The sequence below is a fragment of the Pseudomonas sp. NY5710 genome (genome assembly GCF_013305665.1).
Lineage (GTDB): Bacteria > Pseudomonadota > Gammaproteobacteria > Pseudomonadales > Pseudomonadaceae > Aquipseudomonas > Aquipseudomonas juntendi.
The window spans coordinates 5,121,315-5,177,399 of sequence record NZ_CP045554.1 but is presented as its reverse complement, the minus strand read 5'-3'; the positions used below and the strand labels follow the sequence as shown (position 1 = coordinate 5,177,399).

At 63.8% G+C, this 56,085-nt stretch carries 53 protein-coding genes and 1 pseudogene (2 of these 54 running past the window's edge); 26 read left to right on the top strand and 28 right to left on the bottom strand.

The window, feature by feature from the left end; all coding sequences use genetic code 11:
- Window positions 1-1,017 carry the 5' portion of a dihydroxy-acid dehydratase gene (gene ilvD / locus GEV39_RS23795; protein ID WP_009683363.1) on the bottom strand. The gene continues 825 nt to the left of window position 1, outside the view, so the window shows 1,017 of its 1,842 coding nt (coding positions 1-1,017); its start codon is at window positions 1,015-1,017; the stop codon falls past the left edge of the window.
- Window positions 1,018-1,494: 477 nt separating this feature from the next.
- Here ilvD and GEV39_RS23790 point away from each other — a divergent pair, with 477 nt between their 5' ends.
- Window positions 1,495-2,151, top strand: a complete 657-nt coding sequence (locus GEV39_RS23790) for a magnesium transporter (protein ID WP_173891445.1) — start codon at window positions 1,495-1,497, stop codon at window positions 2,149-2,151.
- 38 nt (window positions 2,152-2,189) lie between these two features.
- Here GEV39_RS23790 and GEV39_RS23785 read toward each other — a convergent pair whose 3' ends face one another.
- Window positions 2,190-3,386 carry a class I SAM-dependent rRNA methyltransferase gene (locus tag GEV39_RS23785; protein WP_054906221.1) on the bottom strand — a complete coding sequence of 399 codons (1,197 nt, stop codon included), beginning with the start codon at window positions 3,384-3,386 and terminating at the stop codon, window positions 2,190-2,192.
- A gap of 178 nt (window positions 3,387-3,564) precedes the next feature.
- Here GEV39_RS23785 and GEV39_RS23780 point away from each other — a divergent pair, with 178 nt between their 5' ends.
- Window positions 3,565-4,383, top strand: coding sequence for an HDOD domain-containing protein (locus tag GEV39_RS23780; RefSeq protein WP_173891759.1), 819 nt, complete (start codon window positions 3,565-3,567; stop codon window positions 4,381-4,383).
- 3 nt (window positions 4,384-4,386) lie between these two features.
- Window positions 4,387-5,199, top strand: coding sequence for a bifunctional DNA-formamidopyrimidine glycosylase/DNA-(apurinic or apyrimidinic site) lyase (gene mutM, locus GEV39_RS23775; protein ID WP_173891444.1), 813 nt, complete (start codon window positions 4,387-4,389; stop codon window positions 5,197-5,199).
- Between the two features lie 48 nt (window positions 5,200-5,247).
- Here mutM and GEV39_RS23770 read toward each other — a convergent pair whose 3' ends face one another.
- The 5 genes from GEV39_RS23770 to GEV39_RS23750 form a co-directional block, all read right to left on the bottom strand.
- The gene (locus GEV39_RS23770) at window positions 5,248-5,499 is read right to left on the bottom strand and encodes a YfhL family 4Fe-4S dicluster ferredoxin (RefSeq protein ID WP_009683359.1); all 252 of its coding nucleotides are present in this window, start codon (window positions 5,497-5,499) and stop codon (window positions 5,248-5,250) included.
- A 102-nt stretch (window positions 5,500-5,601) separates the two neighbouring features.
- Window positions 5,602-6,087: a pantetheine-phosphate adenylyltransferase gene (gene coaD, locus GEV39_RS23765; protein WP_173891443.1), complete on the bottom strand. Its 486-nt coding sequence runs from the start codon at window positions 6,085-6,087 to the stop codon at window positions 5,602-5,604.
- A gap of 112 nt (window positions 6,088-6,199) precedes the next feature.
- Window positions 6,200-7,798 carry a GMC family oxidoreductase gene (locus GEV39_RS23760; RefSeq protein ID WP_173891442.1) on the bottom strand — a complete coding sequence of 533 codons (1,599 nt, stop codon included), beginning with the start codon at window positions 7,796-7,798 and terminating at the stop codon, window positions 6,200-6,202.
- Window positions 7,799-7,818: 20 nt separating this feature from the next.
- Complete coding sequence (locus GEV39_RS23755) at window positions 7,819-8,304, bottom strand: twin-arginine translocation pathway signal protein (RefSeq protein WP_115294992.1); 486 nt, start codon at window positions 8,302-8,304, stop codon at window positions 7,819-7,821.
- A gap of 10 nt (window positions 8,305-8,314) precedes the next feature.
- Entirely contained in the window at window positions 8,315-9,736 is a 1,422-nt protein-coding gene (locus GEV39_RS23750; RefSeq protein ID WP_173891441.1) for a coniferyl aldehyde dehydrogenase, read from the bottom strand.
- Window positions 9,737-9,887: 151 nt separating this feature from the next.
- Here GEV39_RS23750 and GEV39_RS23745 point away from each other — a divergent pair, with 151 nt between their 5' ends.
- Window positions 9,888-10,553 (top strand): TetR/AcrR family transcriptional regulator, encoded by a 666-nt coding sequence (locus tag GEV39_RS23745; protein ID WP_173891440.1) that lies wholly within the window; start codon window positions 9,888-9,890, stop codon window positions 10,551-10,553.
- Between the two features lie 48 nt (window positions 10,554-10,601).
- Entirely contained in the window at window positions 10,602-11,456 is an 855-nt protein-coding gene (locus GEV39_RS23740; RefSeq protein ID WP_173891439.1) for a sulfurtransferase, read from the top strand.
- A 21-nt stretch (window positions 11,457-11,477) separates the two neighbouring features.
- Here GEV39_RS23740 and GEV39_RS23735 read toward each other — a convergent pair whose 3' ends face one another.
- The 6 genes from GEV39_RS23735 to GEV39_RS23710 all read right to left on the bottom strand — a co-directional run bounded on the left by GEV39_RS23735 (window position 11,478) and on the right by GEV39_RS23710 (window position 18,770).
- On the bottom strand, window positions 11,478-12,470 hold the full coding sequence (locus GEV39_RS23735; protein WP_173891438.1) for a hydrolase: 993 nt from the start codon (window positions 12,468-12,470) through the stop codon (window positions 11,478-11,480).
- Window positions 12,471-12,530: 60 nt separating this feature from the next.
- A complete protein-coding gene (locus GEV39_RS23730) occupies window positions 12,531-13,928 on the bottom strand; it encodes a M16 family metallopeptidase (RefSeq protein ID WP_173891437.1) in 1,398 nt (465 codons plus the stop codon).
- A complete protein-coding gene (locus GEV39_RS23725; RefSeq protein ID WP_173891436.1) occupies window positions 13,925-15,259 on the bottom strand; it encodes a M16 family metallopeptidase in 1,335 nt (444 codons plus the stop codon). Before GEV39_RS23725 ends, GEV39_RS23730 begins: the two co-directional genes overlap by 4 nt.
- Window positions 15,260-15,329: 70 nt before the next feature.
- Complete coding sequence (rsmD, locus tag GEV39_RS23720) at window positions 15,330-15,932, bottom strand: 16S rRNA (guanine(966)-N(2))-methyltransferase RsmD (RefSeq protein WP_173891435.1); 603 nt, start codon at window positions 15,930-15,932, stop codon at window positions 15,330-15,332.
- Window positions 15,932-17,422: a M16 family metallopeptidase gene (locus tag GEV39_RS23715; RefSeq protein ID WP_110677663.1), complete on the bottom strand. Its 1,491-nt coding sequence runs from the start codon at window positions 17,420-17,422 to the stop codon at window positions 15,932-15,934. Before GEV39_RS23715 ends, rsmD begins: the two co-directional genes overlap by 1 nt.
- Window positions 17,415-18,770, bottom strand: a complete 1,356-nt coding sequence (locus tag GEV39_RS23710) for a M16 family metallopeptidase (RefSeq protein WP_173891434.1) — start codon at window positions 18,768-18,770, stop codon at window positions 17,415-17,417. The genes GEV39_RS23715 and GEV39_RS23710 overlap by 8 nt, the downstream gene beginning before the upstream one ends.
- Before the next feature lie 231 nt (window positions 18,771-19,001).
- Here GEV39_RS23710 and ftsY point away from each other — a divergent pair, with 231 nt between their 5' ends.
- The 4 genes from ftsY to rpoH all read left to right on the top strand — a co-directional run bounded on the left by ftsY (window position 19,002) and on the right by rpoH (window position 23,136).
- Entirely contained in the window at window positions 19,002-20,474 is a 1,473-nt protein-coding gene (ftsY, locus tag GEV39_RS23705) for a signal recognition particle-docking protein FtsY (protein WP_173891433.1), read from the top strand.
- 2 nt (window positions 20,475-20,476) lie between these two features.
- On the top strand, window positions 20,477-21,148 hold the full coding sequence (ftsE, locus tag GEV39_RS23700) for a cell division ATP-binding protein FtsE (RefSeq protein WP_009684915.1): 672 nt from the start codon (window positions 20,477-20,479) through the stop codon (window positions 21,146-21,148).
- Complete coding sequence (ftsX, locus tag GEV39_RS23695) at window positions 21,145-22,170, top strand: permease-like cell division protein FtsX (protein WP_173891432.1); 1,026 nt, start codon at window positions 21,145-21,147, stop codon at window positions 22,168-22,170. Before ftsE ends, ftsX begins: the two co-directional genes overlap by 4 nt.
- Before the next feature lie 111 nt (window positions 22,171-22,281).
- Entirely contained in the window at window positions 22,282-23,136 is an 855-nt protein-coding gene (rpoH, locus tag GEV39_RS23690; RefSeq protein ID WP_173891431.1) for an RNA polymerase sigma factor RpoH, read from the top strand.
- 75 nt (window positions 23,137-23,211) lie between these two features.
- On the opposite strand, the gene mtgA is transcribed toward rpoH, so the two are convergent.
- The gene (gene mtgA, locus GEV39_RS23685) at window positions 23,212-23,922 is read right to left on the bottom strand and encodes a monofunctional biosynthetic peptidoglycan transglycosylase (protein ID WP_173891430.1); all 711 of its coding nucleotides are present in this window, start codon (window positions 23,920-23,922) and stop codon (window positions 23,212-23,214) included.
- A 64-nt stretch (window positions 23,923-23,986) separates the two neighbouring features.
- Between mtgA and GEV39_RS23680 the strand changes: the two genes are divergently transcribed.
- The 4 genes from GEV39_RS23680 (at window position 23,987) to trmB (ending at window position 26,260) form a co-directional block, all read left to right on the top strand.
- Window positions 23,987-24,358: a DUF423 domain-containing protein gene (locus GEV39_RS23680; RefSeq protein ID WP_173891429.1), complete on the top strand. Its 372-nt coding sequence runs from the start codon at window positions 23,987-23,989 to the stop codon at window positions 24,356-24,358.
- Between the two features lie 102 nt (window positions 24,359-24,460).
- Window positions 24,461-24,661, top strand: coding sequence for a sulfur carrier protein ThiS (gene thiS, locus GEV39_RS23675; protein ID WP_009684920.1), 201 nt, complete (start codon window positions 24,461-24,463; stop codon window positions 24,659-24,661).
- Window positions 24,662-24,715: 54 nt separating this feature from the next.
- Entirely contained in the window at window positions 24,716-25,528 is an 813-nt protein-coding gene (locus GEV39_RS23670; RefSeq protein ID WP_173891428.1) for a thiazole synthase, read from the top strand.
- Window positions 25,529-25,537: 9 nt separating this feature from the next.
- Complete coding sequence (gene trmB, locus GEV39_RS23665; protein WP_009684922.1) at window positions 25,538-26,260, top strand: tRNA (guanosine(46)-N7)-methyltransferase TrmB; 723 nt, start codon at window positions 25,538-25,540, stop codon at window positions 26,258-26,260.
- A gap of 843 nt (window positions 26,261-27,103) precedes the next feature.
- On the opposite strand, the gene GEV39_RS23660 is transcribed toward trmB, so the two are convergent.
- The 9 genes and pseudogenes from GEV39_RS23660 to GEV39_RS23625 form a co-directional block, all read right to left on the bottom strand.
- Window positions 27,104-27,430: a DUF3392 family protein gene (locus GEV39_RS23660; RefSeq protein ID WP_173891427.1), complete on the bottom strand. Its 327-nt coding sequence runs from the start codon at window positions 27,428-27,430 to the stop codon at window positions 27,104-27,106.
- A 9-nt stretch (window positions 27,431-27,439) separates the two neighbouring features.
- Window positions 27,440-28,615: a radical SAM family heme chaperone HemW gene (gene hemW, locus GEV39_RS23655; protein WP_173891426.1), complete on the bottom strand. Its 1,176-nt coding sequence runs from the start codon at window positions 28,613-28,615 to the stop codon at window positions 27,440-27,442.
- On the bottom strand, window positions 28,612-29,208 hold the full coding sequence (gene rdgB, locus GEV39_RS23650) for an RdgB/HAM1 family non-canonical purine NTP pyrophosphatase (RefSeq protein WP_173891425.1): 597 nt from the start codon (window positions 29,206-29,208) through the stop codon (window positions 28,612-28,614). The genes hemW and rdgB overlap by 4 nt, the downstream gene beginning before the upstream one ends.
- Window positions 29,205-29,297: pseudogene (locus GEV39_RS26680) on the bottom strand (DUF4426 domain-containing protein); the annotation flags it as partial. The gene rdgB and the pseudogene GEV39_RS26680, both read right to left, overlap by 4 nt.
- A gap of 36 nt (window positions 29,298-29,333) precedes the next feature.
- Window positions 29,334-29,954, bottom strand: a complete 621-nt coding sequence (gene metW, locus GEV39_RS23645; RefSeq protein WP_009684928.1) for a methionine biosynthesis protein MetW — start codon at window positions 29,952-29,954, stop codon at window positions 29,334-29,336.
- 7 nt (window positions 29,955-29,961) lie between these two features.
- Window positions 29,962-31,101: a homoserine O-succinyltransferase MetX gene (gene metX / locus GEV39_RS23640; protein ID WP_173891424.1), complete on the bottom strand. Its 1,140-nt coding sequence runs from the start codon at window positions 31,099-31,101 to the stop codon at window positions 29,962-29,964.
- An 88-nt stretch (window positions 31,102-31,189) separates the two neighbouring features.
- Window positions 31,190-31,780: a YggT family protein gene (locus tag GEV39_RS23635; RefSeq protein WP_173891423.1), complete on the bottom strand. Its 591-nt coding sequence runs from the start codon at window positions 31,778-31,780 to the stop codon at window positions 31,190-31,192.
- 10 nt (window positions 31,781-31,790) lie between these two features.
- Window positions 31,791-32,609 (bottom strand): pyrroline-5-carboxylate reductase, encoded by an 819-nt coding sequence (proC, locus tag GEV39_RS23630; RefSeq protein ID WP_173891422.1) that lies wholly within the window; start codon window positions 32,607-32,609, stop codon window positions 31,791-31,793.
- Between the two features lie 38 nt (window positions 32,610-32,647).
- Complete coding sequence (locus GEV39_RS23625) at window positions 32,648-33,343, bottom strand: YggS family pyridoxal phosphate-dependent enzyme (protein WP_173891421.1); 696 nt, start codon at window positions 33,341-33,343, stop codon at window positions 32,648-32,650.
- Window positions 33,344-33,408: 65 nt separating this feature from the next.
- Here GEV39_RS23625 and GEV39_RS23620 point away from each other — a divergent pair, with 65 nt between their 5' ends.
- On the top strand, window positions 33,409-34,407 hold the full coding sequence (locus GEV39_RS23620; protein ID WP_173891420.1) for a type IV pilus twitching motility protein PilT: 999 nt from the start codon (window positions 33,409-33,411) through the stop codon (window positions 34,405-34,407).
- Window positions 34,408-34,713: 306 nt separating this feature from the next.
- Here GEV39_RS23620 and GEV39_RS23615 read toward each other — a convergent pair whose 3' ends face one another.
- On the bottom strand, window positions 34,714-35,337 hold the full coding sequence (locus tag GEV39_RS23615; protein WP_009684936.1) for a C40 family peptidase: 624 nt from the start codon (window positions 35,335-35,337) through the stop codon (window positions 34,714-34,716).
- Window positions 35,338-35,503: 166 nt separating this feature from the next.
- Between GEV39_RS23615 and GEV39_RS23610 the strand changes: the two genes are divergently transcribed.
- Complete coding sequence (locus GEV39_RS23610; protein WP_173891419.1) at window positions 35,504-35,923, top strand: NINE protein; 420 nt, start codon at window positions 35,504-35,506, stop codon at window positions 35,921-35,923.
- Window positions 35,924-36,016: 93 nt separating this feature from the next.
- On the opposite strand, the gene GEV39_RS23605 is transcribed toward GEV39_RS23610, so the two are convergent.
- The 3 genes from GEV39_RS23605 to GEV39_RS23595 form a co-directional block, all read right to left on the bottom strand.
- Window positions 36,017-36,715, bottom strand: coding sequence for an SPOR domain-containing protein (locus GEV39_RS23605; protein WP_047149606.1), 699 nt, complete (start codon window positions 36,713-36,715; stop codon window positions 36,017-36,019).
- 1 nt (window position 36,716) lies between these two features.
- The gene (argS, locus tag GEV39_RS23600) at window positions 36,717-38,453 is read right to left on the bottom strand and encodes an arginine--tRNA ligase (protein ID WP_173891418.1); all 1,737 of its coding nucleotides are present in this window, start codon (window positions 38,451-38,453) and stop codon (window positions 36,717-36,719) included.
- 330 nt (window positions 38,454-38,783) lie between these two features.
- On the bottom strand, window positions 38,784-41,003 hold the full coding sequence (locus GEV39_RS23595) for a primosomal protein N' (protein ID WP_173891417.1): 2,220 nt from the start codon (window positions 41,001-41,003) through the stop codon (window positions 38,784-38,786).
- A 167-nt stretch (window positions 41,004-41,170) separates the two neighbouring features.
- Between GEV39_RS23595 and rpmE the strand changes: the two genes are divergently transcribed.
- From rpmE to GEV39_RS23580, 3 genes are all read left to right on the top strand, one after another.
- A complete protein-coding gene (gene rpmE / locus GEV39_RS23590; RefSeq protein ID WP_009684941.1) occupies window positions 41,171-41,386 on the top strand; it encodes a 50S ribosomal protein L31 in 216 nt (71 codons plus the stop codon).
- Window positions 41,387-41,388: 2 nt separating this feature from the next.
- Window positions 41,389-42,210, top strand: coding sequence for a thermonuclease family protein (locus GEV39_RS23585; RefSeq protein ID WP_173891416.1), 822 nt, complete (start codon window positions 41,389-41,391; stop codon window positions 42,208-42,210).
- A gap of 178 nt (window positions 42,211-42,388) precedes the next feature.
- On the top strand, window positions 42,389-43,657 hold the full coding sequence (locus GEV39_RS23580) for a malic enzyme-like NAD(P)-binding protein (RefSeq protein WP_173891415.1): 1,269 nt from the start codon (window positions 42,389-42,391) through the stop codon (window positions 43,655-43,657).
- A gap of 165 nt (window positions 43,658-43,822) precedes the next feature.
- Here the strand turns inward: GEV39_RS23580 and GEV39_RS23575 are convergent, their stop codons facing one another.
- Window positions 43,823-46,273 (bottom strand): penicillin-binding protein 1A, encoded by a 2,451-nt coding sequence (locus GEV39_RS23575; RefSeq protein WP_392484930.1) that lies wholly within the window; start codon window positions 46,271-46,273, stop codon window positions 43,823-43,825.
- A 181-nt stretch (window positions 46,274-46,454) separates the two neighbouring features.
- Between GEV39_RS23575 and pilM the strand changes: the two genes are divergently transcribed.
- From pilM to gltB, 8 genes are all read left to right on the top strand, one after another.
- Window positions 46,455-47,336: a type IV pilus biogenesis protein PilM gene (gene pilM / locus GEV39_RS23570; RefSeq protein ID WP_173891413.1), complete on the top strand. Its 882-nt coding sequence runs from the start codon at window positions 46,455-46,457 to the stop codon at window positions 47,334-47,336.
- Window positions 47,333-47,869, top strand: a complete 537-nt coding sequence (locus GEV39_RS23565; protein WP_173891412.1) for a PilN domain-containing protein — start codon at window positions 47,333-47,335, stop codon at window positions 47,867-47,869. The genes pilM and GEV39_RS23565 overlap by 4 nt, the downstream gene beginning before the upstream one ends.
- Window positions 47,870-47,880: 11 nt before the next feature.
- Window positions 47,881-48,879, top strand: coding sequence for a pilus assembly protein PilP (locus tag GEV39_RS23560; RefSeq protein WP_173891758.1), 999 nt, complete (start codon window positions 47,881-47,883; stop codon window positions 48,877-48,879).
- The gene (locus GEV39_RS23555; protein ID WP_173891411.1) at window positions 48,803-50,071 is read left to right on the top strand and encodes a type IV pilus secretin PilQ; all 1,269 of its coding nucleotides are present in this window, start codon (window positions 48,803-48,805) and stop codon (window positions 50,069-50,071) included. Before GEV39_RS23560 ends, GEV39_RS23555 begins: the two co-directional genes overlap by 77 nt.
- A 4-nt stretch (window positions 50,072-50,075) precedes the next feature.
- Complete coding sequence (gene aroK, locus GEV39_RS23550; protein WP_178120140.1) at window positions 50,076-50,594, top strand: shikimate kinase AroK; 519 nt, start codon at window positions 50,076-50,078, stop codon at window positions 50,592-50,594.
- 97 nt (window positions 50,595-50,691) lie between these two features.
- Window positions 50,692-51,789, top strand: coding sequence for a 3-dehydroquinate synthase (gene aroB, locus GEV39_RS23545; protein ID WP_173891409.1), 1,098 nt, complete (start codon window positions 50,692-50,694; stop codon window positions 51,787-51,789).
- Window positions 51,790-51,804: 15 nt separating this feature from the next.
- Window positions 51,805-53,394 carry an SPOR domain-containing protein gene (locus GEV39_RS23540; protein WP_173891408.1) on the top strand — a complete coding sequence of 530 codons (1,590 nt, stop codon included), beginning with the start codon at window positions 51,805-51,807 and terminating at the stop codon, window positions 53,392-53,394.
- 373 nt (window positions 53,395-53,767) lie between these two features.
- Window positions 53,768-56,085: the 5' portion of a glutamate synthase large subunit gene (gene gltB, locus GEV39_RS23535; protein ID WP_173891407.1), read on the top strand. It continues 2,128 nt past the right edge of the window; 2,318 of the gene's 4,446 nt are visible here — the first part of the coding sequence; the start codon lies at window positions 53,768-53,770; its stop codon lies beyond the right edge, outside the window.

Genomic DNA, 56,085 nt, shown 5'->3' with positions numbered 1-56,085 from the left:
ACGGGCCAGCGAACCGAGGATGCTGAAGATGCCGCCAGCGCGGTGCACGTCTTCCATGTGGTACTTCTGGATGTTGGGCGCCACTTTGCACAGCTGCGGCACTTTGCGCGACAGGCGGTCGATGTCGCGCAGGTCGAAGGCTACCTCGCCTTCCTGAGCAGCGGCCAGCAGGTGCAGGATGGTATTGGTCGAGCCGCCCATGGCGATGTCGAGCATCATGGCGTTCTCGAACGCCTTGAAGTTGGCGATGCTGCGTGGCAGTACCGATTCGTCGTTCTCGCCGTAGTAGCGTTTGCAGAGTTCGACGATGGTGCGCCCGGCCGTCAGGAACAGCTGCTCGCGGTCCGAGTGGGTGGCCAGGGTCGAGCCGTTGCCCGGCAGGGCCAGGCCCAGGGCTTCGGTCAGGCAGTTCATCGAGTTGGCGGTGAACATGCCGGAGCACGAACCGCAGGTCGGGCAGGCGCTGCGCTCGTACTCGGCGACTTTCTCGTCGGATGCGCTGGAGTCGGCGGCGATGACCATGGCGTCGACCAGGTCCAGGCCGTGGCTGGCCAGCTTGGTCTTGCCGGCTTCCATCGGGCCGCCCGAGACGAAGATCACCGGGATGTTCAGGCGCAGGGCGGCCATCAGCATGCCAGGGGTGATCTTGTCGCAGTTGGAGATGCACACAATGGCATCGGCGCAGTGGGCGTTGACCATGTATTCCACGGCGTCGGCAATGATCTCGCGGCTGGGCAGCGAGTACAGCATGCCGTCGTGGCCCATGGCGATGCCGTCGTCGACCGCGATGGTGTTGAATTCCTTGGCTACGCCACCGGCGCGTTCGATTTCGCGCGCGACCAGCTGGCCCAGGTCCTTCAGGTGCACGTGGCCGGGGACGAACTGGGTGAACGAGTTGGCGATGGCGATGATCGGTTTCTTGAAGTCTTCGTCCTTCATGCCGGTGGCGCGCCACAGGGCACGGGCGCCGGCCATGTTGCGGCCCTGGGTGGAAGTCTTGGAACGGTAATCAGGCATGAAACACTCCTGGCGGCTGAATCAGGTCACGTAAAGGGAAGTGAGCTTCTGTGGTCCTTTGCGCCGCAGGCCGGTTGCCACTGGCACGGATGAGGCCGAAGACACCACGGGATCGCCGCGTGCTTGGCCAGAGCTCATAAACCCGCCGGGGATGACTGGCGATGAATAGGCCGATTCTACACCGCTGGCGCGGCGAGGGAATGGCGATGTGTCTGGACGGTGGCTTTGGCCTAAACGGTCGATGTTTGTAGGACGCTTCTGAAAGGGTGCCGAAGGGGCTGACCGGCCTACCCCGCCTGGCTATCATTCGGCCGCCGCATGTGCGGTATCACGAGATATCCCTCAATGGACCTTCCCAGTAACCGGTTCATCACGAACCTGCTATCTGGCACTGAGCGCGTCGCCGCCAGGGCCGCCGAAGGCTTGAGCTCGCGAGGCTGAAGTCCCAGGCGCCTGGGTCGGCGCCTGGAGAATTGCATGCAACAGCAAATCGACAAGAACCTCCTTCAGCCGGACGCCCACGCAGCCCTTGAGGCGCAGCGGCGCGAGGCGACCGAAGACTTCCACAAAGGCGCTTCGATCACCAACCACATTGGCAATCTTCGGGACGCAACCCTCGGGCTGCTTTACCGCAAGCGCGTGCTGTGGCTGGTGGTGCTGGTATTTGGCAACCTGTTTTCCGGTGCAGGCATTGCGGCCTTTGAAGAGACCATCGCTGCGAACATTGCCTTGGTGTTCTTCCTGCCGTTGTTGGTAGACAGCGGCGGCAATGCCGGCGCCCAGTCTGCGACGTTGATGGTGCGGGGGCTAGCCACGGGTGAGGTGGGCATGCGCGATTGGTGGCGCATGCTCGGGCGTGAGTTCGGCGTGGCTTTGGCATTGGGGGCAACCATGGCCGTTGCCGTGGCGTCGCTGGGGGTATTGCGCGGCGGGCCACAGATTGCGCTGATTGTAGCCAGCAGCATGGTGGTGATCGTGCTGGTCGGCAGCATGATCGGCATGAGCCTGCCGTTTCTGCTCAGCCGTTTCAAGCTGGACCCGGCAACGGCCAGTGGGCCACTGATCACTTCGATTGCCGATGCGGCGGGGGTACTGGTTTATTTCGGGATCGCGACGCAGGTCCTGGATATCTGATACGAGCCTGGGGGCATCATGCCCCCGGCCCTCACTGATCAGCTGTTGGGCAGCAACCGGCAGGTGATGCTCTTGATGTAGCGGGTTTCGGCAATGGCCGGGTGCACCGGGTGGTCGGGGCCCTGGCCGCCGCGCTCGAGCAGCTGCAGGTTGCGGTCCAGGTGGCGGGCGCTGGTCAGCAGAATGTTGTGCAGGTCGTCCTCGGGCAGGTGCATGGAGCACGAGGCGCTGACCAGGATGCCGTCCTTGCTCAGCATGCGCATGGCCTGTTCGTTCAGCCGGCGGTAAGCGGCCTCGCCGTTCTTCAGGTCTTTCTTGCGCTTGATGAAAGCGGGTGGGTCGGCAATGATCACGTCGAAGCGTTCTTCGGCAGCCTTCAGTTCGCGCAGGGCTTCGAACACATCGCCTTCGATGCAAGTCAGCTTTTCGCTGATGCCGTTCAGCGCGGCGTTACGCTCCACGCCATCCAGGGCAAAGCCCGAGGCATCGACGCAGAACACTTCGCTGGCGCCGAAAGCACCGGCCTGCACGCCCCAGCCACCGATGTAGCTGAACAGGTCGAGCACACGCTTGCCCTTGACGTACGGCGCCAGGCGCGCACGGTTCATGCGGTGGTCGTAGAACCAGCCGGTCTTCTGGCCTTCACGCACCGGAGCTTCGAACTTGACGCCGTTCTCTTCCAGCGGCACCCAGTCCGGCACCTCGCCGTAGACGGTCTCGACATAGCGCTGCAAGCCTTCGGCGTCGCGGGCGGCGGAATCGTTCTTGAACAGGATGCCGCTGGGTTTGAGCACTTGCACCAGGGCAGCGATCACGTCGTCCTTGTGCGCTTCCATGGTGGCCGAGGCCAGCTGCACCACGAGGATGTCGAAGAAGCGGTCGACCACCAGCCCTGGCAGCAGGTCGGAATCGCCATAGACCAGGCGGTAGCACGGCTGGTCGAACAGGCGCTCGCGCAGCGACAGGGCGACGTTGAGGCGGTGCACCAGCAGCGACTTGTCCAGCGGCAGCTTGATGTCGCGCGACAGCAGGCGTGCGCAGATCAGGTTATTCGGGCTGAGTGCGACGATGCCCAACGGTTTGCCGTTGGCCGCCTCGAGAATGGCCTGCTGGCCGGCCTGGAAGCCTTGCAGTGGGGTCGCGCTGACATCGACTTCGTTGCTGTAGACCCACAGGTGGCCGGCGCGCAGGCGGCGGTCGGCATTGGCTTTGAGGCGAAGGCTGGGCAGGGACATGACGTCGCTCCGGGAAAAAAGAGCGGGATTATACCCTGTTGGCCGGTACTTCGGTTCGAGGTACGACAAAGCGCCGGCACGGCCACCTGGGTTAGAATTCCTCGTCCTAAACGAGTGTGCACGTATGTCCCAAGAACTCAGCGCCGAACAGATCCAGCAAGCCTTGCAAGGCATCACCATCCCGCCGCAACCGCAGATCATGGTTGACCTGCAGTTCGAGCAGTACATGCCTGACCCGGACCTGGAAACCATCGCCAAGTTGATTTCCCAGGACCCAGGCCTGTCCGGCGCCCTGCTCAAGCTGGTCAATTCGCCGCATTTTGGCCTGTCCAACAAGATCGGTTCGATCCAGCGCGCAGTGAACCTGCTGGGCAGCCGTTCGATCATCAACCTGATCAATGCCCAGTCGATCAAAGGCGAGATGAGCGACGAGACCATCGTCACCCTCAACCGCTTCTGGGATACCGCCCAGGATGTGGCGATGACCTGCCTGACCCTGGCCAAGCGCACCGGTATCCAGCCCGCAGACGAGGCCTACACCCTGGGCCTGTTCCACGACTGTGGCGTGCCGTTGATGCTCAAGCGCTTCCCCAACTACATGGAGGTGCTGGAAGAAGCCTATGCCAAGGCCAGCGGCGAAACGCGGGTGGTGGATACCGAAAACCGCGCCTTCAATACCAACCATTCGGTGGTCGGCTACTTCACCGCCAAGTCCTGGCGCCTGCCGGAGCACCTCACTGCCGCCATCGCCAACCACCACAATGCCCTGGCAGTGTTCCGCGACGACACCGCGCGCAACACCCAGAGCCAGCTGAAAAACCTGCTGGCGGTGCTGAAGATGGCCGAGCATATCTGTGCCTCTTACCGGGTGCTGGGCAATCAGGCAGTCGACCACGAATGGCGTGTGGTCGGCCCGCTGGTGCTCGATTACATTGGCCTGTCGGATTACGATTTCGAAAACCTCAAGCAGAACATTCGTGAGTTAGGCGGGCACTGACACATGCCGGAATTACCCGAAGTAGAGACCACCCGGCGCGGTATTGCGCCGCACCTGGAAGGCCAGCGCGTCAGCCGCGTGGTGGTGCGTGACCGGCGCTTGCGCTGGCCCATTCCCGAAGACCTCGATGTGCGCCTGTCGGGGCAGCGCATCGTCACTGTCGAACGGCGCGCCAAGTACCTGCTGATCAATGCCGAAGTCGGCACCCTGATCAGCCATCTGGGCATGTCGGGCAACTTGCGCCTGGTCGAGCAGGGCTTGCCGGCGGCCAAGCATGAGCATGTCGATATCGAGCTGGAGTCGGGGCTGATGCTGCGCTACACCGACCCTCGCCGTTTTGGTGCCATGCTCTGGAGCCAGGACCCGTTGCGCCACGAGCTGCTGCTGCGCCTGGGGCCGGAGCCGCTGACCGACCTGTTCGACGGCGAGCGGCTGTACCAGCTGTCCCGTGGGCGCTCGATGGCGGTCAAGCCGTTCATCATGGATAACGCGGTGGTGGTGGGGGTGGGCAACATCTACGCCAGCGAGGCGCTGTTCGCTGCCGGCATCGATCCACGCCGCGCGGCCGGGGGGATTTCCCGGGCGCGTTACCTGAAGCTGGCGATCGAGATCAAGCGGGTACTGGCGGCGGCGATCGAGCAGGGCGGTACCACCTTGCGCGATTTCATCGGCGGTGACGGGCAGCCGGGGTACTTCCAGCAGACCCTGTTCGTGTACGGGCGGGCTGGGCAGCCGTGCAAGGTATGCGGTACGGAGCTGCGCGAAGTGAAACTGGGGCAGCGGGCGAGCGTGTTCTGCCCACGCTGCCAGCGCTGAGGCTACAGGTGATTGCCGCTCCTACAGAAACCGCGCAGGGCTGAGGGTTCAGGCCTTGCCGGTAATACGCCGGTACTTGGCCATCAATTGCTCTTCGGTTTCCGGGTGCGCCTCATCCAGCGGGATGCAATCGACCGGGCAAACCTGCTGGCACTGCGGCTCGTCGTAATGACCCACGCACTGGGTGCACAGGTTGGGGTCGATCACGTAGATCTCTTCGCCTTGGGAGATGGCCTCGTTCGGGCACTCGGGTTCGCAGACGTCGCAATTGATGCAATCGTCGGTAATGATCAGGGACATGGGGACTCCGGCCGGGGCTCAGCGCCCGGGCATGTTCAACGCAATGGGCACAATTGTGCCGCATTCGCGCCCGCAGTGCACGCGGGCGCGACAATCAGGCGGTCAGGCTTGCTTCTTGAAACGCTCGGTCAGTGCCTCGGCCACCGCAGGGTGGACGAATTTGCTGATATCACCGCCCAATGCGGCGATTTCCCGGACCAGGGTCGAGGAAATGAACGAATAGCGTTCCGAAGGCGTCAGGAACAGGCTCTCCACATCGGGTGCCAGTTGCCGGTTCATGTTCGCCAACTGGAACTCGTATTCGAAGTCGGAAACCGCACGCAGGCCGCGCAGCAACACATTGGCGCCCTGTTCCTTGGCGAAATGCGCCAGCAGCGAAGAGAAGCCGATGACTTCGACATTGGGCAGGTGCTTGGTGACCTCACGGGCGAGCGCGACACGTTGCTCCAGCGGGAACAGCGGGTTTTTCTTCGGGCTGGCCGCCACTGCGATGATCACGTGGTCGAACAGGCGCGAAGCACGCTCGACCAGGTCGCCGTGGCCTCTGGTAATGGGGTCGAAAGTACCCGGGTACAACACTCGGTTCATCGCGTCATCCTGGCTGGAGTGCGTTGGGGAGTCGGATGGTAGCGCAGCGACGGCGCCCCGGCCAAGTCATGCGGCCGGCTGATGGCACTATAGACAGGGCATGTATTCGTTGTCATGCGTTGTGTGCCAGGCGGGTAGCCAACGCTTCACTGAGCCTGGCGCTGATGGCATACACCGACAGCTGTGGGTTGGCGCCGATGCTGGTGGGGAACAGCGAGCCGTCGTGAACCGACAGGTTTTCCAGCTGGTGATGGCGCCCCAGGCTGTCGCACACCGCCTGGCGCGGGTCTTCGCCCATGGCGCAGCCACCCATCACATGGGCGCTGCCCAGGCGCGCACGGAAGGGCTCCAGCGGTAGACGGTCGATCATGGCCAAGGCCTGTTCCAGGCTGGCAGCGCCGCTGGCATCGCTGTGCACCGGGGTTACCTCGACCGCGCCGGCGGCGAACTGGACCTGCGCCATGCTGCGGTAGGCGCGCCGCAAGCCGTCACGCAGGTAGTCGCTGACCGGGTAATCGAGCACGGGGGAGCCGTCACCGCGCAGTTCAACGCTGCCGCCCTGGCTTTGCGGGTGAAACCCGTCGCGCAGCAAGGCCAGCATGACATGGGTGTTGGGCAATTCGGCCATGCGTCGGGTATTGTCCTGGCCATGGCCACCCAGCAGGGTGCTGGCCAAGGCCGGGTGCAGCGGCGGTACTTCAAGCTTGTAGCCTACCGGCCCCTCTGTGCCGTGCTGCCACTGGAAATGGTCGCTGTAGATCGACTGCGGCGCGCCGTAGTAGGGGTCGATGCGTTCGTTGAAGCGTGCGGCGCTGAAGTTGACTAGGTGCAGGAAGGTGCGTTTGCCCAGGCGGCCATACGGGTCAGGGGCGTTGGAGCGCAGCAGCAGGGCCGGGCTGTTGATGCCGCCGCCTGCGAGGATGTAATGGCGCGCGTGTACTGTCACTTGCCGACCTGTCGGTAGGATGCCTTGCGTATCCAGGGCCTGGCAGGTCAGGTGTTGGATGCGCTCGCCGTTGTGGCTGAAGCGCTCGGCCCGGGCCAGGTAAAGCAGCTCGCCGCCTTGTTCGAGGGTGGCGGGAATGCGCGTCACCAGCATCGATTGCTTGGCATTCACCGGGCAACCCATGCCGCAGTAACCCAGGTTCCAGCAGCCGCGCACGTTGCGCGGGATGACTGCCCAGCGATAACCCAGTTGTTCGCAGCCACGGCGCAGCACGTCGTTGTTGGCATTCGGTGGCATGGCCCAGGGTGTGATACCCAGCTCCAGCTCCATGCGCTCGAACCAAGGGCGCAGCTCATCTTCGCCGAGCCCTTGTACGCCATGGGCCGAGGCCCAGTGCGCCAGGGTCTGCGGCGGGGTGCGAAAGCTCGACGTCCAGTTCACCAGCGTGGTGCCGCCTACGGCACGGCCTTGCAGGATGGTAATGGCGCCATCCTTGCTCATGCGCCCCAGGCCCTCCTGATAGAGGCTGGCATAGGCTTCGTGCTCCAGCAGCTTGAAGTCGCTGCTGGTCTTCAACGGGCCTTCTTCGATCAGCAATACCTTGAAGCCCGCGGCGCTGAGCAGCTGTGCGCTGGTGGCGCCGCCGGCACCGCTGCCGATCACGGCGATATCGGCGTGCAGTTGCAGGTCGTGTTCCAGGCGTGAGGCGTCGTGGGTGTTCCACCCGCGGTCGAGGCCTTGGCGAAACGGGTCAGGCACAGGCATTGGCGATGCTCTTGTCGTGTTCAGATTTTCGGTGGGCCGGGGTAACCGCAGGCGGCCCAGGACTCGGGGCGCTCGTACCAGGCCATTTGCAGCAGTTGCAGCAGCGAGGCATGGCCCATGCGCAGCAGGTTCAGCGAGCTGCCCTGCCAGCGCTGCAGGAAAGCCTCGACCTGGGCGGGCGCGGCCTGGGCCCAGGCACCCCAGATGCCGGTCAGTGGGCCGCGGGTCAGCGGCAGGCTGAGCACGTCGAACAATTGCCGGGTGAGTTTGAGCATCTCCGGCGACAGCGCTGCCAGCTTGTAATCGAGGCTGCGCAGTACCAGCGTATCGGTGGCCAGCGTGCCGCTGAGCACCACCGGTATCAGCGCGCGCAACAGTGGCAGGTCATCGTGGCGCAGCGCCTGAAACCCCGGCGCGGCCGTTTGTGCGCTGCAGCCCACCAGGCTGGCACCGGCCAGGAAGGTGCTTGCGGCAACGCTGAAACGTAGCAGGTCGCGACGGTGCATGGCCCGGGCCTCAGCGGATGAACAACTTGTAGACCAGGCGCTGCAGGGCTTTGCCGTAAGGCGGGTAAATCAGCCGTGCGGCGTTGAAGCGTTGCTTGGCCAGTACCGCCTTGGCCTTGCTGAAGGTCAGGAAGCCTTCATGGCCGTGATAGTGCCCCATGCCCGAGGGGCCTATGCCACCGAACGGCAGGTCGTCCTGAGCCACATGCAGCAAGGTATCGTTCAGGCATACCCCGCCGGAATGGCTGTGTTGCAACACCTGTTGCTGTTCGCCGCCGTCGTAGCCGAAGTAGTACAACGCCAAGGGCCGCGGGCGCTGGTTGATGTAGGCCAGTGCGTCATCGAGCGTGTCGTAGGGCACCAGCGGCAGCAGCGGGCCGAATATTTCGTCCTGCATGACCTGCATGGTGTCGTTCACCTTGGTCAGCACGTGTGGCGGCAGGCGCCGCCCCTGGCGTTTCTCGTGGGCGTACAGGTCGGTCACCTGCGCACCTTTGCCGCGCGCGTCCTGCAGCAAGTGCTCAAGGCGTGCCAGTTGCCGGGGATTGATGATGGCGCTGTAGTCAGGGTTGTCGGCAATGCGAGGGTACATGCGCCGTACGGCGGTGCCGTAGGCATCGGCGAAAGCATTCAGGCGCTCGCGCGGCACCAGCACGTAGTCGGGGGCGACGCAGGTCTGGCCGGCGTTGAGCGTCTTGCCGAAGGCGATGCGCTCGGCGGCTGTTTTCAACGGTACGCTGGCCGATACGATGGCCGGGGATTTGCCGCCCAGTTCCAGGGTCACCGGCGTTAGGTTTTGCGCGGCCGCCAGCATGACCTGGCGGCCTATGCTGGTGGCACCGGTGAACAGCAAATGATCGAACGGCAGGCGAGCGAACGCCTGGCCGACCTCGACCTCGCCAAGCACTACACTGACCAGGTCTTCCGGAAACACCCGTTGCAGCAGGGCTTGTAGGGCTTGGCCAGTAGCCGGGGTGGCCTCGCTGAGCTTGAGCATGACCCGGTTGCCAGCGGCCAGGGCACAGGTGAGCGGGCCGATGGCGAGAAACAACGGGTAATTCCACGGCACGATGATGCCTACAACGCCTAGCGGCTGGTAAAGCACCCGCGCGCTGGCAGGCTGGAATGCCAGCCCCACGGCCCGCCTGGATGGGCGCATCCAGCGTTGCAGGTGGCGCTCGGCATGACGTATGCCCTGCACCGAGGGCAGTAGCTCGGCCAGCAACGTTTCATCGGCGCTGCGCCCGCTGAAGTCGGCATCGATTGCTGCGATCAGCTGCTGCTGGTTGGCCAGCAGGGCCTCGCGCAAGCTTTTCAGCCACTGCCGCCGTTGTGTTGCCGGTGGCAGAGGGTTGCCGGCGAACGCCTGGCGCTGGGCGCTGAATGTTGCCTCCAGAGCGTGCACGTTAGGCAGGGCGATGGGCGAGGTCACGGCAGTCTCCTGGCTGAGCTTCAGGTTTATAGAGTCTATACTCTAACTTTTGCTTTGGCGCGAGTATTACCCTTGCACAGACCGGTGTATCAGCCGGGTGAATCGCCGTAAGATAAACCTTCATCAAAGCCTGCAGACTGGGAGCTTGAGCATGGCCCCGCGCATGAAGACCCGAGAGCGCATCGTGCAGAACAGCCTGGAGCTGTTCAACCAGCAGGGCGAGAGAAGCGTCAGTACCAACCACATTGCCGCACACATGGAAATTTCGCCTGGCAACCTGTATTACCACTTCCCTAACAAGCAGGCGATCATCGCGGTGTTGTTCAGCCAGTACGAAGAATTGGTGGACAGTTTCCTGCGCCCGCCGCAAGGGCGTGCGGCGACCGTGGATGACAAGCGGTTCTACCTCAAGGCGCTATTGGCGGCGATGTGGAACTACCGCTTCCTGCACCGCGACCTGGAGCATCTGCTGGACAGCGATGCCGAACTGGCCGCGCGCTACCGGCGTTTTTCCGAGCGCTGCCTGCGCCAGGGCCAGGCGATCTATCGCGGCTTTGTCGAGGCTGGCATCCTGGCCATGGCGCCGGCGCAGATTGAATCGCTGACCATCAACGCCTGGATCGTGCTGACCTCGTGGGTACGTTTTCTCAGCACCACCCGCGAGCACTCCGCGCACCTGGGTGAAGAAGCCTTCATGCGCGGCGTCTACCAGGTACTGGTGCTGGAGCTGGGTTTCGTCACCGACAGTGCCCGCCACGCGGTGGACGCGCTGTGCCAGGAATTTCAGGTACCGTTCCACCAGGCCCTGGAGCTGTAGCCCGGGGCGCCAGTGTCATTGCTTTGTGTCATTGATCAGGAGATTGTCATGCCCCTTGCGCAATTGATCACCCCGCAACAATTGGCCGAGCGTCTGGGCTCGCCCAAATCGGTGATCCTCGACTGCCGCTTTGCCCTTGAAGATGTCGACTATGGCCAACGCAGCTATGCGCAAGGGCACATAGCCGGTGCACATTTTGCCGACCTCGACCGCGATCTCAGCGGGCCGGTGAGCAAGGGGCGTACCGGGCGCCACCCGTTGCCCGATGCTCAGCGGCTGGTCGAGCGCTTGCGTGAGTGGGGTGTGGACAACGACAGCGAAGTGGTGCTGTACGACGACGGCCCCGGCGCCTTTGCTGCCCGTGCCTGGTGGCTGCTGGTCTGGTTGGGCAAGCGCAGCGGCGTGGCCATTCTCGACGGTGGCCTGAAGGCCTGGCATGCAGCGCACCTGCCCCTGAGCCTGGACCCTGCATCCAAGCGCCAAGGCACATTCAGCGGCGAGCCAGACCCCGCGCTGCTGATCGATGCCGACCACCTGGCCAAGCGCCTGGGCAACGCGGACCTGACCCTGCTCGATGCGCGAGCGTTGCCGCGCTTTCGCGGCGAGGCGGAGCCCATCGACCCGGTGGCAGGGCATATCCCCGGCGCGCAGTGCGCGGCGTTTACTGACAACTTGGGGCCTGACGGGCGCTTTTTGCCGGCCGATCAGCTCAGGCAGCGCTTTGCCGAAAAGCTGGCCGGGCGGGCACCGGAGCACGTGGTGTCTTATTGCGGCTCGGGGGTGACGGCGTGTCACAACCTGTTTGCGCTGGCGCTGGCAGGTTACCCGCTGGGCAAGCTGTATGCCGGGTCGTGGAGTGAGTGGATCACTGATCCGGAGCATGGGGTGGCCACTGGCGACTAGGTACGTCTGGCATGGAGCGCGTTACTGGCCCTCCACCAGCCACTGCGGAATCCGCCGTTCCAGGTAGTACCCGGGCCTGCGCAGGCTGCCATCGACAAAGCCCACATGGCCGCCGCGGCGGTGCAGCTCGAAACGGGTCTGCGGGGCCAGTTCCCGCGCGGTCGGCAAGCTGTGGCTGGACACGAACGGGTCGTCACTGGACTGAATGATCAGCGTTGGCGTGCGGTTCTGGCCAAGAAAGAAGTGGCTCGATGAGCGGCGATAGTAGTCGTGTACATCGCGAAAACCGTTCAGGGGGGCCGTGACCTTGCCGTCGAACTCCCAGAATGTGCGCAGGTTGCTCAGCTGGCCCAGGCGTTCGAGTTCGGCCAACCGGTCATGCTGGCCCTGGGCATGGAAGTGCCGCTGCTTGAGTTGTACATACGCCAGCATTTCGCGCATGAAGTGCGCCTGGTACACCTTGGAGAATCCCTGGCCGATGCGGTCTGCGCAGTGGTCCAGCCGAAACGGTACCGAGACTGCTACCGCAGCCTCCAGCTGGCTGGCGACGCCGCTTTCACCCAGGTACTTCAACAACACATTGCCGCCCAGCGAATAACCCACCGCATACAGCGGTGCCAGTGGGCGCTGGGCGCGCACGTGGCCGATGATTTCCGCCAGGTCTTCGCTGGCGCCGGAGTGATAGCTTCGGGGCAACAGGTTGGGTTCGCCCGAGCAGCCGCGCCAGTTCACCGCCACGCTGGCCCAGCCCCGCGCTTGCAGGGTTTGCTGCAAGCCCTTCACATAGGGTGAGTGAGAGGAACCGGTCAGCCCGTGCAACACCAGTACCAGCGGCGCCTGCGGCTGGTGCGGGCCATGCCAGTCCAGGTCGATGAAGTCGCCATCAGCCAGCCACAGGCGCTCCCGGTTGCGCGCAAGCGCCGGCAGCTTGCGCCACAGGGGGCCCCACAATGTTTGCAGATGAGGGTTGGACAGGCCGATGGCCGGACGGAAAGGGGCGCTGAGGCTAGGCATGCTGGGCGACTCGTGATGTGCCGGCCTAGAGTGCCACGAAACAGCGCCTTTGTACCTGCGCTATTGGTCGAGCGCGGTCGGTTTGGGTAATGGCAATTGCTCGGTAACCGGGCCGCTGGTGACGAATACCTGTGGGGCCTGCAACCAGACTTGCGCCGCTTCACGCAGATTGGCAGGCGTAAGCGCCGACAGTCTAGCGAGGAAGGTGCCCAGGTGGTCTGGCGCCAAGCCCTGGTGGCTGTAGGTGGCCAAGGCCTGGGCCATTCTCGCGTTGTCTGCCAGGCTGTCGTGCAGTTTACCGGCGATCTGGTTGACCGCCATGTCGCATTCGGCCTGGCTGGGGCCGTGTTCACGCAGGCATGCCAGAATCGCCGACACCAGCGCGCCAGAGGCATCCCGGTACTGGGGGGCGATATCCCAGTGGATCTGCAACTGGCTGGCGGCATCCAGCGGCCTCAGGTCGCAGGAGATGGCGTAGGTGAGGTTGCGCAGGGTGCGCAATTCCTGGGTAAGGCGCGACTCATAGCTACTGCCCAGGATTGCGTTGAGCAGATACAGGGCTGGGAATACCGGATCCTGGGCCGATACGTTCGTTGCAAGGGTGAGCGTTGCTTGGGTGGTACTGCTGGCCGCAGCGAGATTCAGGTCCAATGCCTGGTAGTCGGGAACCGATGGCGTGCGTTGCGCCGCCCAGCCTTGCGGCAGGGCCCGTACCAGGTCGTCGACAAGCTGCCGTGCTTCCTCTCGGGTCAGGTTGCCCACCAGGCCGATGTCGAGGTTGTTGGCCGAATACGCCTGCTGGTGAAACGCCCGGATCTGGTCATCGTCAATGCTGGCGATGGTTTGGGCCGTCAGGGTGGACGCGTAGGGGTGGCCGCTGAAAATATGCGCGGTGGCCGCCTTGGTAATCCGCAGGAGCGGATGGTTGCCATACCTGGCCTGGCTGAAGACGAGCCGTTCGCCTATTTTGGCCACATCGCCCGCTCGCAATGCCGGGCGGGCCAGAATCTCGGTCAGCAATTGCATCACACTGTCGCGCAGTGCCGGCAGGCTCAGGGCGCGTAGCGTGACAAGCGCGCTGTCGTCGCTGATCCTTCTGCCCAATATGGCGCCAAAACCGGCCACTTCCTCGGCGAACCGCGTGGCGTCGAGTTGCCCGGTACCTTGGTCGAGGCTGTACAGCACAAGTGCCGCCAGCCCAGGGTGGGCGCCGTCGAGTACGCTGCCTGCGCGAAAGCGTAACGCCAGGTCGAACGTGGGCCGGTCGTGGCGTGCGAGGAAGCTGACGCGGGTGCCTTCTGCCGTTTGCCAGTGCTCAGGGTGGGCTTGCAGGTCGGGGATGTGGCCAAGGTCGATACCCCGGGCCGAGTGCAGGTTGGCCATGGCCGCCAAGGCGGTGTCGTCAGCCGGGCCGTTGCAGGTCAGCGGCAAATGGGCCGGGGGGAGTACCTGGATCATGCTGTTGCTCCTGGCTGAAGGTAGCTGGTGGTCAACCGCTCGCGCCCCAGGTAGGCAAGTGCCACCTGCTGTATCTGTTGGCTGTCGAGGTCGCGGATGATCTGGATTTCTTGGTCAATGACCGCGGCGGCGATGCCGGCAGCGGCGGCCTCGCCGATTCGCTCGGCTTGGAGCACCTGGCTGTCTTCGAACATGCGGCGTGCAAGCATGCGCAGTTTCGCGCGTTCGAGCTCGGCGGGGGGCACTGCGCTAATGCGCAGTTCTTCCAGGTGTCGGCAAACGGCTTGTGCAGCCTCTTCTGGCGTGCTGTTCGTACTGTTCACGTACGCTGACAGGGTCAGCAGGGTGTCACCCCGCAGCAGGGGCTCATAGGTGATGCTGATGCCGGTAAGAAGGCGTTTGTCCCGTACCAGGTCACTGTAGAGCCTGGCGCTGAAACCCTCGGCCAGCACCTCGCGGATCAACTTGAGGGCAGGGGCGGTGGCTGCATCCGGTGCGGTGGCTCTGCTCGGTACGTTGAACGACATGAACAGACCTTCGCGTAACCCAGGCAGGCTCACGGTTTGCGTGCGCGCCTGCAACGGCTGGTCTTGCCGTGGTACGGGGCGCTGCGGCACTGGCGCGCTCGGCAGGCTGGCGAAGTACTGCTCCACCTGGGTGCGCAGGGTTGCCAGGTCGATGCCGCCAACCACCACCAGCGTGGCGTTGTTGGGCCGGTACCAGGTTGCATACCAGGTTCGCAGCGTTTCCAGTCCAATATCGGCAAGGTCGGCCAGGGAACCGAAGCTCGGTTGCCCATAGGCATTGCCGCCATGGGCCAGCGCCAGGTGAAGGTCGTAAGCCTGTTGGTCTGGGTGGTTGTCGAACTTGAGACGCCTTTCGTCCTCGACGGCTTTCTTTTCCCGGTCCAGTTCTGCCTGGCCGAAGGTTGCGCTGTTCATGGCATCGGCCATGATCTCCAACGCGATTGGCAGGCGAGCGACCGGCAGCGTTATCTCGTACGCCGTCGCCTCTTCGTGGGTGCTGGCATTGGCGTTGCCGCCCAGGCGGGCGATCACTCGCGAGTACTGGCCGGCGGCAAGTTTGCTGCTGCCTTCGAAAATCAGGTGTTCCAGGAGGTGGGACAGGTTGCTGTGGCCCGCGGGCTCATGGCTGGAACCCACGTGATACCAGAGTTGCACGGCGGCAAGCTGGCTGGTGTGGTCTGGCCGCAGGTAGACGGACAAACCGTTGCTCAGGGTGAAGTGCTGCAGTGGCAAGGGGGCGGCTGAAACCACAGATGCCAATCCTGCCGAGACCTGGTCGAGGGTGACGGGCGCAGGTGAAGTCATCGCTGAAGTGCTCCGGTTGGGTGAACCGCAACAGCTTCAGCGAGATGGCGCCGCAGGCAGCGCTACATAGTTAGCCCCGCTGCCACAGCGCGTAATACACCTGGCCGGTTTTTTTCTCGCGATGCAAACGCCAGTTGCCGGGCAGTTGCAGGGCCGATGGCGCTGCTTCGCTCTCGGTGTAGACCCAGGCTTGCTCGCTGAGCCACTGGTGCTGCTCCAGCAGGTTGCAGGTGTTGGCCAGCAGATCCTGGTGGAATGGCGGGTCGAGGAACACCACGTCGAACTGCTGCTTGGCCGGGTTCTGCAAGTAGCGCAGGGCATCGGTTTGCAGGATTTGCCCGCGCGGGCAGCGGAGGATTTCCAGGTTGTTTTTCAGGTTGACGATGGCCGCCGGGTTGCTGTCCAGTGCCACGGCGTCTTCGGCGCCGCGGGACAGGGCTTCGAGCACAAGGGCGCCACTGCCGGTGAAGGCGTCCAGTACCCGAGCGCCCTCGATATAGGGCGCCAGCCAGTTGAAGACGGTTTCGCGCACACGGTCGGGCGTTGGCCGCAGGCCTTCACCTTCCGGCACCGCCAGGCGACGGCTACGCCACTCGCCGGCGATGATGCGCAGGTGGCCCTGGCCCTTGCTTTGCCCGGTTTGTGGGCGGGCGGGAGGGGTGGATCTTGGCATTAGTGCTCCGGTACCCCGAGCGGCTGCTCGGAGGGCTTGTCAGTGGGTGCTGGCAGCGGTTTCTGTGGCACTTTCGGGCCAACGGTGACGATCACCAGTTTATCGGCTGACAGGTGTTTGTTCATGGCGGCCTTGACCTGCTCGACAGTGAGGGCCTGGGACTGCTGCATGAAGTCCTCCAGCCAGGTCAGCGGCAAGTTGTAGAAGCCGATGGCGCCCAGCTGGCCGACGATGCTGGCATTGCTGGCATTGGACAGCGGGAAGCTGCCGGCCAGTTCGCGCTTGGCATCGTCCAGCTCCTGCTGGGTGGGGCCGGTCTTGAGGTAATCGGCCAGAATGCCCTGCACCAGCTTGAGCGTGCCCTCGCTGAGTTCGGCACGAGTTTGCAGGTTGATCATGAACGGGCCGCGCACCTGCATCGGGCTGAATACCGAGTAAACGCCGTAGGTCAGGCCGCGTTTTTCCCGCACCTCGCTCATCAGCCGGGTACCGAAAGCACCGCCGCCGAGGATCTGGTTACCCAGCGACAGTGCAGGCCAGTCCGGGTCCTGGCGGTCGATACCAAGCTCGGCCAGCATCAGGTGGGTCTGCTTGGAAGGGAAATCGATGTGGGTCAGGCCGGGCTTGGCTTCGGCCGGCTGCGCCGGCGCGGGCAGCGCCGGGCCTTTGGGTAGCCCGGCGGACACCTGGGCGGCGATGGCTTCGGCTTCGGCGCGGCTGAGGTCGCCGACCAGGGCGATCACGGCGTTGCCACCGGTGTAGGCCTTGGCATGGAAAGCACGCAGTTGGGCCAGGCCGATGCCGTTGATGCTTTCGGCAGTGCCGTCGCTGGGGTGGGCGTAGGGGTGGTCGCCATAGAGGTTGGCGAACAGCGCTTTGCCAGCGATTTTGCCAGGGTTCTGCTTCTCGTACTCGAAGCCGGCCAGCATCTGGTTCTTGATGCGCTTGAGCGCGTCTTCAGGGAAGCTCGGCTTGCCGGCGACCTCGGTGAACAGCTTGAGCGCCGGCTCGCGCTTGTCCTTGGCGCTGAGGCTGCGCAACGAGGCCACGGCCATGTCACGGTAGGAGCCGTTGCCAAAGTCTGCACCCAGGCTCTCGAAGCCTTCGGCGATGGCGGTCACGTCCTTGCCGGCCACGCCTTCGTTGAGCATGGCGTTGGTCAAGGCAGCCAGGCCTGGCGTGCCGCCGTCCTGGCTGCTGCCGGCGGCAAAGGTCACGCGCAGGTCGAACATCGGCAGCTCGCGCGCCTCGACGAACAGCACCCGGGCCCCTTCGGCGGTGTTCCAGTGCTGGATGTTCAGCTGGCGCCGGCTCGGCGCCTTGCCGTCCAGCTCGGCCAGCGACTGCAGGGTGTTGGCCGGCCGGGCCGCAGTGTTGTCGGCCTTGGCGGCGTTGTCGGCCAGGGCCGGGGCAGCCAGCACCGCTGCCAGCGCCAGGGCGCGGATACCGGTGGCCAACAGGGTTGGGCGTGGTGCGCGACGATCACTCATGAGCGGACTCCTCGGGCAGTACATGGGCAACGCTCAGGCGTTCGCGGGTGAAATAGGTGCGCGCGGCGTTCTGGACGTCCTGCGGGGTAACGCGCTTGAGCTCGTCCAGTTCGCTGTCGATCAGCTTCCAGGACAGGCCGACGGTTTCCAGTTGGCCAATGGTGGTGGCCTGGCTGCTGATGGAGTCGCGGTCATAGACCAGGCCGGCGATAACCTGGGCGCGTACGCGCTCCAGTTCTTCGGCGCTGGGCGGGGTGGTTTTGAGTTCGTCCAGCAGTTGCCACACGCCCTTCTCGACGTCGGCCAGGGTTTTCTGCTTCTGAACGTTCGGCGTGGCCGAAATCAGGAACAGGCTGTCGCCACGGGTAAAGGCGTTGTAGCTGGACGAAGCACCGGCCACCAGCTCCTGGCCACGCTCCAGGCGCGCCGGCATGCGGGCGCTGTAGCCGCCGTCGAGCAGCGCCGAGATCAGGCGCAGGGCGTGTACGGTGCGGGGGTCCTTGGCAGTGGCCAGGCCGGGCACGTTGAAACCGTAGATCAGGCTCGGCAGTTGGGTGCGCACGTGCAGGGTCAGCTGGCGCTGGCCGGGTTCTGCGAGTTCCAGTGGCAGCTTGGCCGGTGGCACGGTGCGCTTCGGGATGCTGCCGAAGTACTTCTGCGCCAGGCCTTTGACCTCGTCGGGGGTGACATCGCCGACCACCACCAGGGTGGCATTGTTGGGGGCATACCAGGACTCGTACCAGTGGCGCAGTTCCTCGACCTTCATGCGCTCCAGGTCGGCCATCCAGCCGATGGTCGGGGTATGGTAGCCGCTGGCAGGGTAGGCCATGGCGCGGAACAGCTCGAAGGCCTTTGCAGTGGGCTGATCGTCGGTACGCAGGCGGCGCTCTTCCTTGATGACCTCGATTTCCTTGCTGAATTCGTCGGCTGGCAAGCGCAGGCTGGCCAGGCGGTCGGCCTCCAGTTCCAGGGCTACGGGCAGGCGGTCACGCGCCAGCACCTGGTAATAGGCGGTGTAGTCGTCGCTGGTGAAGGCATTCTCTTCAGCCCCCAGGTCGCGCAGCACGCGTGAGGCTTCGCCGGGGCCGAGCTTGGCGCTCCCCTTGAACATCATGTGCTCCAGGGCGTGCGACAGGCCGGTCTGGCCCGGGGTTTCGTAGCTGGAACCGACCTTGTACCAGATCTGCGAGACCACCACCGGGGCGCGGTGGTCTTCGCGAACCACGACCTTGAGGCCGTTGTCGAGGATGAATTCGTGGGTGGGTTGCACATCGGCGGCGAAGGCCGCGAGCGGCAGGCAGAGCGTGCCGAGCAACAGGCCAGCGGCGCGGCGGGCTAGAGCATTCATACGGTGTTTAACCTGTTCGGCGGCCCGCTGGGTTTAGCGTCGACGGGCCAGGAGGTGCTAGGATACTGATCCGGTTGCCTGGCGACCATGCCTGTCGCCGTTCTGGCCCACAGGACACTAAGACAAAACATTGCGCATGAACCAGCCGGCTTCAAGATAGTCTGTTCTGCGTAGAGAGAATTCCCGATCCGCCGTAGCTGGCGCATCGCTACCCTGAGATAGCCGTCTTCCATGTTTGGTTCCAACGACGACAAGAAAGCGCCGGCCGAGGCTGGTGAAAAGAAAGGCCTGTTCAGCTGGTTTCGCAAGAAGCCGCAACAACCTGTGGACGCTGGCGTTCCCGCCAGTGAAGCCCCCGCTGTCGAGCAACCTGTAGCCGCTCCGGTCGAGGCCCCCGCTGCTGAAACGCCGCAGCCTGACGCGCTCGCGCCTGCCCCGGCAGCCGAAGCGCCGGCGCCGGTCGCTGCGCAGCCGTTGCCGGTCGCTGAACCCGAGCCGCTGGTTTCCCCGCCGCCGGTAGCGCCCGCTCCGCAACCCGTCGCACCTGCGCCGGTGCCGGCCGCTTTGGTGGACGTCGCCCCTACCGAGCCTGCGCCGGTCAGCAACCTGGTACTGCCGGTGGCTGAAGAGCCGGTAGCGCTGGTGCCGGACCTGGAACCCAAAGCGCCACCGGTAATCCCCGAGCGCCCGGCACCTGAGGTGGTGGCCCCACCGGCCGTGGCCGCTACAGCCGTCGAGGTCGCGCCAGAGCCGCCGGCGGCGCCGGCCGAACAGGCCAAGCCTGGCTTCTTTGCCCGCCTCAAGCAGGGCCTGTCGAAGACCAGCGCCTCCATTGGCGAGGGGATGGCCAGCCTGTTCCTGGGCAAGAAAGTCATCGACGACGACTTGCTCGACGAGATCGAAACGCGCCTGCTGACCGCCGATGTGGGCGTGGAGGCCACCTCGACCATCGTCCAGAACCTGACCCAGAAAGTCGCCCGCAAGCAACTGGCCGATGCCGACGCTCTTTACAAGTCGCTGCAGGAAGAGCTGGCGGCATTGTTGCGTCCGGTCGAGCAGCCATTGAAAGTGCAGGCGCAGAACAAACCCTACGTGATCCTGGTGGTAGGCGTGAACGGCGCCGGCAAGACCACCACCATCGGCAAACTGGCGAAAAAACTGCAACAGGAAGGCAAGAAGGTGATGCTGGCCGCCGGCGATACCTTCCGCGCCGCAGCGGTCGAGCAGTTGCAGGTGTGGGGTGAGCGTAACCAGATTCCGGTCATCGCCCAGCACACCGGCGCCGACTCCGCATCGGTCATTTTCGACGCCGTGCAGGCCGCCAAGGCCCGCGGCGTGGACGTGCTGATCGCCGACACCGCCGGCCGCCTGCACACCAAGGACAACCTGATGGAGGAGCTGAAGAAGGTGCGCCGGGTGATCGGCAAGCTCGACGCCGAGGCGCCGCACGAGGTGCTGCTGGTGCTCGACGCCGGTACCGGGCAGAACGCCATCAGTCAGGCCAAGTACTTCAACCAGAGTGTCGAATTGACCGGCCTGGCCCTGACCAAGCTCGATGGCACCGCCAAGGGCGGGGTGATCTTCGCCTTGGCCAAGCAGTTCAAGTTGCCGATCCGCTTCATCGGTGTCGGCGAAGGCATCGACGACCTGCGCACCTTCGAAGCGGAGCCTTTCGTCAAGGCTCTGTTCGCCGAGCGAGACTGACCATGATCCGATTCGAACAGGTTGCCAAGCGCTATCCCAATGGTCATGTCGGTTTGCATGAGCTGAGTTTCCGGGCGCGCCGGGGCGAATTCCTGTTCGTCACCGGCCACTCGGGGGCCGGCAAGAGCACCTTGCTGCGCCTGCTGCTGGCCATGGAGCGCCCGACCAGCGGCAAGCTGATGCTGGCCGGGCAGGACCTGGGCCAGATAAGTAACGCCCAGATCCCGTTCCTGCGCCGGCAGATCGGCGTGGTGTTCCAGAACCACCAGCTGTTGTTCGACCGCACGGTGTTCAACAACATTGCCCTGCCGCTGCAGATTCTGGGCTTGTCCAAGGCCGAGATCGCCAAGCGCGTCGATTCCGCCCTGGAGCGCGTGTCCCTGGCCGACAAGGGCGAGCTGTTCCCGGCTGACCTGTCCACCGGGCAGCAGCAGCGGGTCGGGATTGCCCGGGCGATCGTCCACCAGCCAGCGCTGCTGTTGGCCGATGAACCCACCGGTAACCTCGACCCGCGGCTGGCCGCAGAGATCATGGGGGTATTCGAGGACATCAATCGCCTGGGTACTACGGTTTTGATCGCCAGTCACGACCTGGCACTGATTGCGCGCATGCGCCACCGCATGCTGACCTTGCAGCGCGGCCGCTTGATCGGCGATGGGGAGGCCGGGCAATGAGCACTACACGTACGCCAAAGGTTTCCGAGCGCGTTGCGCCGAAGCCAGCCGACCCGCAGCCGGCGAAGAAAAAACGCGGCGAAGACGATGACGGCCCGGATTTGCGCACGTTGTTGCATGCCTGGCTGGAAAGCCACCGTGCCAGCCTGGCTGACAGCCTGCGCCGGCTGGGCAAGCAGCCGATCGGCAGCTTCTTCACCTGCCTGGTAATGGCCGTCGCGCTGAGCATGCCGATGGGGCTGTCGTTGTTGCTGAAGAACGTCGAGCAATTGGGCGGTTCGTGGCAGCGCGCGGCGCAGATTTCGCTGTACCTCAAGCTGGATGCCGGCAGCCGTGATGGCGAGGCGCTGCGTGACGAGATCAAGGGCATGCCCGGCGTGGCAGACGCGCAGTATGTCAGCCGCGAGCAGGCGCTGGAGGAATTCCAGCAGCAGTCCGGCCTGGGCGAGGCCTTGCGCGAACTGCCGGAAAACCCGCTGCCAGGTGTGGTGGTAGTCACCCCGACCGAGGTCGACAAGCCCGCGCTTGAAGCCTTGCGTCAGCGCCTTGCGGAGCTGCCGCGGGTGGATGTGGCGCAACTGGACCTGGTCTGGGTCGAGCGGCTGGCGGCGATCCTCAAGCTGGGTGACCGGTTCGTCTTCGGTCTGGCGGTGATGCTTATTTCCGCGCTGCTGTTAGTAATCGGTAACACAATTCGTCTACATATCGAAAACCGCCGCATCGAGATCGAAGTGATCAAGCTGGTCGGCGGCACTGACGCCTACGTACGGCGGCCTTTCCTGTACATGGGCGCATTGTATGGCCTGGGTGCAGGGCTGCTGGCGTGGGGGATCCTGGCGTTTGGCCTGAACTGGCTGAACGAGGCGGTGGTAGGGCTTTCCGGGCTATACGGCAGTGACTTCGCCCTGGGCGGCGTGCCGGGGTCCGACGGGCTGTCGCTCTTGATCGGAGCGGTGTTGTTGGGGTATATCGGTGCATGGATTGCAGTCGCCCGCCACTTGAACGAGCTGGCACCGCGATAGTTTTTACAGGCCAGCATTGACATTTTGTTCACGATGGAACTTGTACCGTCGTCCCAGGTCAATGTTGGCAGCGCCCAAAAAGCGCGAGTCTAGTAAGTCGGAGGTTCTTGAATGACCACATCGTTGCAACCTGCCTATGCCTTGGTACCCGGTGCAAACCTGGAAGCCTATGTGCACACGGTCAACAGCATCCCGCTGCTGACGGTCGAGCAGGAGCGTGATCTGGGCGAGCGTCTCTATTATCAGCAGGATGTCGAGGCCGCTCGTCAAATGGTGATGGCCCACCTGCGTTTCGTCGTACATATCGCCCGTAGCTATGCTGGCTATGGGCTGGCCCAGGCTGACCTGATTCAGGAAGGCAACGTTGGCCTGATGAAGGCCGTCAAACGCTTCAACCCTGAAATGGGCGTGCGCCTGGTGTCGTTCGCCGTGCACTGGATCAAGGCCGAGATCCACGAGTTCATCCTGCGCAACTGGCGCATCGTCAAGGTGGCCACCACCAAGGCCCAGCGTAAGCTGTTCTTCAACCTGCGCAGCCAGAAGAAGCGCCTGGCCTGGTTGAACAACGACGAAGTGCAACGCGTGGCGGAGAGCCTTGGCGTCGAGCCGCGTGAAGTGCGCGAGATGGAAAGCCGCCTCAGCGGGCAGGACATGGCGTTCGACCCGGCAGCGGAAGCTGACGACGACAGCGCGTTCCAGTCCCCTGCGCATTACCTGGAAGACCACCGGTACGACCCGGCGGTGCAACTGGAGGATGCCGACTGGAGCGACAACTCCACCAGCAACCTGCACGAAGCGCTGCAAGGGCTGGACGAGCGCAGCCGCGACATTCTCTACCAGCGCTGGTTGGCTGAAGAGAAGGCCACCCTGCATGAGCTGGCAGACAAGTACAGCGTTTCGGCTGAGCGGATTCGCCAGCTGGAGAAGAATGCGATGAACAAGGTCAAGGCACTGATCGCAGCCTGATCGGGCCTTTGTTGTACAGAAAAGCCGCTGGCTCCGACGGAGCGAGCGGCTTTTTCATTTGTGTCGGCACTGCATTCAAAGCTTTCTGGATGAGTCGAGCTGCATTAGGTAGCTGGGGCCACCCAGCTGGCTCATTTGCCGGCGAATCCACCCGGCACGGCTTGCCACGTAGGCGCTCGGCCGGCTGGCACTCCACTTGATCGGGCTGGGCAATACTGCGGCCAGTTGCGCTGCCTGCTGGCGGGTGAGCTGGCTGGCATCGACACCAAAGTGATAGCGCGCCGCCGCCTGAGCCCCGAATACGCCTTTGCCCCACTCGGCGCTGTTTAGGTAAACCTCGAGAATGCGTTCCTTGGACCAGAGCAGTTCGATCAGTGCCGTGAACCAGGCTTCCAGCCCTTTGCGGAACCAGCTGCGCCCCGACCACAGGAACAGGTTCTTGGCCACTTGCTGGGTCAGGGTGCTGGCGCCACGGATGCTGCCACCGCGTTCGTTGTAGGCCAGCGCAGCCTGGATTGCCGGGATGTCGAAGCCCCAGTGGCTGGCAAATTTCTGGTCCTCGCCGGCAATGACCGCGACCTTGAGTTCATCGGAAATGTTCTGCCACGGCTCCCATTCGCGCTGCAGGTCGATGGGTTCGCCATTGACCCAGGATTGCACCTTGCGCTCGACCATCAGCGCCGTGCCGGGCGGGGGCACCCAGCGGAACACCAGCACCAGCACGATGCTGCCGGCAGCGAACCAGAGCAGGGCACGGAAGAGGCGGCGAATAAGGGATGGCAGCATGACGATGGCTTGGCCGTACGGGTGGAAGGGGCCATTATACAGACCCGATCCAAGGAGTCGTCCCATGCTTCGCAGCTTCCTGATGCTTGCCGCCTTTTTCGGCTTTACCGGAGTCGCACTGGGTGCCTTCGCCGCCCACGGCCTGAAAAACCGGCTGACGGCCGACTACCTGGCGGTGTTCCACACCGGCGTGACCTACCAACTGGTGCATGCGCTGGCGATTCTTGCGGTTGCCGTGCTCTCGGCGCACCTGCCTGGGCGCCTGGTGGGCTGGGCCGGTGGGCTGTTTGCGGCGGGTATCGCGCTGTTCTCCGGCAGCCTGTACCTGCTGGCCCTCAGCGGCCTGACCAAGCTGGGCATCATCACCCCGATTGGCGGCCTGTGTTTCCTGGCCGGCTGGCTATGCCTTGGGTTGGCGGCCTGGCGGCTGGGCTGACCAGCTGGTCCACAATCGCGACTAATGGCGCGTACCGCCCTTGGGTTGCGGGGCGGTTCGGCGCTAGAATGCGGGCCCCAAAGAATAATGGTGGCCGTGCGCATGCGCATTCAACTGAACGGTGAACCTTACGAACTGCCTGCCGGCGAGAGCGTTGCAGCCCTGCTGACGCGCCTGGAGCTCAGTGGGCGCCGCATTGCCGTGGAACTGAACCTGGATATCGTGCCGCGTAGCCAGCACGAGAGCACCCTGCTGAACGACGGCGACCAGGTCGAAGTGGTCCACGCGATCGGTGGCGGCTGACAGCAGCCTGGTGGTTCACAAGCAAGCCCTGCAACCTTTTCCCGAGGAACAACGATGAGCAACGTTCGCAGCGACAAGCCCTTCATTCTGGCCGGGCGCACGTTCCAGTCGCGCCTGCTGGTCGGCACCGGCAAATACCGTGACATGGAAGAGACCCGCCTGGCCACCGAGGCCTCGGGTGCCGAGATCGTCACCGTGGCCGTGCGCCGGACCAACCTTGGCCAGAACGCGGGTGAGCCGAACCTGCTCGACGTGTTGTCGCCCGACAAGTACACCATCCTGCCCAATACCGCAGGCTGCTTCGACGCCACCGAGGCCGTGCGTACCTGCCGCCTGGCCCGCGAGCTGCTGGAAGGCTACAAGTCCCACGAGTCGCGGACCTTGGTCAAGCTCGAAGTGCTGGCGGACCAGAAGACCCTGTTCCCCAACGTGATCGAAACCCTCAAGGCCGCCGAAGTGCTGGTCAAGGATGGTTTCGACGTGATGGTCTACACCAGCGATGACCCGATCATAGCCCGCCAGCTGGCTGAGGCGGGCTGCATCGCGGTGATGCCGTTGGCCGGCCTGATCGGCACGGGCCTGGGTATCTGCAACCCGTACAACCTGCAGATCATCCTGGAAGAATCGAAAGTCCCGGTGCTGGTCGATGCCGGCGTGGGCACCGCTTCCGACGCCACCATCGCCATGGAAATGGGCTGCGAGGCGGTGCTGATGAACTCGGCCATTGCCCACGCCCAGCAGCCGGTGTTGATGGCCGAAGCCATGAAGCACGCCATCGTCGCCGGTCGCATGGCCTACCTGGCCGGCCGGATGCCGAAAAAACTCTATGCCAGCGCCTCTTCGCCGCTGGATGGTCTGATCAAGTAAGAGCCCCAGATGACTGATTCGCAAGATACGCCGATCGCCGCCGACGGCGACCAGCGCCCACACCGCCGCATCAAGAGTTTCGTGATGCGTGCCGGGCGTATGACCGAAGGCCAGCAACGCGGCCTGGACCAAGGCGGCCCGCTGTACATCCTGCCGTTGGCCGACAGCCCGGTGGACTACGACCAGGTATTCGGCCGTTGTGCGCCGCGTACCCTGGAGATCGGCTTCGGTATGGGGCATTCCCTGCTGGAAATGGCCGCCGCCGCGCCGGAGCAGGACTTCATTGGTGTGGAAGTACACCGCCCCGGTGTTGGTGCGCTGCTCAATGGTGTGCTGACCCAGGGTTTGAAGAACCTGCGGGTGTATGACTGCGATGCCATCGAAGTGTTGAACCGCTGCGTGGCCGACAACAGCCTCGACCGCCTGATGCTGTTCTTCCCCGACCCTTGGCACAAGGCGCGCCACCACAAGCGCCGTATCGTGCAGCTGGAGTTCGCCGAGCTGGTACGGCGCAAGCTCAAGCCCGGTGGCGTGTTCCACATGGCCACCGACTGGGAGCCGTATGCCGAGTACATGCTGGAAGTGATGAGCGCTGCTCCGGGCTACCGCAACCGCGCAGCAGACGGTACCTACGTACCGCGCCCCGAAGAGCGCCCGATCACCAAGTTCGAACGCCGCGGCGAGCGGCTTGGGCATGGGGTGTGGGATTTGAAGTTCGAGAAGGTGGACTGATCGGCTGAATCGGCCTTTTGGTACGCTGGGGCCTGTAGAAATGCAGGCCAAAAAAAACCGCTCTGAGATGAGCGGTTTTTTTGTGTGAGCAAAAGGACTGAGTATCCTTCGCTTCAAGGCTTCACTGAAAGCTCTACACAGTCAGGTGATCATAGGCACCTTCAGAAGCAGGGTCAATGTGCGGAAATACCCGGCATCAAGTGTGTCGAAGCAGTTAACAGTCTCGGTCAAGTAGACCGGGTATCATCTAGCTGCTCCTGTGAGAGTCCATTCAGTGATGGGTCGGGTAGGAGAAGAATTCTGCTTTCCGGCCCCTTCGACATGGCCTGAGAACCGTGCCGGTGACTTCTTCGAAGGGCCATTAACCTGGCCACTTCACTGAACGCTCTACACAGCTTTCGAAGGCATCGAAGTACCGGTTAGATGCTGGAAGATTGGCCCGCCAACACGGAGGCCAATGCACATGAAGCGATTGCTTGATGCGCTGAGCCGTGTCTGGAGGCTCGCCCGGATTTTGATCTTGCTCAAGACCGTTCGGGACTTCATGCGCGACCACTTCGATGACGCCCGTTAAAGGCTAGTCAAGTGGTAGGGCTGCCCTGGTTTGCCGGGGCAGCTTTTAGAATCTGCGCCCCGCTTGTTTCCTGCGCTGATCAACTAGCGCGATCGGTGTAGGAGCGGCCTTGTGTCGCGATGGGCTGCAAAGCAGCCCCGGCTATCTCAAGCCTTCTGCTGGCAGTGCCGACCTCTTCGCGGGTAAACCCGCTCCTACAGTGATCGCGCCAGCTTCTAGAAACTGGGCAAGACAGAATTTCCCACACGCGTTCAGCCCCAGGCTGTGTTTCAGCCGCGCCGGTCGGCCACCACGCCAATCAGCACCACGACCACCAGCAGCACGGGCGCCAGGGCGTAGTTGTTGAACTGGCTCAGCCCCTTCACCACCCAGGGTGTGGCATAGATCAGTGCCGCGCCGCTGCCGATCATCACCATCACCGCCATGAACGGTACGCGCAGGGCGCCCGCCAGGCTGCCCAGCCGTTGTTCGGCCCAGCCTTTGACGTCGCTGCCGAACAGCACAAGCATGCAGCCTACCAAGGCCAGCGAAATTTCTGACAGGTTGCCGCGGCTCCAGCGGGAAACCGTCGCGAGCAGATCAAGTACCAGATCCATGGGTCATCCTTAGGTCAAGAAATACTGCAGCAGGTCATTGAGGAATAGCTGGCCCCTTGGCGTGGCCACCAGTCGATCCGGTTCGACCTGCAAAAGGCCCTTTTGTTCGGCTGCCCGACGGGCTTCGCGCAACTGCTCCAGCGGCAAGCCGGTGCGCTGGGTGAACAGCTGGGCTTCCACACCATCGGTCAGGCGCAGGGCGTTCATCAGGAACTCGAACGGCAACTCGTCAACTGGCAGCAGCTTCTCACCGGCCTTGTACGGTTTGGCCAGGTTCAGGTAGTCCTTGGGCAAACGAGTCTTCCAGGTGCGCAGGATGCGGCCGTCAGCGAAGGTCAGTTTGCCGTGGGCGCCGGCGCCGATGCCGATGAAGTCGCCAAAACGCCAGTAGTTGAGGTTATGCCGCGCAGCGCGGCCAGCCTGAGCATAGGCCGAGACCTCGTACTGGCGAAAACCATGCTCGGCCATCAGCGCCTGGCCGGCTTCTTGGATGTCCCAGAGAATGTCGTCCTCGGGCAGCTCCGGCCGCTGGTTCCAGAATACCGTGTTGGGCTCGACGGTCAGTTGGTACCACGACAGGTGAGTGGGCCCCAGGTCCATGGCTTGGCGCAGGTCGCCCAGGGCGTCTTCCAGCGACTGATCGGGCAGGCCGTGCATGAGGTCCATGTTGAAGTTATCGAAGCCGGCCGCGCGCGCCATGCCGGCGGCTCGGACAGCTTCGTCACCATTGTGGATGCGCCCAAGGGCCTGCAGCTTGGCCGGCTGAAAGCTCTGCACGCCAATGGACAGGCGATTGATGCCGGTTTGCCGGTAGGCCTTGAACTTGTCCTGCTCGAAGGTGCCCGGGTTGGCCTCCAGGGTGATCTCGATGTCTGCTGCGAACGGTATGCGCTGCTCCACGCCGCGCAGCAGGCGGCCCAGGGAGCCTGCACTGAACAGGCTGGGCGTACCGCCACCGAAGAAGATCGAGCTGATCGGCCTGCCTTGCACCGCCGCCAGCTCCTGGTCCAGGTCGGTCAACAGCGCCGCGACGTAGGCGTCTTCCGGCAGCTCAGGGCCGGCCGCGTGGGAGTTGAAGTCGCAGTAAGGGCATTTGCGCACGCACCACGGAATGTGGATGTACAGCGCCAGCGGCGGCAGGCTGGTAAAGCCCGCCGCGCCAGGGGTAGCCAGCGTTGCGATCATGCCAGGCCCAGGCGTTGGCGCAGCAGGGCCATGGCGCGGGCGCGGTGGCTGAGCTGGTTCTTGTCCACAGGTGCCAGGTCGGCGCTGGAGCAGTTGCGTTCGGGCACCCAGAACAGCGGGTCGTAGCCGAAGCCATGCTCGCCACTGGCCTGGAACAGAATGCGCCCTTGCCACAGGCCCTCGCAGAGGATCGGGAGCGGGTCATCCGCGTGGCGGACCAGTGCCAGCACACAGACGAACTGTGCACCGCGCTCGGCTTCTGGCACATCTTTCAGCGCGTCGAGCAGCTTGGCATTGTTTGCCGCGTCACCCTTGCCATCGGCATAGCGCGCCGAGTAGATGCCCGGCGCACCGCCGAGGAAGTCCACGGCCAGGCCGGAATCGTCGGCCAAGGCCGGCAGGCCGGAAATACGTGCAGCGTTGCGCGCCTTGAGGATGGCGTTTTCGACGAACGACAAGCCAGTTTCTTCTGGCTCTACCTGGCTGAATTCGCCAATCGAGCGCAGTTGCACCGATTGGCCGAGCATGGCCTGGAGTTCCTTGAGTTTGCCGGCGTTGTGGCTGGCCAATACGAGTTGCTGGAAATTCATCATTCGCCTGGGAACACTTCCTGGTTGAAACTGATGGAGTTGCTGATGCCGCCGGTTTCGATAATCTGCTTGAACCCTAGCGGGCTGCTGCGCACGGGGCGACGCATGGGCGCTTCCTCCGGTGTGTGTCAGACCGCGAGCTGGTGCTCTTGCAGGCTCGGGCTGCTGACGCGGTAGATGCCGATCTCACCCAGAAGATTAGGCCAAAGCCGGCCACCCCACCCATTGCGGTGCAGGTGGTCGACCGCCAGGCGGTCGAGCACCTTGGCCCGGCGCTCATGCACCAGCTCTTCAAAGTCGGCGAAGGTGCAGAAGTGAATGTTCGGTGTGTTGTACCAGGTATAGGGCATGAAGTCCGATACCGGCATGCGGCCTTTGGTCGCCAGGTACCAGCGGCAACGCCAGTGCCCGAAGTTGGGGAAGGTGATGATGCACTGGCGGCCCACGCGCAGCATCTCGTCGAGGATGCGATCGGGGTACTCCACGGCCTGCAGGGCCTGCGTCATGATCACCACGTCAAAACTGTTGCTGGCGAAGTTGCCCAGGCCTTTGTCCAGGTCTTGCTCGATGACGTTCACACCCTTGGCCACGCAGGCGGCGATATTGTCGGGGTCGATCTCCAGGCCATAGCCGGTGACCTGCTTGCGGTCACGCAGCGAGGCCAGCAGTTCGCCGCTGCCGCAGCCCAGGTCGAGTACCCGGCTGCCGGCGGGGATCCAGTCGTGGATGATTTCCAGATCGGCTCTCATGCTGTCCTCAGATGGCAATGCGGTTCATGTAGTTCGAGAAACCCTGCATGTAGCGAGGTGTGGGGATCAAGAAGGCATCGTGCCCATAAGGTGAGTCGATCTCCAGGTAGCAGACGTTCTTGCGTGCTGCCATCAGGGCGTCGACGATCTCCCGCGAACGGGCGGGGGAGAAGCGCCAGTCGGTGGTGAACGACATGATGCAGTAGTCTGCCTTGACGTTGGCCAGGGTGGCTGCCAGGTCGCCGCCGTGAGCGGCAGCGGGGTCGAAGTAGTCCAGCGCCTTGGTCATCAGCAGGTAGGTGTTGGCATCGAACCGCCCGGAAAACTCCTCCCCCTGGTAGCGCAGGTAGCTCTCGACCTGGAACTCGACGCTGTGAAAGTCATAGTTGAGCTTGTCGCTCTTGAGCTCGCGGCCGAATTTTTCACCCATCGAGTCATCGGACAGGTAGGTGATGTGGCCGACCATGCGCGCCAGCATCAAGCCCCGCTTGGGGATCACGCCCTGGTCCTGGAACGAACCGCCGTGGAACTCGGGGTCGGTGAGGATGGCCTGGCGTGCCACTTCGTTGAAGGCGATGTTCTGCGCCGACAGTTTCGGTGCCGAGGCGATGTCGACGCAGTGGCGCACGCGCTCCGGGTAGGTCATGGTCCACTGCAGCGCCTGCATGCCACCCAGGCTACCGCCAACGATGGCTGCCCACTGCTGGATGCCCAGGCGATCGGCCAGGCGCGCCTGGCTGTGCACCCAGTCTTCCACGGTCAGTACCGGAAACTCGGCGCCGTAGGGTTTGCCGGTGGCCGGGTTGACGCTGCTGGGGCCGGTGCTGCCGTTGCAACCGCCGAGGTTGTTCAGGCTGACCACGAAGAAACGGTTGGTATCGATGGGCTTGCCAGGGCCGATGCAGCTGTCCCACCAACCCGGTTTGCGGTCGGTGGCGGCATGGTAGCCGGCGGCATGGTGGTGGCCAGACAGCGCATGGCAGATCAGCACGGCGTTGCTCGCGCTGGCATTGAGGGTGCCGTAGGTCTCGTAGACCAGCTCGTAACCGGCCAGGGAGCGGCCGCAGGCCAGCGCCAGCGGTTCATCGAACCGGGCGGTTTGCGGTACTACCAGACCGACGGAATCTTCGGGAAAGACAGTGGACATCGACCCTGCTCACGCTTGACGGAGGCGTAAGTCTAAAGAGCGCTACCCCCAGCGGCAAGCAAAGGCTTGCCGCCGGGTGCATGCGGGGTCAGATCATGCGCCACAGCTCCTGGGGCATGCCGGCGTAGGCAGCCAGCGGCGGCATGACGAACGACTGGATCACCTGGATCGCCAGGAAGGCGAAGATCGGCGAAATGTCCATGCCGCCCAGGTTGGGCACGATGCGGCGGAAGGGGGCCAGCACCGGTTCGCTGATCTGGTAGGCCAGTTCGGCGGCCGGGTTGTGGCTGTTGGGCGCAACCCAGGAAACGATCACCATGACGATCATCGCCACCCAGAAAATCTTCAGGAACAGCGAGGTAATACCGATGATCGCCCACATCAGCAGGTGCAGGACGTCACCGAAGGTGCCGTAGGTGACCATCAGCACGAAGGCCATCAGCAGCGCTTGGATCAGCACCGACAGCAGCAGCGACGAGGTGTCCAGGCCGCCCACGCTGGGGATGATGCGGCGGATCGGCTTGAGCAGCGGCTGGGTGGCGCGCACCGCGAACTGGCACAGCGGGTTGTAGAAATTGGCCTTGACCAGCTGCAGCACGAAGCGCAGCAGCACGATCACCAGGTACAGGCTGACCAAGGTTTGCACCACGAAGATCGCGGCGCCGGAGAGTGCATTCATCGATAACTCCTTATTTGCCCAGTTGTTCGGCCAGTTCCGCGGAGCGCGTCGCGGCAGCCTGCAGGGCCTGCTCGACGATCGCTTCGAAGCCGCTGGCCTGGAACGACTTGATCGCCGCTTCAGTGGTGCCGGCGGGCGAGGTGACACGGCGGCGCAGTTCGGCGGCGTCGACATCGCTGGCGACCGCCATGCGTGCAGCGCCCAAGGCCGTGTGCAGGGTCAGTTGAGAGGCGGTTTCACGCGGCAGCCCAAGCTTTTCGCCTGCGGCAGTCATGGCTTCTATCAGCAGGAAGAAGTAGGCCGGGCCGCTGCCGGAAACCGCGGTCACGGCGTCCAGTTGCTGTTCCTGCTCAAGCCACAGCGCCGTGCCTACCGCCGACAGCAGTTGCTCGGCCTGCTGGCGCTGTGCGGCGGACACCTCGGCGGTGGCGTACAGGCCGCTCACGCCCTGGCGCAGGAGCGCCGGCGTGTTGGGCATGCAGCGCACCACGGGGCGCGCGCCCACCCAGCTTTGCAGGCTGGCGCAGGTGATGCCGGCAGCGATGGAAACGATGAGTTGGCCATCGCGCAGGCTGGCTTGCAAGGCCTGGCACACCGCTTTCATGACCTGCGGCTTGACCGCCAGCACGATCACGTCGGCACCGTCGATGGCCTGGGCATTGTCCTCGAAGGTTTGGATGCCGTGTTCGGCCTGGATGCGGCTGCGGGTCTCGGCGCCCGGATCGCTGGCGCGAATCTGCGAGGCGTCCAGGCCCTGGGCACGCAGACCTCCGATCAGGCTGGCGGCCATGTTGCCGGCGCCGATAAAGGCAATACGAGTCTTGCTCATGTCAGGTCCTTGTGGAAAAGAGTGAGTAAAGCATGCAATCAGCCCTGGCCGGGATTGAGTGGGGCGCGGGCGCCGAACAGGGCGGTACCGATGCGTACCCAGGTCGCACCTTGTGCAATGGCCGCTTCCAAGTCGTGGCTCATGCCCATGGACAAGGTGTCCAGCCCCAGGTGCTGCTGTTCCAGCAGGTTACGCAGGCTGGCGAACGCGGCCTCCTGAGCGGCGCGCTCGTCGGTGGGTTCGGGGATCGCCATCAGCCCGCGCAGGCGCAGGTTGGGCAGGGCCGCCACGGCCTTGGCCAAGGCCGGCAGTTCAGCGGCAGCGCAGCCGGACTTGCTGTCTTCGCCACTGACGTTCACCTGTAGGCATATGTTCAGCGGTGCCAGCCCGGCAGGGCGCTGTTCTGAAAGGCGTTGGGCGATTTTCAGGCGGTCCACGGAATGCACCCAGTCGAAATGCTCGGCAATGGCTTTGGTCTTGTTCGATTGAATGGGGCCAATGAAGTGCCAGATCAAGGGCAAATCGCCGAGTGTCTGCTGCTTTGTCAGGGCTTCCTGTAGGTAATTTTCCCCGAAATCGCGCACGCCAGCGGCGTACAGCTCGCGGATCGCAGCGGCTGGCTTGGTTTTGCTCACGGCCAGCAGTTGGACGCTGGCCGGCTCACGCCCGGCTGCCTGTGCAGCACTGGCGATACGGGCGGAAATCGCGGAAAGGTTGTCTGCTAGGGTGGACATGGAGGGTGGCCGGCTAGTGTTGGTTTTGCCGCATTCTACCTACTTGAAAGCCTTTGGGGAGTCTCATGGATGTGACCGACCTGTTGGCACGTGCCGTGGCGGTGCGGGCTTCGGACCTGCACCTGGCGGCCGGCCAGGCACCCATGCTGCGCCTGGATGGCGAGCTGCAGCGCATGGCCATGCCGCCGCTCGCCGCGGGCGCCTTGCGCGAGGGCATGGCAACCCTGCTTGATGACACGCAGCGCGAGCAGTGGGCGCAGGGGGATGAACTGGACCTGGCGCTGGCGCTGCCTGCTCTTGGGCGCTTTCGCGTGAACCTGTTTCGTCAGCTGAATGGGCCTGCGGCGACCTTCCGCCTGATCCCAGGGCGTATCGCTACGCTGGATGAGCTAGCGCTGACCGATGTGTTTCAAGCTGTGGTCCAGTACCGCGATGGCCTGGTGCTGGTGGGTGGGCCGACCGGCAGTGGCAAGTCCAGCACACTGGCAACGTTGCTGGACCAGCTGAACCGCAAAAAAGCGCTGCACATCATTACCCTGGAAGACCCTGTTGAAGTTATCCACAGCAGCCAGCGTAGTCTGGTCAACCAGCGTGAGGTTGGTTGCCACAGCAGCGGCTTTGCCCAGGGGCTACGCAGCGCGCTGCGCCAGGACCCGGACGTGATCATGATCGGCGAGTTGCGCGACCTGCAGACCATTCGCCTGGCCTTACAAGCGGCTGAGACGGGGCACCTGGTGCTGGCGACGGTACATGCGCGCTCGGCGGCCAGCAGCATCGAGCGGCTGGTGGAGGTATTTGCGGCCGATGAAAAGCCGTTGGTGCGGGCGATGCTGGCGGAGTCGTTGCAAATGGTGGTGGCGCAGGTGCTGGTACGCCGCGTGGGCGGTGGGCGGGTTGCAGCGCGGGAAGTGTTGGTGGCGACGCCGGCGGTGCGCAACCTGGTGCGCGAGGGGCGGATGGCGCAGTTGTGTTCGGTGATGCAGGCGGGTGGTGCGCAAGGGATGCGGACGATGGAAGGGGCATTGTGTGGGTTGCGAGAGAGGGGCCTGGTTGACGATTTATAGTGCCTCTACAGGCCTTATCGCCGGCAAGCCAGCTCTCATAGAACAGTACATAACTTATTGATTTAGCGGGGTCTTTGTGGGAGCGGGCGTGCCCGCGAACACCGGCGTAGCCGGTGCCTGCCACCGCGTCTCCTTCTTCGCGGGCACGCCCGCTCCCACACAGGCCGCGTCGCGGTTACGAATCGAGTTCTCTGTGCGACAGCGCAGCCCGTAGGGCTGTGTGATCTCCCACAGGTTCACCACAGTTCTACAGATTTGTGGGGGAGCTGGCTTGCCGGCGATCGCGCCATTACAGGTGGAAAAAGCTTAGCGCTTGGCCAGGCTCAGCTGCTGCTCTTTCGGCAACACCCGTTTGGCGACCACGTAATGCTTCTGCCAGTAAGGCTTGCTCAGGTTGTCGATGCTCACCCGCTTGCCGCGCCGGGGCGCGTGGATGAAACGGTCGTTGCCCAGATAGATGGCAACGTGATTCACCCGGCGGCTTTTGATGTTGAAGAAGATCAGGTCCCCCGGCTTCAACTCGCCCTTGGCCACTTTCACCCCATGGCCCTGGGCCATGGCATTGGACGTGCGTGGCAGGTCTACGTTGGCCACGTCGTTGAAGGCGTACTTGACAAGGCCACTGCAGTCAAAACCCTTTTTCGGGCTGCTACCACCCCAAACGTAGGGTGTACCGAGTACATTGACCGCGCGGCTGAGCACATCGCTGCTCTGCTTGGGCGACATCGCGGCCACCTTGCTACCGCGGGTGCTGGCGGCGCTGACAGTGCGAGCATGGGGCGCAGTCTGCTTGACCGCTGCATGCCTCACGGCGGCATTGCTGGTGTAGCCGGTGAAACCATTGGGAAGACGTTGCTCACGATTGGTGGCGTGGGCGGCCAGGGGCAATAATAGGCAGAGGGTCAGCCATGTCTTGAGTAAAGGCGGCATAGATGAAGCTCTTGTGAATAGTTATGTGTTGGGCGCGCAACTTTATAACAGCTTTTTGATCAATTTATGATCCGTTGGTCGATTGGCACGGTGCCATACGTCGGCCTGTGACGAAAAAGTCACATTTTTTCTTAGAAAATTTTCCCATAACCCACGAGGGCTAGGCATGAACAGTTATCAACAGGGAACGCCCTACCACGACACGCACAGCAAGACCATCGGTTATCTGCTGTGGATTTTCGGCTTCACCGGGTCACATCGTTTCTACTACGGCAAGCCGGTAACCGGCACCCTCTGGTTCTTCACCTTCGGCCTGCTGGGTATCGGCTGGCTGATCGACCTGTTTCTGATCCCGTCCATGGACCGTGAGGCCGACCTGAGGTTCCAGTCTGGGCGCATCGACTACAACATCGCCTGGGTCCTGCTGACGTTCCTCGGCGTGTTCGGCCTGCACCGGCTGTATCAGGGCAAGTGGGTGACCGCGATCATCTACTTCCTGACCGGTGGCCTGTTCCTGGTAGGGGTGCTGTACGACTTCTGGACACTCAATAGCCAGGTGTCCGAGCGCAACGCGGGGCGGGGCTGAGAGGGCAAGGGCTGCTTTGCAGCCCTGTCGCAAGGTAAGCCGCGGCACTGGGGCGGCTCAAGTCTGACCGGGCGCACAGCGCCCCTTCAAAGGTTACTGGCGGGTCTGGCGCTGTTGCAGCAACAGGTTGGCGAAACCAGCGCCGGCGAGCTGTTTCTGCGCACCAGTCAGCTGTTCGCGGTTGCTGAACGGCCCGACCATCACGCGGTACCAGGTTTCTTCCTTGACCGTACCCGACTCCACCTTCACTGACTGGCCCAGCAGAATGATCTGGGCCCGCACCTTGTCGGCGTCGGCCTGTTTGCGGAACGAGCCCGCCTGCAGGAAGTACTGGGTGGTCGCTGCCGGCTTGATCACTGGCGGGGCCGGAGGCGGGGTTTGGCCAAGCAGTGCTGCCTGGGCCCGCGCCGTGTCGATTTTCGCCGCTTCAGCGGGGGTAACCGGTGTGACCGGCTGGGCCGGAACCGGGGGTGTTTTCTCCGGTACGGCCTCTGGCGGCACGATGACTTCCGACTCTGGCAGCAAGGTGTAGAAGTCGTACTTGGGTTTCACCGGCTGTTGCGGTGTGGCCTGGGCAGGCTTGCTGGCTTCGGCCACTTTGTCGGCCTTTTGCTGCTCGGGTTTGGCCCGCTTGATGTCATCGCCGCCGGGTTCGAGCTTCATCAGGAACACGATGAACGCGCCAACGGTCAGGCCGACCGCCAGCCATACCCAGCCGGGGATCGGCTGTTTGGCTGGCGCTGTCTGGCGGCTGGCGCCGCGTTTGGGTGCGGGTTTTTTCTTGGCAGCCAACTTACATGCGCTCCAGGGTTTCCAGGCCGAGCAGTTCCAGACCTTGTTTGAGGGTGCGGCCAGTCAGGGCGGCCAGGCGCAGGCGGCTCTGTTGCTGCTCGGAGGTTTCAGCGGCGAGGATCGGGCAGTTCTCGTAGAAGCTGGAGAACAGGCCGGCGAGGTCGTACAGGTAGCTGCACAGCACGTGCGGTGTGCCTTTCTCGGCAACGCTGTTCAGGGTTTCGCCAAACTGCGCCAGGCGTGCGGCCAGGTCCTGCTCGTGGGCGGCCTGCAGCACGATCTTGCCATCGGCTTGGTCAAAGCGCTTGCCCAGCTTGCGGAACACGCCAGCAACACGGGTGTAGGCGTACAGCAGGTAAGGCGCGGTATTGCCTTCGAAGTTGAGCATCAGCTCGAAGTTGAAGCTGTAGTCGCTGGTGCGGTGTTTGGACAGGTCGGCGTATTTCACCGCACCAATGCCCACCACTTCGCCGATGCGGCGAAGTTCGTCGTCGGCCAGGCTCGGGTTCTTTTCCTTGACCAGTGCGTAGGCCCGTTCCTTGGCCTCGGTCAGCAGGTCGATCAGCTTCACGGTGCCGCCGTCGCGGGTTTTGAACGGGCGGCCATCGGCGCCGTTCATGGTGCCGAAGCCCATGTGCTCCATTTGCATCGGGTGGCCGACGAAGCCTGCGCGGCGGGCCACTTCGAACACCTGGTTGAAGTGCAGGGCCTGGCGCTGGTCGACGAAGTACAGGGCACGGTCGGCCTTGAGCACGTTGCTGCGGTAGCGCACGGCGGCCAGGTCGGTGGTGGCGTACAGGTAACCGCCGTCGGCCTTCTGCACGATCACTGGCAGCGGGTCGCCGTCGCTGTTCTTGAACTCGTCGAGGAACACGCACTGGGCGCCCTGGTCTTCGACCAGCAGGCCCTGGGCCTTGAGGTCCGCCACGACATTGGCCAGGTCGTCGTTGTAGGCGCTTTCACCCATCACGTCCGCCATGGTCAGCTTGACGTTGAGCAGTTCATACGTCTTTTGGCAGTGCGACAGCGAAATGTCCTTGAAGCGTGTCCACAGGGCCAGGCATTCCGGGTCACCGGCCTGCAGCTTGACCACCAGGCCGCGGGCACGGGTGGCGAATGCCTCGGACTCGTCGAAACGCTTCTTGGCCGCGCGGTAGAAGTTTTCCAGGTCCGACAGCTCATCGCTGGTGATCGGGTTTTCCTGCAGGTAGGCCATCAACATGCCGAACTGGGTGCCCCAGTCGCCCACGTGGTTCTGGCGGATGACGGTGTCGCCCAAGAACTCCAGCACCCGCGCCACGCTGTCACCGATGATGGTCGAGCGCAGGTGGCCGACGTGCATCTCTTTGGCCAGGTTGGGGGCCGACAGGTCGACCACCACTTTTTGCGCCGGGCCGGCCTTGCGCGCGCCCAGGTGGGCGTCGGCCAGGGCAGCGTCCAGGCGGTTGGCCAGGGCGTCGGTGTTCTGGAAGAAATTGAGGAAGCCTGGGCCTGCGATCTCGACCTTGCTGATATCGGCGCTGGCCGGCAGGGCGTTGATCAGTTTTTCCGCCAGGTCGCGCGGCTTCATGCCGGCCGGCTTGGCCAGCATCATCGCGATATTGCTGGCGAAGTCGCCGTGGGTCTTGTCCCGGGCGTTTTCCACCTGGATCGCCGGCGACAGCCCTTCAGGCAGCACACCGTCGGTGACGAGTTGGGTGAGGGCTTGCTGGATCAGCTGGCGAATGGTGTCTTTCATGGGGGTCTCTTTTCGACCGCAAGCGCGGTGCAGCGCTTGGATGCGCAGGTGGAAAAACTGGGCATTATCCGTGCCTGGGAGCGGGTTGCCAACCTTTGGGCTTCACGTTGGAAGTCGCGAGTAGCAAGTCGCAAGTAGCAAGTCGCAAGAAAAAGCTTGGTTGCAGCGCCTGGCCCTGTTCCGCTCTTGCTTGCAGCTTGCAGCTTGCAGCTTGCAGCTTGCAGCTTGCAGCTTGCAGCTTGCAGCTTGCAGCTTGCAGCTTGCAGCTTGCAGCTTGCAGCTTGCAGCTTGCAGCTTGCAGCTTGCAGCTTGCAGCTTGCAGCTTGCAGCTCAATAAAGGTCAACCGGGTCGACATCCAGCGACCAACGTACCTGGCGCCCGCTTGGCATCTGCTCCAACACTAGCAACCAGGCACTGATCAGTCGATGCAAAGGCGCCCGGGTGTTGGCCTGTATCAACAACTGCGCGCGGAAACGCCCGGCGCGGCGCTCCATGGGGGCTGGAACCGGGCCCAGCAGCTCGATGCCTGGCAGCCGCTGTTCGGCGACCAGGCGCTCGGCGGCGGCGCAGGCCTCGTCCAGAAAACCTTCAGCCTGCCCCGGCTTGTGCGCTTCTGCGCGCAGCAAGGCCAGGTGCGAGTAGGGTGGCAGCCCGGCGGCACGGCGTTCGTCCAGGGCCTGTTCGGCAAAGGCGAAGTAGCCTTGTTCGGTCAGTTGCACCAGCAGCGGGTGATCGGCCAGGTGGGTCTGGATGATGACCTTGCCCGGTTCCTCGGCACGCCCGGCGCGCCCGGCGACCTGCACGATCAGTTGCGCCATGCGCTCGCTGGCGCGGAAGTCGCCCGAGAAAAGCCCCCCGTCGGCATCGAGGATGGCCACCAGGGTTACCCGCGGGAAATGGTGCCCTTTGGCAAGCATCTGGGTACCGACAAGAATGCTCGGCTGGCCTTTCTGGATGGTACTGACCAGCTGGTGCATGGCGTCCTTGCGCGCCGTGCTGTCGCGGTCCACGCGCAGAATCGGGTAGTCCGGGAACAGCACTTTCAGGCGTTCCTCGGCGCGTTCGGTGCCCGCACCGACCGGGCGCAGGTCGACGTGGTCGCACTGGGGGCACTGGTGTGGCAGGCGTTCGTCATAGCCGCAGTGGTGGCAGCGCAACACCCCGGAGCGCTGGTGCACGGTCATGCGCGCGTCGCAGCGCGGGCACTCCGACAGCCAGCCGCAATCGTGGCACAGCAGCGTCGGGGCGAAGCCGCGGCGGTTGAGGAACACCAGCACCTGCTGGCCGGCTTCCAGTGTAAGGCGGATGGCTTGCTGCAGGGGGCCGCTGATGCCACTGTCCAGCGGCAGGCTTTTGACATCCAGGCGCAGCATGCGCGGTGGGCGTGCGCCGCCAGCGCGCTGATTCATGCGCAACAGGCGGTAGCGGCCGGTGAGGGCGTTGTGCAAGGTTTCCAGCGAGGGCGTGGCGGAGCCGAGCAGGATCGGAATGTTCTCCTGGTGCGCCCGCACCAGCGCCAGGTCGCGGGCATGGTAGCGCAGACCTTCCTGCTGTTTATAAGAGCCGTCGTGTTCTTCGTCGATGATGATCAGGCCAGGGTTTTTCATGGGCGTGAACAGGGCCGAACGGGTGCCGATGATGATGTCGGCTTCGCCATCGCGTGCCGCCAGCCAGGCGTCCAGGCGGTCGCGGTCATTCACCGCCGAATGCAGCAAGGCGATCCGGGCGTTGAAGCGTTGCTCGAAGCGCGCCAGGGTTTGCGGGCCGAGGTTGATCTCCGGGATCAGTACCAGCGCCTGCTTGCCGGCCTCAAGGGTTTCGCGGATCAGTTGCAGATACACTTCGGTCTTGCCGCTGCCGGTCACGCCGGCCAGCAGGAAGGCCGCAAAACCGCCGAAGCCCTCGCACACCGCCTCGAAGGCATCGCGTTGCTCGTCATTGAGCGGCAGCTCCGGTTGTGCCAGCCAGTGTTCGTGGCGCGAGCCCGGCTTCTGGCGGCGGACCTCGATCTGCACCAGTTCCTTGGCCAGCAGCAGGTCGAGGCTGTCCTTGTTCAGGTTGAGCTTGGCCAGCAGGCTATGCGCCACCCCGTGCGGGTGCTGCGCCAGGGTCTTGAGGGCATCGCGCTGGCGCGGTGCCCGGGCGATGCGCGGGTCGTCCAGGCGGGCGTCGGGGGCAATGTGCCAAAAGCGCTCCTGGCGCATTTCTGCGGGCTCGCCCTGGCGCAGTAGCGTGGGCAAGGCCCAGCTCAAGGTGTCACCCAGGCTGTGCTGGTAGTACTGCGCGGTCCACAGGCACAGCTTGAACAGCGAATGCGGAATCGGGGATACCGGGTCGAGCAAGGCGCTGGCCGGCTTCAGCTTGTCGGCGGGCACCTCGCTCTGCGCGCACACTTCGACCAGTACGCCGATCATTTCGCGTCGCCCAAAGGGCACGCGAATGCGCATCCCCGGGGCCAGGGCCTGGCGCGCCATGCTCGCTGGCGCCTTGTAGTCGAACAGGCGCCGCAACGGCGAGGGCAGGGCAAGGCGCAGGATGACGTCGGACACGCAGAAAGTCTCGGAGGGCATTACAAGAACTGGCGAGCCTAGCAGACGACGGTCGGTGCAAGCGACATCTTGCACTGACGGTGTGCTCTGGTATTATTCGCCGCCTAATTACGTGCGGTATTCAACAATTGGTGTTGGGTGGCGGCACGCAGCTCGAGGAAGTGACCATGAAAGAAGGTATCCACCCGAACTACGAAGCTGTTGCAGTCACCTGCAGCTGCGGTAACAAGTTCGAAACCCGTTCGACCCTGGGCAGCACCCTGTCGATCGACGTTTGCAACCTGTGCCACCCGTTCTACACCGGTAAGCAGAAAGTCCTGGACACCGGTGGCCGCGTACAGAAGTTCGCCGACCGCTTCGGTATGTTCGGTACCAAGAAGTAATCATGCGCATGGCGAGTCCTTCGGGCTTCGCATTGTTGCTGAAAAAGGCGCCCCTCGTGGGCGCCTTTTTTGTGGGTGCGATCTGGCATTTGCCGGCCCAGGCCTTCTGCCCGGTGCCGGTCAAACCCGAGCAGGTTCGGGTGCGGCAGGTGGTCGACGGCGACACCGTGCGTCTGGTGGATGGCCGCAGTGTGCGGCTGATCGGCATCAACACGCCGGAGATCGGTCGCAAGGGGCGTAGCAGCGAGCCCTATGCCGAAGCTGCCAAGCGGCGCCTGCAGGCGTTGGTCAAGGCCAGTGGCGGGCGTATCGGGCTGGTGCCAGGTGTGCAAGCCAAAGACAAGTATGGACGCACACTGGCGCACATTTATAGCCGTAATGGCGACAATCTCGAAGCACAATTGCTCAGTGAAGGCTTGGGCTACCGGGTGGCCGTCGCCCCCAATGTGCGCCTCAGTGCCTGCCAGCAACGCGCCGAGCAGGCAGCACGCCAGGCCGGTGCCGGCCTCTGGCGGCAGTCGCCCGTGGTGCCGGCAGACGCCGTCAGGCAGCCCGGTTTTGCTGTGCTCAGTGGCCGAATCATGAGCATCGAACGCAACCGTGGTGGTGTCTGGTTGAACCTTGACCGTGCGGTGGTGGTGCAGGTCTCCGCTCGTCTGCAGCGTAACTTCCCGGCCAGTTTCTTCGCTAACCTCAAAGGGCGCCAGGTCGAGGTGCGTGGCTGGGTGGTGGACCGTTCCCGTAAGGGTGGCCTCAAGCCAGGGCAGCGGCGCTGGGTATTGCCACTGACCGACCCAAGCATGCTGGCGCGTACTTCTGGCTAAAAAATGTAGACAGTTCGCTATTGGATTGTACACACTGTTAGCCGTATGCCCCCGTGGGTTTTAGCGGAAAGTCGTAGGCTAAAGGCCTTGACACAAGTGACCGACCAGTCTTGTGACTACCCGGCTCTTTGCGTATCCTCGGCGGTCCGTCAGAACAGTAAATAGCGGAATGCCCACCATGTCAGACCTGAAAACTGCCGCTCTCGAATATCACGCTCAACCTCGCCCGGGGAAACTGAGCGTCGAACTTTCCAAGCCAACTGCCACTGCCCGTGACCTTGCCCTGGCCTACAGCCCAGGTGTTGCCGAGCCGGTGCGTGAAATTGGCCGGGATCCAGAGCTGGCATACAAATACACCGGCAAAGGCAACCTGGTTGCGGTGATTTCCGATGGCACTGCCATCCTCGGTCTGGGTGACCTCGGCCCACTGGCTTCCAAGCCGGTCATGGAAGGCAAAGGCGTTCTGTTCAAGCGTTTCGCAGGTATCGACGTATTCGACATCGAAGTCGAATCGGAAAGCCCGCAAGCATTCATCGACACCGTTCGCCGCATCTCGATCACCTTCGGTGGCATCAACCTCGAAGATATCAAGGCGCCAGAGTGCTTCGAGATCGAGCGCACGCTGATCGAGCAGTGCGACATTCCGGTGTTCCACGATGACCAGCACGGTACCGCCATAGTTACTGCGGCCGGCATGATCAACGCCCTGGAAATCGCCGGCAAGAAGCTCGAAGAAGCCAAGATCGTGTGCCTGGGTGCCGGTGCAGCTGCCATCTCCTGCATGAAGTTGCTGGTGAGCATGGGTGCCAAGGTCGAGAACATCTACATGATCGACCGCAGCGGCGTGATCCACGCTGGCCGTGACGACCTGAACCAGTACAAGGCTCAGTTCGCCCATGCGACCGACAAGCGCACCCTGGCCGACGCCCTGGACGGTGCCGACGTGTTCGTTGGCCTGTCCGGCCCGAATCTGCTGAGCGCGGAAGGCCTGAAGTCGATGGCGGCCAACCCGATCGTGTTCGCCTGCTCCAACCCTGATCCGGAAATTTCGCCAGCGCTGGCTCACGCCACCCGCAACGACGTGATCATGGCCACCGGCCGTTCGGACTACCCGAACCAGGTCAACAACGTACTGGGCTTCCCGTTCATCTTCCGTGGTGCCCTGGACGTACGCGCCAAGCGCATCAACGAAGAAATGAAAATCGCTGCGGCCATCGCCCTGAAAGACCTGGCCAAGCTGCCGGTACCTAAGGAAGTGTGCGATGCCTACGGCGTGCAAGCGCTGGAGTTCGGCCGTGAGTACATCATTCCGAAGCCGCTGGATGCCCGCCTGATCACCGTCGTTTCCGACGCCGTGGCCAAGGCTGCCATCGAGTCTGGCGTTGCTACCCTGCCGTATCCAAAGCACTACCCGCTCAAGAGCGTGGATGACGTGTTCAACGGCTGATTGCTGTTGTAGCGGTGTAAAAAGCCCCGGCTCTTTCGAGCCGGGGCTTTTTTATGCGCGGTGGGAATGCGTCGGTGCCGGCAGGTGAGGGGCAGGGGCGCGCCGGTGTCGGCGCCCGTAGGGTCGAACGCCGCCGTGCACCTGCCCCGGATCGGGGCCCCTGCCTTAGAACAGGTCCATCGGCGTCGCTTCATCCGCTGGCAACGGGCTGCCCGGCACGGCCCCATTGCCCAGTTCGTCCACCGATGGCGGCGAATCCTCGGCCTTGAACAGCTCGAAGTAGGCATTGGGTGTACCCGGCGAAGCGGCCCGGCCGCTGACGGGGTCTACGCGCAGGCTGAGAATACCTTCTGGCTCGGCCGGCGCATGTGCAGGCTTGTCCTTGAGTGCCGCACCCATGAAGCTCATCCAGATCGGCAGCGCCGCTGTGCCGCCGTACTCGCGGTGGCCCAGGGTTTCCGGCTGGTCGAAACCAACCCACACGGTGGTCACGTAGTCGGCGTTGTAGCCAGAGAACCAGGCGTCCTTGGACTCGTTGGTGGTACCGGTCTTGCCTGCCAGGTCGGTGCGGCCCAAAGCCAGCGCCCGGCGGCCGGTGCCGCGCTTGATCACGTCCTGCAGCATGCTGGTGAGAATATAGGTGGTACGCCCGTCGATGATGCGCTCGGCAACCGCTGGTGGCTGCGCTGCCGCAGGGATTTGGCCGGGGGGCGCCGGTGCTTCACCGGGCATGCTGGCGGTGCTGATCGGCTGCTCGGGGGCGGCCAGGCCGGCCTGGTCCTCAGTACCTTGGGGTACGCGAGCCGGGTTGGCGGTGAACAGCGTTTCGCCACTGCGGCTCTCGATACGGTCGATCAGGTAGGGGGCAATCTTGTAGCCACCGTTGGCAAAGGTGCTCCAGCCTGTGGCGATTTCCATCGGCGTCAGGGTGGCGGTGCCCAGGGCCAGCGACAGGTTGCGCGGCAGGTCCTGCTTGTTGAAGCCGAACTTGGCGATGTAGTCGATGGTGCGGTCCACGCCCATGGCCTGCAGCAATCGGATCGAAACCAGGTTGCGCGACTTGTACAGCGCTTCGCGCATGCGGATCGGGCCGAGGAACGTGTTGGTATCGTTCTTCGGTCGCCACACCTTATCGACCGATTCGTCGACGAATACGATCGGCGCGTCGTTGACCAGGCTGGCGGCGGTATAGCCACTGTCCAGTGCAGCGCTGTAGATGAATGGTTTGAAGCTCGAGCCCGGTTGGCGTTTGGCCTGCATCGCCCGGTTGTAGTTGCTCTGCTCGAACGAGAAGCCGCCGACCAAGGCGCGGATGGCGCCGCTGTTAGGGTCGAGGGTGACCAGCGCACTCTGCGCCCCCGGCACCTGGCTGAACTTGAAGGTGCCATCGTCCAGGCGCTGCAGGCGCACCAGGTCACCGACCTGGGCGACATCGGCGGGCGATTGCGGGGTGCGGCCCTGGGCGTTGCTGTTGATGAACGGGCGCGCCCATTTCATGGTGTCCCAGGCCACATGCACCTGCTGGCCGTCACGGGTCAGCACCGCAAGGCCGGTTTTTTCGACCCGGGTGACGATGCCGGGCTCCAGCCCGCCCAGGGTGCGTTGCTTGCCCAGTTCCTGGCGCCAGGCGGCCTCGGTGCGCCCCGGGAAGCGTGCTTCAGGGCCGCGGTAGCCGTGGCGCTCATCATAATCGGACAGGCCATTGAGGACGGCCTTGTTGGCCATTTCCTGCATGTCGCTGGGCACGGTGGTGGTAACGCGGAAACCTTCGGTGTAAGCGTCGCTGCCGTAGCGGCCAACCATTTCCGCGCGTGCCATTTCGGCGACGTACGGTGCATTCACTTCGGGCGTTGGCACGTGGTAGCTGGCGTTGAGTGGCTCGTCCAGGGCGGCCTGGTAGCTGGCCTGGTCAATCTTGCCCAGCTTGTACATGCGGCCCAGGATCCAGTCGCGACGCTCTTTGGCGCGCACCGGGTTGGCCAGCGGGTTGAAGCGCGAGGGCGCCTTGGGCAGGCCGGCGATCATCGCCATCTGTGCCAGGCTCACGTCACGGATCGACTTGCCGTAGTACACCTGGGCCGCGGCGTCGATGCCGTAGGCGCGGTTGCCGAGGTAGATCTTGTTCACGTACAGCTCAAGAATCTCGTCCTTGGTCAACTCCCGCTCGATCTGCAGGGCCAACAGAATTTCGTTGGTCTTGCGCGAGAAGCTGCGCTCGCTGGTCAGGAAGAAGTTCTTGGCCACCTGCATGGTGATGGTGCTGCCGCCGGTCTGAATGTGCCCGGTTTTCACCAGCTGGGTGGCCGCGCGCATCAGGCTGCTGGGGTCCACGCCGTAGTGGTTGAGGAAATTGTCGTCCTCGGCTGACAGCAATGCCTGAATGAACTGTGGGGGAATGTCTGCGAAACGGATTGGCGAACGGCGCATTTCGCCAAATTCGGCAATCAGCTTGCCATCGCTGCTGTACACCTTGAGGGGGATCTGCAACTGGATGCTTCTGAGCGAATCGACCGAGGGCAGGTTGGGACTAAGATACAGAAACGCACCGCTCACACCGAGTACGAGCGCGCAAATGACTGCGACGGAAGACCACCAGAAGAACTTCAGCAGACGTATCAAGGCTTTTCGGTGTCCAGGTTGAAAGTGAATTGCACGCAGGTCCGGCGGACCAAAAAACGCTGGGCATTATACGCATTTTTTCGCCTTTCCGGGCCACCGGCCAGGCAGCCCGTCGCCCTGACGGGTGGCCGCGGCCCAGTGTTGCCGCGGGGGCGCGACATACAGCAAGGAATTCGCAATGCTTGGACGCTTCGGGAAGGACGCCGGTTCACTGGTAGGGGTGGAAATTACCGCTCACGCCATTCATCTGTTGCAACTGCAACAGCGCAAACGCGGCTGGCGGGTGCTGGGTTGGGCCCATGAGCCGCTGCAGCTCGGGGCAGGCAATGACTGGGCAGCAGCGCCCGAGCAGGTCTCGGCGGCATTGCAGCGCGCCCATAGGCGCAGCGGCCTCGGCGAGCGCCGGGTAGCGCTGGCGCTGCCCGCCAGCCAGGTCATCTGCAAGCTGTGCCACCTGCCAGTGGGGCCCGGTGAGGAGCAACTGGAGGCGCAGTTGCTGGCGGATGCCGAACGGTTGTTTCCATTCCCGCTGGAGGACCTGGCCCTGGACTTCCAGGTCCTGGGGGCTTCAGGTGTTCAGCCAGCCTGCAGCGAGGTGCTGGTTGCAGCGTGTCGGCAGAGTGCACTGGCACCCCTCGAGGCGCTGGTGCAGCAGGCGGGGCTGCAACTGGAGGCGGTCGAGGTCGACAGCATTGCCCTGCGCCGCATGCTGCCTGTGGGTGAGCAGGCTGGGGCGGCGTTGCTGCGTATTGAGCCCCACAGGGCGACTGTTCATGCCTGGGCGCCTGGCGGGGCGCTGCAGCGTCGGGAGCTGCGGGCAGCTGACGGGGATATGGCCGCGCAACTGCCGGAGCGGCTGCCTGCGCTGCTCGCCGAAGGGCTTTTGCCTGCCAGGTTGTGGGTCAGCAACTGCTCACCGCTGCAGCCGGGTTGGCTGCAGGCCCTGGGCCAAAGCCTGGCACTGCCGTGCCACGAACTGCCTGCGCTGGCCGGGCTTGCGCAGGTCGATGGGCCGATGCTGCTGGCGTGTGCCCTGGCCCTTGGCGGGGCGCGACCATGATGCGGCTGAACCTTCTGCCGTGGCGCGAACGCCAGCGCCAGGCGGCCATGCGCCGGTTTCGCAGCCATCTGGTGGCTGGCGCCCTCTTGGCATTGTGCGCCGTGACGCTGGTCGACCAACAGGCACGCCAGCGCGGCCAGCAGCAAGCGTTGGCCAACACCCAGCGCCAAGCAGCCCTGGAAACCCTGGCCCTGGAGGCTCAGCCACTGGCTGATGTGCGTGCCCAGCATGCCGCACTGCTCGGCCGCCTGGCGGTGCTGGAGGGCCTGCAGGCTCAGCAAGGGATTCTGCCTGGCCTATTCGCCGACCTCGAAAGGGCACTGCCATTGGGCATGCAGCTGCTTGGCCTCAACCTGGAAAACGGCCGCCTGGAGTTGACCGGGCTCGCCACCTCCGGCGCCGTACTGGCCCAGTTCATGCGCGACCTCGAGCGCTCCGGCGTGCTGCTGGACGTGGAGCTCAAACATATCAAGAGCCAGCCAGGCGGCGATGAATTCTTGCTGGCTGCGCGCGTTGCGGCGTTCTGGTCGTGACCAGCGTGCAATTGCTCGCATGGCTTGGCGCAGCCGAGCGCTCCAGCCGCTTCCGGCGGCTGGCACCTTTGGCACTGGCGGTGCTGCTGTTCGGCCTGGGCTGCGCGATTCGCCTGCCGGGCATGTTGCAGCAGCAGGGCGAGGAAGAGGGCAAGCACGCCGAGCTGACCCGGCAGCAGGCTGCCACGCAGGCGCAGATTGCCGAGTTGCAGGGGGTGCGGGCACAGCTGGCGAGCGATGGGCAGCGCTTGCAAAAGGCACAATGGCAGCTGGCTGCCGGCGAAAGCATGAGCGACCTGCTAGACCGTCTGTCGGTTTCGGGGCGCGAGCACGGCCTGCTCGTCGAGCGCCTCGATGTGCACGAGCAGCAGCAGCGGCAGGGCTTCAGCGTAGTGCCACTGAAGTTGCAGGTGGTGGGCAGCTACCCAGCCTTGCGGGGCTGGCTGGACGAGTGGTTGGGTCAGGCGCGTGTCATGCGCGGTCGCAGCATGCGCCTGGCAGCCGGCGATGGCGAACCAGGCCTGCTGCGTTTGCAACTGCGGGTCGATGCCTATCACGCGCCGGTTTCCGGGGCGGCAGTCGCCATGCTTGCGCGGCTGCCTGCCAGGCCGGCAACGCGCGCACCGGCCCTAGATCCGTTTGCCGCGTTGGCAACGCACCTGTCGGCTGGTTTGACCCGCGCGCCCCTCGCCCAGATGGAAATGGTCGGCAGCCTGACGCGTGGGCAGGAACATCAAGCGCTGCTGCGGGCGGCCGGCAGGCTCTACCGCGTTCGCCTTGGAGACAGGGTAGGGCGTGATCAAGGGATAGTGATGCACATCGGCCAGCGCCAGGTCGAAGTGCGCGAACGGTTGTTCATGGCAGGGGTGTGGCATGAACGCACGGCGTTCATCACCCTCGCAAAACGCCTGGGCAAGGAGGCCCCGGATCAGAATGAGAAAGAGGATGATCTATCTGCTGGCGGCCCTGCTGCCCATGCCTCTGGCGGCCGCGACGCCTTACCAGGGTGAGCCTTTGTCGCTGCACTTTCAGGATGTCGAGATTCGCTCGGTTTTGCAGGTGCTCGCCGACTATGCCGGCGTCAACCTGGTCGCCAGTGACGACGTGCAGGGCAATGTCACCCTGCGCTTGCAGGACGTGCCGTGGGATCAGGCGCTGGACCTGGTCTTGCGCAGCAAAAGCCTCGCCCGGCGCCAGGAGGGCAATGTGCTGCTGGTGGCGCCGGCGGCCACCCTGGCTGCGCAAACTGCCGAAGCGCGTGCGGGGCAGGTGCTGGAGGCGCAGTTGCAGCCCATGCGCCGGGAGCTGCTGCCTGTTCACCATGCCAAGGCTGCCGAACTTGCGGAACTGCTCAAGACCAGCCTGGCCGACGACAGCCTGTTCGCCGGGTGGGGCAGCCTGAGTGTCGATGAGCGCACCAATACCCTGGTGGCCTACCTGCCGGCCGAACGCCTCGATGAACTGCGGCAACTGGTGGCGCAGCTGGATGTGCCGGTGCGCCAGGTGGCGATCGAGGCGCGCATCGTCGAGGCCAACGTCGATTACGAGAAAGCCCTTGGGGTGCGCTGGGGCGGCCCTTTGTATGGCGACAACCCACTGCCGGGCAAGTCGCTGTTCGTCGACCTGGGTGTCGAGCGGGCTGGCAGCAGCATCGGCCTTGGCCTGCTGCGCGGGGATGTGCTGCTGGACCTCGAGCTCAGCGCCATGGAAAAAAGCGGCAATGGCGAGATCATTTCGCAACCCAAGGTGGTCACGGCCGACAAGGAAACGGCCAGGATCCTCAAGGGCACCGAGGTGCCCTACCAGGAAACCACCAAGAGCGGCGCTACCTCCGTGTCGTTCCGCGAGGCCTCGCTGTCGTTGGAGGTGACCCCGCAAATTACCCCGGACAACAAGGTAATCATGGCTGTCAGGGTGACCAAGGACGAACCGGATTACGTCAATGCCTTGAACAATGTACCGCCGATCCGCAAGAACGAGGTGAATGCCAAGGTTCGCGTGGCCGACGGCGAAACGATCGTGATTGGCGGCGTGTACTCGACTTCGCAAAACAATGTGGTCGACAAGGTGCCATTTTTGGGTGATCTGCCGTATGTTGGGCGGCTGTTTCGACGCGATGCATTACAAGAGAAAAAATCCGAGCTGCTGGTCTTCCTGACTCCGCGTATCATGAGTGACCAGGCGATTGCTGTGAGTCGTTGATTCTGTGCGAAATTTGATACTTGTGGGGCCCATGGGTGCTGGTAAAAGCACCATCGGCCGCCTATTGGCCAAAGAGCTGCGCCTGCTGTTCAAGGATTCCGACAAGGAAATCGAACTGCGTTGCGGCGCCAACATCCCGTGGATTTTCGACAAGGAAGGCGAGCCCGGTTTCCGTGATCGCGAGCAAGCGATGATTGCCGAACTGTGTGGCCTCGACGGCGTGGTCCTGGCCACCGGTGGCGGTGCGGTCATGCGCGAAGCCAACCGCCAGGCGCTGCACCAGGGCGGCCGGGTAATCTACCTGCACGCCTCGGTCGAACAACAGGTCGGCCGCACGGCGCGCGACCGCAATCGCCCGCTGCTGCGCACCGCCAACCCCGAGGCGACCTTGCGGACCCTGCTGGAAACCCGCGACCCGCTCTACCGCGAGATCGCCGACCTGGTCGTAGAAACCGACGAGCGGCCACCACGCATGGTGGTGATCGACATCCTCGAGCGCTTGCAGCAGTTGCCGCCCCGTTAGCCCGGGACTATTCTCGGCGACCAGCGCCGAGGCGAGGTTCAACGTTACCGCGCAGGTCGCCAGAACGGCACCGCGCCCAAGAACATTGTGGGGATACATGCAGACACTGAAGGTCGACCTGGGCGAGCGTAGCTACCCGATCTACATTGGCGAAGACCTGCTGGACCAGCCCGAGCTGCTGGCGCCGCACATTGCCGGCCGGCAGGTGGCCATCGTCTCCAACGAGACCGTCGCGCCGCTGTATCTCGACCGCCTGGCCAAGACCCTGGGGGCCTACTCGGTGCTGCCAGTGGTACTGCCCGATGGCGAAGCCCACAAGAACTGGGAAACCCTGCAACTGATCTTCGATGGCCTGCTGACGGCGCGGCATGACCGCCGTACCACCGTGGTCGCCCTGGGCGGCGGGGTGGTCGGTGACATGGCCGGCTTTGCCGCTGCCTGCTATCAGCGGGGCGTGGACTTCATCCAGGTGCCGACCACCCTGTTGTCCCAGGTCGATTCCTCGGTTGGCGGCAAGACCGGCATCAACCACCCGCTGGGCAAGAACATGGTCGGCGCCTTCTACCAGCCCAACGCGGTGCTGATCGATACCACCAGTCTGAAGACCTTGCCGGCGCGCGAGCTTTCGGCAGGCCTGGCCGAAGTGATCAAGTACGGGCTGATCTGTGACAAGCCCTTCCTCGCCTGGCTCGAAGACAATATGCAGGCCCTGCGTACCCTCGACTCGGCAGCCCTGACCGAAGCCATTCGCCGCTCGTGTGCGGCCAAGGCCGCAGTGGTGGGCGCCGACGAACGCGAGTCTGGCGTGCGGGCCACGCTGAACCTGGGGCATACCTTCGGGCATGCCATCGAAACCCACATGGGCTATGGCGTGTGGCTGCACGGCGAAGCCGTGGCGGCGGGCACGGTCATGGCCCTGGAAATGTCCATGCGCCTTGGCTGGCTCGACCAGGCCGAGCGCGATCGCGGAATCCGCCTGTTGCAGGACGCAGGTTTGCCGGTGGTGCCACCACAGGAAATGACCCCGGCGCATTTCATGGAGCACATGGCGGTCGACAAGAAGGTGCTCGACGGGCGTCTGCGTCTGGTGCTGCTGCGCCAGATGGGCGAGGCCGTGGTCACCGACGACTATCCGAAAGAGATTCTACAGGCCACGCTGTCGGCGGATTACCGCGCGATCGTGGCCCAGCTTTGAGGTTGTGACAGCGCAATGACCAGTTTGCATGCCGATGAGGCCTTTCTCGACCATTACCAGTTGAGCCACGATCCGTTCGCACCGCGCGTGCCCGGCTTCAAGTTTTTCCCTGCCCAGCGCAAGCCTGTGCTCGGCCAGCTGCACCACCTGGCTCGCTACAGCCAACTGATGCTGGTCGTCACCGGCCCGCAGGGTAGCGGCAAGACCCTGCTGCGCCAGGCGCTGGTGGCCAGCACCAACAAGCAGGCGGTGCAGAGCGTTGTGGTGTCCGCCCGTGGCGCCAGCGATGCTGCCAGTGTATTGGGCCAGGTCGCGCAGAACCTGGACGTGGCTCAGCCGGAAATGCAGGCGATCCTGTCCAAGGTGGTGCAGCTGGCACTCACCGGGCAGGAGGTGTACTTGCTGGTGGACGATGCGGAACAACTCGACGAGTCGGCACTCCAAGCGTTGCTGGAGTTGGCGGCGGGGGTGCCGGAAGGGCGCCCGCACGTGTTCCTGTTTGGTGAGCCCTCGCTGATTGCAGGGTTGGACGAGCTCAATGTCGAGGAAGAACGCTTCCACATTATCGAGCTGGCCCCCTACAGTGAAGAGGAAACCCGCGAATACCTGGAACAGCGCCTGGAAGGCGCAGGCCGGGGCATCGAGGTGTTCAGCCGTGAACAGATCGCCGATATCCATGAAAACTCCGACGGCTGGCCTGGCAACATCAACCAGGTCGCCCGTGACACTTTGATCGAAGCCATGATCGCCAGCCGTACGACGGCCAAGCGACCATCCATGGGGTTCAAGATGCCAAAAAAACATGTGCTCGCGTTGTCTGCCGTGGTCGTGGTTGCCGTTGCAGCTGCCGTGTTGATGCCCAAGAAAGGCGAAAAAGCGCCGGCCGACGCACCGGCTGCCCAGGCTCAGTTACCGCTTGGCGACGGCAAGCCAGGCGCCAACATCGAATTCTCTGGCTCGTCCCAGCCGGTGCCGCTGCCACTGGGAGGCCAGTCGCAGCCGGTGATGCGCGAGCCGCTGGCCCAGGCCGCAGGCATGGGTGATGGGGAAGAAGGCAGCCCGGCTGGCGACACCGCCCTGCAGCCTGGCAACCCGCCGCCGACCGTGACCACCATCGCTCCGCCGCAAGGCGTAGCGGCGGGCCCTGCGCCCACGCCTGCGCAACCCGTGCAGCAGGTTGCGCCTGCGCAAAAACCGGTCGCAACCCAGCCTGCCAAGCCGGTTGCGACAGCCAAGCCGGCCCCGGCACCGACCCAGGTCGCCGTGGCCAAGCCGGCCGCCAAGCCTGCTGAAAAACCAGCCGCTGGCGGCACGGGCAACAGCAGCTGGTACGCCGGGCAGAAACCGGGCAATTACGTGGTGCAGATCCTCGGCACCAGCTCCGAGGCCTCGGCGCAGGCGTACGTGAAAGCCCAGGGTGGCGACTATCGCTACTTCAAGAAAGACCTGCAAGGCAAGCCGCTGTATGTGGTCACTTACGGCAGTTTCGCCAGCCGCGATGCTGCGGTTGCGGCAATCAAGAACTTGCCAGCGAAGGTCCAGGCTGGTAAACCTTGGCCACGTAGCGTCGCCAGCGTCCAACAAGAGCTGGCCTCGGCCCGCTGATACCTGCCGGGCGGCACCACCCCGCTGCCCTGTTGCTAAGCGAATTCTAGCTTTCGACTAGCCTGCTGCGCCCGAGCGCGGCAGGCTTTTCTGTCCCAGACTGCCGGCCACAAGCCCCGAGTTGCAGTCATGGCTGAAACGCTTCAGACTCAAGTCAAGCGCCTACCACGGTGCATGACGCAAAAACATTCAAAATGGCGACATAAATTTTCAATGGTGAGACATGAAAATTTGTGGGCATCGCTGTCGCTGTGCAACAATGGTTTTCCATGGCCACCGCAAAAAAGCTGGCGTTTGATCGGCGTGGATGGTAAGTGGTTGTTAAAAAAGAGATTTGCCTCCGTTGAGAGGTGAACCTGGTGAGAATGTGTCTATGAAAACAGGTCTGTACCATCCCGAAGAATTCAAGGACAACTGTGGTTTTGGCCTGATCGCCCATATGACGGGCGAGGCGAGCCACCACCTTCTGCAAACCGCCATGCAGGCACTGACTTGCATGACCCACCGCGGTGGCATCAACGCCGACGGCAAGACCGGTGACGGTTGCGGTCTGCTGATACAGAAGCCCGATCAGTTCCTGCGCGCCATGGCCCAGGAGCATTTTGCCGTCGAGTTGCCCAAGCAGTACGCCGTCGGCATGGTGTTCTTCAACCAGGACCCGGTCAAAGCCGAAGCTGCACGTGCCAACATGGATCGCGAGATCATCGCTGCCGGGCTGAAGCTGGTTGGCTGGCGCAAGGTGCCGATCGACACCAGCGTTCTCGGCCGCCTGGCCATGGAGCGCCTGCCGCAGATCGAGCAGGTGTTCATCGGCGGTGAGGGCCTGAGCGACCAGGAATTCGCCATCAAGCTGTTCAGCGCCCGGCGCCGTTCGTCGGTTGCCAACGCCGATGACGCCGACCACTACATCTGCAGCTTCTCGCACAAGACCATCATCTACAAAGGCCTGATGATGCCGCGCGATCTCGCGGCGTTCTACCCGGACCTGGGTGACGAGCGCCTGCAAACGGCGATCTGCGTGTTCCACCAGCGCTTCTCGACCAACACCTTGCCGAAGTGGCCGCTGGCGCAGCCGTTCCGCTTCCTCGCCCACAACGGCGAGATCAACACCATTACCGGTAACCGCAACTGGGCCATGGCCCGTCGCACCAAGTTCGCCAACGACCTGATCCCCGACCTCGCAGAGCTTGGCCCGCTGGTCAACCGCGTCGGTTCGGACTCCTCGAGCATGGACAACATGCTGGAGCTGATGGTCACCGGCGGGATCGACCTGTTCCGCGGCGTGCGCATGCTGGTACCACCAGCCTGGCAAAACGTCGAGACCATGGACGCCGACCTGCGCGCGTTCTACGAATACAACTCCATGCACATGGAGCCGTGGGACGGTCCGGCCGGTATCGTCATGACCGAAGGCCGCCACGCGGTGTGCCTGCTCGACCGAAACGGCCTGCGCCCGGCGCGCTGGGTGACCACCACCAATGGCTACATCACCATCGCCTCTGAAATCGGCGTGTGGGGTTACCAGCCTGAGGAAGTATTGGCCAAGGGCCGCGTCGGCCCGGGCCAGATCCTTGCCGTGGACACCGAAACCGGGCAGATCCTCGATACCGATGCCATCGACGACCGCCTGAAGTCGCGCCACCCGTACAAGCGTTGGCTGCGTCAGCACGCCACGCGTATCCAGGCGACGCTGACCGACGACCAGGGCGTGGCCAGCTACGACGCTGACCAGCTCAAGCAATACATGAAAATGTTCCAGGTCACCTTCGAAGAGCGCGACCAGGTGCTGCGCCCGTTGGGTGAGCAGGGCCAGGAGGCCGTTGGCTCGATGGGTGACGACACGCCGATGGCTGTGCTGTCGCAACGCGTGCGTTCGCCATACGACTTCTTCCGCCAACAGTTCGCCCAGGTGACCAACCCACCGATCGACCCGCTGCGCGAAGCGATCGTGATGTCGCTGGAAATCTGCCTCGGCGCTGAGCGCAACATCTTCCAGGAGTCCCCGGAGCACGCCTCGCGGGTGATCCTCAGCTCGCCAGTCATTTCGCCGGCCAAGTGGCGTTCGCTGATGAACCTGGAGCGTGAAGGCTTCGAGCGTCAGCTGATCGACCTCAACTATGAGCAGAGCGTCGGCCTGGAAGCGGCGATCCGCAACATTGCCGATCAGGCTGAAGAAGCCGTGCGCGCGGGCAAGACCCAGCTGGTGCTGAGCGACCGCTACATTGCCCCGGGCAAGCTGCCTGTGCACGCTTCGCTGGCCGTGGGTGCCGTACACCACCGCCTGACCGAGCAGGGCCTGCGTTGCGACAGCAACATCCTGGTGGAAACCGCCACAGCTCGCGACCCGCATCACTTCGCCGTGCTGCTGGGCTTCGGTGCGTCGGCCGTCTACCCGTACCTGTCCTACGAAGTGCTCGCCGACCTGATTCGTACCGGTGAAGTGCTGGGCGACCTGGACGAGGTGTTCAAGTACTACCGCAAAGGCATCTCCAAGGGCCTGCTGAAGATCCTGTCGAAGATGGGTATCTCCACCATCGCCTCGTACCGGGGTGCGCAGCTGTTCGAAGCCATCGGCCTGTCCGAAGAAGTGGTCGGCCTGAGCTTCAAGGGTGTGTCCAGCCGCATCAAGGGCGCACGCTTCGAAGACCTGGAAAACGACCAGAAGCTGCTGGCAGCCGAAGCCTGGAGCGC

Coding starts and splice junctions, on each gene's coding strand:
- rsmD (WP_173891435.1), bottom strand. CDS start 15,932: ATGCCAAGATCCACCCCTCCCGCCCGCCCACAAACCGGGCAAAGCAAG.
- GEV39_RS23745 (WP_173891440.1), top strand. CDS start 9,888: ATGGCCCCGCGCATGAAGACCCGAGAGCGCATCGTGCAGAACAGCCTG.
- trmB (WP_009684922.1), top strand. CDS start 25,538: ATGACTGATTCGCAAGATACGCCGATCGCCGCCGACGGCGACCAGCGC.
- aroB (WP_173891409.1), top strand. CDS start 50,692: ATGCAGACACTGAAGGTCGACCTGGGCGAGCGTAGCTACCCGATCTAC.
- rpmE (WP_009684941.1), top strand. CDS start 41,171: ATGAAAGAAGGTATCCACCCGAACTACGAAGCTGTTGCAGTCACCTGC.
- pilM (WP_173891413.1), top strand. CDS start 46,455: ATGCTTGGACGCTTCGGGAAGGACGCCGGTTCACTGGTAGGGGTGGAA.
- GEV39_RS23785 (WP_054906221.1), bottom strand. CDS start 3,386: ATGTCCCTGCCCAGCCTTCGCCTCAAAGCCAATGCCGACCGCCGCCTG.
- GEV39_RS23770 (WP_009683359.1), bottom strand. CDS start 5,499: ATGTCCCTGATCATTACCGACGATTGCATCAATTGCGACGTCTGCGAA.
- metW (WP_009684928.1), bottom strand. CDS start 29,954: ATGAGAGCCGATCTGGAAATCATCCACGACTGGATCCCCGCCGGCAGC.
- GEV39_RS23615 (WP_009684936.1), bottom strand. CDS start 35,337: ATGCCGCCTTTACTCAAGACATGGCTGACCCTCTGCCTATTATTGCCC.
- GEV39_RS23540 (WP_173891408.1), top strand. CDS start 51,805: ATGACCAGTTTGCATGCCGATGAGGCCTTTCTCGACCATTACCAGTTG.
- GEV39_RS23580 (WP_173891415.1), top strand. CDS start 42,389: ATGTCAGACCTGAAAACTGCCGCTCTCGAATATCACGCTCAACCTCGC.
- rpoH (WP_173891431.1), top strand. CDS start 22,282: ATGACCACATCGTTGCAACCTGCCTATGCCTTGGTACCCGGTGCAAAC.
- GEV39_RS23635 (WP_173891423.1), bottom strand. CDS start 31,780: ATGAATGCACTCTCCGGCGCCGCGATCTTCGTGGTGCAAACCTTGGTC.
- GEV39_RS23710 (WP_173891434.1), bottom strand. CDS start 18,770: ATGAATGCTCTAGCCCGCCGCGCCGCTGGCCTGTTGCTCGGCACGCTC.
- mtgA (WP_173891430.1), bottom strand. CDS start 23,922: ATGCTGCCATCCCTTATTCGCCGCCTCTTCCGTGCCCTGCTCTGGTTC.
- GEV39_RS23790 (WP_173891445.1), top strand. CDS start 1,495: ATGCAACAGCAAATCGACAAGAACCTCCTTCAGCCGGACGCCCACGCA.
- GEV39_RS23565 (WP_173891412.1), top strand. CDS start 47,333: ATGATGCGGCTGAACCTTCTGCCGTGGCGCGAACGCCAGCGCCAGGCG.
- metX (WP_173891424.1), bottom strand. CDS start 31,101: ATGTCCACTGTCTTTCCCGAAGATTCCGTCGGTCTGGTAGTACCGCAA.
- ftsX (WP_173891432.1), top strand. CDS start 21,145: ATGAGCACTACACGTACGCCAAAGGTTTCCGAGCGCGTTGCGCCGAAG.
- GEV39_RS23625 (WP_173891421.1), bottom strand. CDS start 33,343: ATGTCCACCCTAGCAGACAACCTTTCCGCGATTTCCGCCCGTATCGCC.
- coaD (WP_173891443.1), bottom strand. CDS start 6,087: ATGAACCGAGTGTTGTACCCGGGTACTTTCGACCCCATTACCAGAGGC.
- GEV39_RS23725 (WP_173891436.1), bottom strand. CDS start 15,259: ATGACTTCACCTGCGCCCGTCACCCTCGACCAGGTCTCGGCAGGATTG.
- argS (WP_173891418.1), bottom strand. CDS start 38,453: ATGAAAGACACCATTCGCCAGCTGATCCAGCAAGCCCTCACCCAACTC.
- GEV39_RS23680 (WP_173891429.1), top strand. CDS start 23,987: ATGCTTCGCAGCTTCCTGATGCTTGCCGCCTTTTTCGGCTTTACCGGA.
- proC (WP_173891422.1), bottom strand. CDS start 32,609: ATGAGCAAGACTCGTATTGCCTTTATCGGCGCCGGCAACATGGCCGCC.
- hemW (WP_173891426.1), bottom strand. CDS start 28,615: ATGATCGCAACGCTGGCTACCCCTGGCGCGGCGGGCTTTACCAGCCTG.
- mutM (WP_173891444.1), top strand. CDS start 4,387: ATGCCGGAATTACCCGAAGTAGAGACCACCCGGCGCGGTATTGCGCCG.
- ftsE (WP_009684915.1), top strand. CDS start 20,477: ATGATCCGATTCGAACAGGTTGCCAAGCGCTATCCCAATGGTCATGTC.
- rdgB (WP_173891425.1), bottom strand. CDS start 29,208: ATGATGAATTTCCAGCAACTCGTATTGGCCAGCCACAACGCCGGCAAA.
- GEV39_RS23620 (WP_173891420.1), top strand. CDS start 33,409: ATGGATGTGACCGACCTGTTGGCACGTGCCGTGGCGGTGCGGGCTTCG.
- GEV39_RS23755 (WP_115294992.1), bottom strand. CDS start 8,304: ATGCACCGTCGCGACCTGCTACGTTTCAGCGTTGCCGCAAGCACCTTC.
- GEV39_RS23730 (WP_173891437.1), bottom strand. CDS start 13,928: ATGATCCAGGTACTCCCCCCGGCCCATTTGCCGCTGACCTGCAACGGC.
- ftsY (WP_173891433.1), top strand. CDS start 19,002: ATGTTTGGTTCCAACGACGACAAGAAAGCGCCGGCCGAGGCTGGTGAA.
- GEV39_RS23610 (WP_173891419.1), top strand. CDS start 35,504: ATGAACAGTTATCAACAGGGAACGCCCTACCACGACACGCACAGCAAG.
- GEV39_RS23660 (WP_173891427.1), bottom strand. CDS start 27,430: ATGGATCTGGTACTTGATCTGCTCGCGACGGTTTCCCGCTGGAGCCGC.
- thiS (WP_009684920.1), top strand. CDS start 24,461: ATGCGCATTCAACTGAACGGTGAACCTTACGAACTGCCTGCCGGCGAG.
- GEV39_RS23670 (WP_173891428.1), top strand. CDS start 24,716: ATGAGCAACGTTCGCAGCGACAAGCCCTTCATTCTGGCCGGGCGCACG.
- GEV39_RS23740 (WP_173891439.1), top strand. CDS start 10,602: ATGCCCCTTGCGCAATTGATCACCCCGCAACAATTGGCCGAGCGTCTG.
- GEV39_RS23585 (WP_173891416.1), top strand. CDS start 41,389: ATGCGCATGGCGAGTCCTTCGGGCTTCGCATTGTTGCTGAAAAAGGCG.
- GEV39_RS23760 (WP_173891442.1), bottom strand. CDS start 7,798: ATGCCTGTGCCTGACCCGTTTCGCCAAGGCCTCGACCGCGGGTGGAAC.
- GEV39_RS23715 (WP_110677663.1), bottom strand. CDS start 17,422: ATGAGTGATCGTCGCGCACCACGCCCAACCCTGTTGGCCACCGGTATC.
- GEV39_RS23555 (WP_173891411.1), top strand. CDS start 48,803: ATGAGAAAGAGGATGATCTATCTGCTGGCGGCCCTGCTGCCCATGCCT.
- GEV39_RS23735 (WP_173891438.1), bottom strand. CDS start 12,470: ATGCCTAGCCTCAGCGCCCCTTTCCGTCCGGCCATCGGCCTGTCCAAC.